Origin of the sequence: Methylobacterium sp. E-066, assembly GCF_022829635.1 — a bacterium.
Taxonomy (GTDB): Bacteria; Pseudomonadota; Alphaproteobacteria; order Rhizobiales; family Beijerinckiaceae; genus Methylobacterium.
In genome coordinates this window covers 55,908-113,578 of the sequence record NZ_JAKSYO010000088.1, presented here as the reverse complement: position 1 = coordinate 113,578, position 57,671 = coordinate 55,908, and the positions used below count along the sequence as shown (strand labels likewise).

42 protein-coding genes and 1 tRNA gene (2 of these 43 cut by a window edge) are annotated in these 57,671 nt (G+C 70.0%); 24 read left to right on the top strand and 19 right to left on the bottom strand.

The annotated features are described in order from the left end of the window. From MKL20_RS10245 to MKL20_RS10225, 5 genes are all read left to right on the top strand, one after another. Positions 1-268, top strand: partial view of an AAA family ATPase gene (locus MKL20_RS10245; RefSeq protein WP_244036574.1) — the 3' portion only. Its footprint begins 266 nt before the window's first position; only the last 268 of its 534 coding nucleotides appear in the window; its start codon lies off the left edge, out of view; the stop codon is at positions 266-268. Between the two features lie 451 nt (positions 269-719). After that, the gene (locus tag MKL20_RS10240) at positions 720-1,730 is read left to right on the top strand and encodes an AAA family ATPase (protein WP_147907670.1); all 1,011 of its coding nucleotides are present in this window, start codon (positions 720-722) and stop codon (positions 1,728-1,730) included. 52 nt (positions 1,731-1,782) lie between these two features. After that, entirely contained in the window at positions 1,783-4,326 is a 2,544-nt protein-coding gene (locus MKL20_RS10235; RefSeq protein WP_244036573.1) for a S8 family peptidase, read from the top strand. A gap of 134 nt (positions 4,327-4,460) precedes the next feature. Beyond that, positions 4,461-5,057, top strand: coding sequence for a hypothetical protein (locus tag MKL20_RS10230; RefSeq protein ID WP_147907672.1), 597 nt, complete (start codon positions 4,461-4,463; stop codon positions 5,055-5,057). Next, positions 5,054-5,251, top strand: a complete 198-nt coding sequence (locus MKL20_RS10225; protein ID WP_147907673.1) for a hypothetical protein — start codon at positions 5,054-5,056, stop codon at positions 5,249-5,251. Before MKL20_RS10230 ends, MKL20_RS10225 begins: the two co-directional genes overlap by 4 nt. Positions 5,252-5,493: 242 nt before the next feature. Here the strand turns inward: MKL20_RS10225 and MKL20_RS10220 are convergent, their stop codons facing one another. Then, entirely contained in the window at positions 5,494-5,823 is a 330-nt protein-coding gene (locus MKL20_RS10220) for a hypothetical protein (protein ID WP_147907674.1), read from the bottom strand. Between the two features lie 139 nt (positions 5,824-5,962). Further along, a tRNA-Glu gene (locus MKL20_RS10215) sits at positions 5,963-6,038 on the bottom strand. Between the two features lie 106 nt (positions 6,039-6,144). Here MKL20_RS10215 and cobU point away from each other — a divergent pair. The 5 genes from cobU to MKL20_RS10190 all read left to right on the top strand — a co-directional run bounded on the left by cobU (position 6,145) and on the right by MKL20_RS10190 (position 10,445). Then, on the top strand, positions 6,145-6,672 hold the full coding sequence (cobU, locus tag MKL20_RS10210; protein WP_244036572.1) for a bifunctional adenosylcobinamide kinase/adenosylcobinamide-phosphate guanylyltransferase: 528 nt from the start codon (positions 6,145-6,147) through the stop codon (positions 6,670-6,672). Further along, positions 6,669-7,271, top strand: coding sequence for a cob(I)yrinic acid a,c-diamide adenosyltransferase (gene cobO / locus MKL20_RS10205; protein WP_244036571.1), 603 nt, complete (start codon positions 6,669-6,671; stop codon positions 7,269-7,271). The genes cobU and cobO overlap by 4 nt, the downstream gene beginning before the upstream one ends. A gap of 23 nt (positions 7,272-7,294) precedes the next feature. Then, positions 7,295-8,737 carry a cobyric acid synthase gene (locus MKL20_RS10200; RefSeq protein WP_244036570.1) on the top strand — a complete coding sequence of 481 codons (1,443 nt, stop codon included), beginning with the start codon at positions 7,295-7,297 and terminating at the stop codon, positions 8,735-8,737. Between the two features lie 80 nt (positions 8,738-8,817). Continuing rightward, complete coding sequence (locus MKL20_RS10195; protein WP_244036569.1) at positions 8,818-10,167, top strand: MFS transporter; 1,350 nt, start codon at positions 8,818-8,820, stop codon at positions 10,165-10,167. A 101-nt stretch (positions 10,168-10,268) separates the two neighbouring features. Next, positions 10,269-10,445 carry a hypothetical protein gene (locus tag MKL20_RS10190; protein ID WP_244036568.1) on the top strand — a complete coding sequence of 59 codons (177 nt, stop codon included), beginning with the start codon at positions 10,269-10,271 and terminating at the stop codon, positions 10,443-10,445. A 4-nt stretch (positions 10,446-10,449) separates the two neighbouring features. Here MKL20_RS10190 and MKL20_RS10185 read toward each other — a convergent pair whose 3' ends face one another. After that, positions 10,450-11,364, bottom strand: coding sequence for an NAD(P)-dependent oxidoreductase (locus tag MKL20_RS10185; RefSeq protein ID WP_244036567.1), 915 nt, complete (start codon positions 11,362-11,364; stop codon positions 10,450-10,452). A gap of 114 nt (positions 11,365-11,478) precedes the next feature. Then, positions 11,479-12,462 (bottom strand): adenosylcobinamide-phosphate synthase CbiB, encoded by a 984-nt coding sequence (cbiB, locus tag MKL20_RS10180; RefSeq protein ID WP_244036566.1) that lies wholly within the window; start codon positions 12,460-12,462, stop codon positions 11,479-11,481. On the opposite strand from cbiB, the gene cobD reads away from it, so the two are divergent. Then, complete coding sequence (cobD, locus tag MKL20_RS10175; protein WP_244036565.1) at positions 12,454-13,497, top strand: threonine-phosphate decarboxylase CobD; 1,044 nt, start codon at positions 12,454-12,456, stop codon at positions 13,495-13,497. The two genes, cbiB and cobD, sit on opposite strands and share 9 nt — an antisense overlap. On the opposite strand, the gene MKL20_RS10170 is transcribed toward cobD, so the two are convergent. Beyond that, the gene (locus MKL20_RS10170; protein ID WP_243963580.1) at positions 13,490-14,665 is read right to left on the bottom strand and encodes an MFS transporter; all 1,176 of its coding nucleotides are present in this window, start codon (positions 14,663-14,665) and stop codon (positions 13,490-13,492) included. The genes cobD and MKL20_RS10170 overlap by 8 nt on opposite strands. A 319-nt stretch (positions 14,666-14,984) precedes the next feature. On the opposite strand from MKL20_RS10170, the gene MKL20_RS10165 reads away from it, so the two are divergent. The 3 genes from MKL20_RS10165 to MKL20_RS10155 all read left to right on the top strand — a co-directional run bounded on the left by MKL20_RS10165 (position 14,985) and on the right by MKL20_RS10155 (position 18,507). Continuing rightward, on the top strand, positions 14,985-15,176 hold the full coding sequence (locus tag MKL20_RS10165) for a hypothetical protein (protein WP_092042594.1): 192 nt from the start codon (positions 14,985-14,987) through the stop codon (positions 15,174-15,176). 261 nt (positions 15,177-15,437) lie between these two features. Then, positions 15,438-16,847 carry a malonyl-CoA decarboxylase gene (locus tag MKL20_RS10160; RefSeq protein ID WP_244036564.1) on the top strand — a complete coding sequence of 470 codons (1,410 nt, stop codon included), beginning with the start codon at positions 15,438-15,440 and terminating at the stop codon, positions 16,845-16,847. 151 nt (positions 16,848-16,998) lie between these two features. Then, positions 16,999-18,507, top strand: coding sequence for a malonate--CoA ligase (locus MKL20_RS10155; RefSeq protein WP_244036563.1), 1,509 nt, complete (start codon positions 16,999-17,001; stop codon positions 18,505-18,507). Between the two features lie 48 nt (positions 18,508-18,555). Here MKL20_RS10155 and MKL20_RS10150 read toward each other — a convergent pair whose 3' ends face one another. The 4 genes from MKL20_RS10150 to MKL20_RS10135 form a co-directional block, all read right to left on the bottom strand. Next, positions 18,556-19,332, bottom strand: coding sequence for a hypothetical protein (locus MKL20_RS10150; protein WP_244036562.1), 777 nt, complete (start codon positions 19,330-19,332; stop codon positions 18,556-18,558). Between the two features lie 91 nt (positions 19,333-19,423). After that, entirely contained in the window at positions 19,424-19,804 is a 381-nt protein-coding gene (locus MKL20_RS10145) for a DUF3618 domain-containing protein (RefSeq protein WP_058193606.1), read from the bottom strand. Beyond that, a complete protein-coding gene (locus MKL20_RS10140; RefSeq protein ID WP_243963572.1) occupies positions 19,801-20,214 on the bottom strand; it encodes a phage holin family protein in 414 nt (137 codons plus the stop codon). The genes MKL20_RS10145 and MKL20_RS10140 overlap by 4 nt, the downstream gene beginning before the upstream one ends. A gap of 2 nt (positions 20,215-20,216) precedes the next feature. Beyond that, on the bottom strand, positions 20,217-20,726 hold the full coding sequence (locus tag MKL20_RS10135) for a hypothetical protein (RefSeq protein WP_244036561.1): 510 nt from the start codon (positions 20,724-20,726) through the stop codon (positions 20,217-20,219). A 493-nt stretch (positions 20,727-21,219) separates the two neighbouring features. On the opposite strand from MKL20_RS10135, the gene MKL20_RS10130 reads away from it, so the two are divergent. From MKL20_RS10130 to glgB, 7 genes are all read left to right on the top strand, one after another. Continuing rightward, complete coding sequence (locus tag MKL20_RS10130; protein ID WP_243963568.1) at positions 21,220-22,641, top strand: trehalose-6-phosphate synthase; 1,422 nt, start codon at positions 21,220-21,222, stop codon at positions 22,639-22,641. 372 nt (positions 22,642-23,013) lie between these two features. Then, the gene (glgX, locus tag MKL20_RS10125) at positions 23,014-25,122 is read left to right on the top strand and encodes a glycogen debranching protein GlgX (RefSeq protein WP_244036560.1); all 2,109 of its coding nucleotides are present in this window, start codon (positions 23,014-23,016) and stop codon (positions 25,120-25,122) included. A gap of 370 nt (positions 25,123-25,492) precedes the next feature. Then, the gene (gene treZ, locus MKL20_RS10120; RefSeq protein ID WP_244036559.1) at positions 25,493-27,298 is read left to right on the top strand and encodes a malto-oligosyltrehalose trehalohydrolase; all 1,806 of its coding nucleotides are present in this window, start codon (positions 25,493-25,495) and stop codon (positions 27,296-27,298) included. Next, positions 27,295-32,202, top strand: coding sequence for a malto-oligosyltrehalose synthase (locus MKL20_RS10115; RefSeq protein ID WP_244036558.1), 4,908 nt, complete (start codon positions 27,295-27,297; stop codon positions 32,200-32,202). The genes treZ and MKL20_RS10115 overlap by 4 nt, the downstream gene beginning before the upstream one ends. Before the next feature lie 247 nt (positions 32,203-32,449). Then, positions 32,450-35,839: a maltotransferase domain-containing protein gene (locus tag MKL20_RS10110; RefSeq protein ID WP_244036557.1), complete on the top strand. Its 3,390-nt coding sequence runs from the start codon at positions 32,450-32,452 to the stop codon at positions 35,837-35,839. Positions 35,840-35,985: 146 nt separating this feature from the next. Continuing rightward, a complete protein-coding gene (treS, locus tag MKL20_RS10105; RefSeq protein ID WP_243961758.1) occupies positions 35,986-39,264 on the top strand; it encodes a maltose alpha-D-glucosyltransferase in 3,279 nt (1,092 codons plus the stop codon). Then, positions 39,261-41,546 (top strand): 1,4-alpha-glucan branching protein GlgB, encoded by a 2,286-nt coding sequence (gene glgB, locus MKL20_RS10100; RefSeq protein ID WP_244036556.1) that lies wholly within the window; start codon positions 39,261-39,263, stop codon positions 41,544-41,546. Before treS ends, glgB begins: the two co-directional genes overlap by 4 nt. A 130-nt stretch (positions 41,547-41,676) precedes the next feature. Here glgB and glgA read toward each other — a convergent pair whose 3' ends face one another. Together glgA and MKL20_RS10090 are read right to left on the bottom strand one after the other, a co-directional pair. Next, the gene (gene glgA / locus MKL20_RS10095) at positions 41,677-43,218 is read right to left on the bottom strand and encodes a glycogen synthase GlgA (protein WP_244036555.1); all 1,542 of its coding nucleotides are present in this window, start codon (positions 43,216-43,218) and stop codon (positions 41,677-41,679) included. Between the two features lie 213 nt (positions 43,219-43,431). Then, on the bottom strand, positions 43,432-45,015 hold the full coding sequence (locus MKL20_RS10090; protein ID WP_244036554.1) for an alpha-amylase family glycosyl hydrolase: 1,584 nt from the start codon (positions 45,013-45,015) through the stop codon (positions 43,432-43,434). 322 nt (positions 45,016-45,337) lie between these two features. Between MKL20_RS10090 and MKL20_RS10085 the strand changes: the two genes are divergently transcribed. Then, the gene (locus MKL20_RS10085; RefSeq protein WP_409568139.1) at positions 45,338-47,878 is read left to right on the top strand and encodes a glycogen/starch/alpha-glucan phosphorylase; all 2,541 of its coding nucleotides are present in this window, start codon (positions 45,338-45,340) and stop codon (positions 47,876-47,878) included. Positions 47,879-47,970: 92 nt separating this feature from the next. On the opposite strand, the gene MKL20_RS10080 is transcribed toward MKL20_RS10085, so the two are convergent. The 3 genes from MKL20_RS10080 to MKL20_RS10070 all read right to left on the bottom strand — a co-directional run bounded on the left by MKL20_RS10080 (position 47,971) and on the right by MKL20_RS10070 (position 50,463). Then, positions 47,971-49,032 (bottom strand): SGNH/GDSL hydrolase family protein, encoded by a 1,062-nt coding sequence (locus tag MKL20_RS10080; protein ID WP_244036553.1) that lies wholly within the window; start codon positions 49,030-49,032, stop codon positions 47,971-47,973. Between the two features lie 97 nt (positions 49,033-49,129). Further along, the gene (locus MKL20_RS10075; RefSeq protein ID WP_244036616.1) at positions 49,130-50,053 is read right to left on the bottom strand and encodes a ferredoxin--NAD(+) reductase; all 924 of its coding nucleotides are present in this window, start codon (positions 50,051-50,053) and stop codon (positions 49,130-49,132) included. 29 nt (positions 50,054-50,082) lie between these two features. Then, a complete protein-coding gene (locus MKL20_RS10070; protein WP_244036552.1) occupies positions 50,083-50,463 on the bottom strand; it encodes a hypothetical protein in 381 nt (126 codons plus the stop codon). A gap of 332 nt (positions 50,464-50,795) precedes the next feature. On the opposite strand from MKL20_RS10070, the gene MKL20_RS10065 reads away from it, so the two are divergent. Together MKL20_RS10065 and MKL20_RS10060 are read left to right on the top strand one after the other, a co-directional pair. After that, on the top strand, positions 50,796-51,248 hold the full coding sequence (locus tag MKL20_RS10065) for a helix-turn-helix domain-containing protein (protein WP_244036551.1): 453 nt from the start codon (positions 50,796-50,798) through the stop codon (positions 51,246-51,248). A gap of 2 nt (positions 51,249-51,250) precedes the next feature. Then, positions 51,251-51,433, top strand: a complete 183-nt coding sequence (locus MKL20_RS10060; RefSeq protein ID WP_244036550.1) for a hypothetical protein — start codon at positions 51,251-51,253, stop codon at positions 51,431-51,433. Positions 51,434-51,680: 247 nt separating this feature from the next. Here the strand turns inward: MKL20_RS10060 and MKL20_RS10055 are convergent, their stop codons facing one another. The 5 genes from MKL20_RS10055 to thrC form a co-directional block, all read right to left on the bottom strand. Then, positions 51,681-52,727 (bottom strand): SDH family Clp fold serine proteinase, encoded by a 1,047-nt coding sequence (locus MKL20_RS10055; protein WP_244036549.1) that lies wholly within the window; start codon positions 52,725-52,727, stop codon positions 51,681-51,683. Then, the gene (locus tag MKL20_RS10050) at positions 52,717-52,977 is read right to left on the bottom strand and encodes a histone H1 (RefSeq protein ID WP_244036548.1); all 261 of its coding nucleotides are present in this window, start codon (positions 52,975-52,977) and stop codon (positions 52,717-52,719) included. The genes MKL20_RS10055 and MKL20_RS10050 overlap by 11 nt, the downstream gene beginning before the upstream one ends. A gap of 237 nt (positions 52,978-53,214) precedes the next feature. Beyond that, the gene (locus MKL20_RS10045; protein ID WP_409568138.1) at positions 53,215-56,109 is read right to left on the bottom strand and encodes an EAL domain-containing protein; all 2,895 of its coding nucleotides are present in this window, start codon (positions 56,107-56,109) and stop codon (positions 53,215-53,217) included. A gap of 199 nt (positions 56,110-56,308) precedes the next feature. Continuing rightward, entirely contained in the window at positions 56,309-57,604 is a 1,296-nt protein-coding gene (locus MKL20_RS10040) for a M16 family metallopeptidase (RefSeq protein ID WP_244036547.1), read from the bottom strand. Then, on the bottom strand, positions 57,601-57,671 hold the end of the coding sequence (gene thrC / locus MKL20_RS10035; RefSeq protein WP_244036546.1) for a threonine synthase. Its footprint extends 1,354 nt past the window's final position; only the last 71 of its 1,425 coding nucleotides appear in the window; its start codon lies beyond the right edge, outside the window — the gene reads right to left on this strand; the stop codon is at positions 57,601-57,603. Before thrC ends, MKL20_RS10040 begins: the two co-directional genes overlap by 4 nt.

Genomic DNA, 57,671 nt, shown 5'->3' with positions numbered 1-57,671 from the left:
CAGCGTGGTGATGGCCGACACCCACCTGACCCGGGGGGTGTTCGAGGCCGAGCTAGAGGTCGTCGAGCGATACGGTCTCTCGGTCGAGTGGAAGGTGTTCGACCTTTCCTGGGAGATGCTCCTCGCCCGCAACGAGGCCCGCGGTGGGATCGACCCGTCACATCGACAGCCGGAGTCCATCCTGCGGTTAGCCTACGACGTGTTCCGCGCGCCGGACGCTTGGTGGCGCTTCCTCCCATCGGATCAGGTCGAGTTCATCGAGCTTTGAACGGTGCCACCGTGGTGGATGGTAAATCGGCCACCACGCCATCGCATAGGTGCAACTCGAACGTCCGCTTATGGGATGTCGTCGGGCTCGGCCGAGCGGCGGCAATGGGCGCAAAGCTGCCGACCTTTGCAGCTCGGTCAATCTCAGGTTCGCGCCAGAAACAGAGATTGGGGCCTCTCCCATAAGCGGGCATTCCTCGTCCGAGGTCGCTACGGCCGATCGCGCCTCATTGTGGGCCTGAACGCCGCATCAACGATCGACGGGATTGAGGCTCTGGATGACGGGAACGATGCCGGGACGCCGCCCATCGCGCGACCTTGTGCCCAGCGGCCATGAAACCGTGGCACGGCCTGAGCCATTCAATTAAGGCTTTCGTTCGTAAGTTCTGGTGGGGACAGTGCTTCACCCGTTTCAACGGGCAAGGCCTCGAGTCGAAGGGAAGGAGGCGAGCATGTCGACCAAGCATCTGCTCGCCCTCCTGAATTCGCACATCGAAGGCGATGAAGAGCAATTCCTCTCGATTGCGCTGCAGGTTGCGGCGCAGGAGGCGCGTCAGGGACGGTCTGAGGATGCCGACAAGCTGAAGCGCCTGGTGCAGAAGGCCCGCGACCAGCAGCGGACTAGTCGTCCGGCCGGTGGACAGACCCCTATCCCGCTGGCCCGGCCGCGCGGCGAGCTCCAAGGTCTAGTCGAGAGCGCCTATCCCAAGGTGACGCTCGCCAGCATGGTGCTTTCGGAGGAAGTTCGCGGACGGTTGATGCGGGTCGTGCGTCAGCAGCAGGAGCGCGCGACGCTTCGCGATCACGGGCAGGCGCCGACCACGCATATGCTGCTCATTGGTCCACCCGGCACCGGCAAAACCATGACCGCGTCGGCGCTCGCGGGCGAGCTGCACCTTCCCTTGTTCACAGTCCGCCTAGAAGCGCTCTTCAGCCGTTTTTTCGGCGAGACCGCGGGCAAACTGCGCCTGTTGTTCGATCAGATCGCGCAGACGCGAGGAGTCTATCTGCTCGATGAATTCGACGCGATCGGCGCGCGTCGGGGTGACCAGAATGATGTCGGCGAAATTCGCCGCGTGCTGAACTCTGTGCTCGCCTTCATGGAGGAGCCGAACAGCACCGACAGCTTGGTGTTGGCCGCGACGAACCATGTCGAGATCCTCGACGAGGCGCTCGCGCGCCGCTTCGACGAGGTGGTGGAGTACGGCCTTCCCGACCGCAAGGCCGCCCGCGCGATCGTCGAACGTCGCCTCGGCAAGTTCAAGCTGGCCGCCCGCTCCTGGGCGGCGATCGAGACGGCGCTCGATGGCCTGAGCCAAGCCGAGCTGGTGCGGGCGGCCGACGCGGTCGTTAAGGACGTGATCCTGGAGGGAGAGGCGAAGGCCTCCCCTGATGCGCTCAAGGACGCACTGCAGAACCGCCAGACCCTGAAGGGCAAATTCCGCCGTCAGACCGGCCGTTAGAAAGACGAGCCGGCCGCCTGCAGGAACCATGTTTGTTCGGGGTTGAAGAGTTATGTCAGATCCTGATGAGTTCGGGGCGCGGGATCGACCACATATCTCGATCGACGCGTTCCGCGAGGCCGCACAGTACGGCTATCCTTCGCGCGACCAGAAGCGCAAACCGCTGCGCGACGATTATCGCGCGCACGCCGACGCGCTGCTCGACCAGCTAACCAAGGCGCTGGGCGAGCTGCCCGCTGCCGCAGCGGATACCCGCTTGCAGGTCCAAGGGTTGAAATCGGGCGCCGTCGTCGAGGTAGCGACTGCACCGCCCGCGGAGGGTTCGCGTTCAAAGGCTGCGAAGGTTCCGGCGGCGCTGGAGTTCCCCGGTCAAGACATCGTGCTGCTCCGCACCGAGCGGCGCGACGACCGGACGGAGAGTGCTCTGCTGTTCGTGCCCGACGACGCCCGAGGATTCCTGCGCGAGCGTATCGCCGCCTACGGCCGCAACCTTGGGAATGCACGTCGGCCGGACGTCGACCGTTTCGAGGCGGTGGAGACGATCGCCGCCGCGCCCGCCCGCACGCTGTTCGTCGGCGCGGTCGATTTCGGTGCGCCCGACATCGTCTGGTGGGAGCTCTGGGTGCAGGGTGATGCAGGCCGTGCCGAGCGTGTTGCCGTGCTGGCGCGCGGCGTGAACCTCGACGTGCACGCGGATCGCCTCATATTCCCGGACACAACCGTGATCTTCGTCCACGCGCCCACGGCCGCCGTGCTGGGCTTCGCCGAACGGGTGCCAGGGGCGATCACGGAGATCAGGCGGGCAACCGGCACGATCGAGCCGTTCCTCGACCGGGGCGAGGCCCGCCTCGGTCAACACGACTGGGTGTCCGAACTGGCCGAGCGCGTCATACCCGCGTCCGACGACGTGCCTGTCGTTTGCGCCCTCGAAACCGGCGTCGCGGCCGAGCACCCGCTCGTCCAGCCGGGCCTGAAGGGCGCGTGGGCTTATGACGCCGCTTGGGGGACCGATGATCATGCGCCCTATGGCGGACATGGGACGGCAATCGCCGGCCTCATCCTGTACGGCGATCTCGAGCCGCACATGAACAGCACGGAGCCCGTCGAGCTCACGCACGGAGTGGAGTCCATGAAGCTCCTGCCGCCGCACGGCTTTCCGGCGACCAAGCCGCCGAGCTACGGTGTGGTAACGCAAGGCTCCGTCGCACTCGTCGAAGCGGAGCGCCCGAACATGCTGCGAAGCTTCTGTCTTGCCACGTCGGCGACGGACTTCCCGCCGAGCCGGCCCTCGAGCTGGAGCGGAGCGCTCGACCAGATCGCGGCCGGGTCCATGCCCGGCGACGCCGTAAACGGTACGGCCGCCGCAGACGGCCCCAAGCGCCTAGTCGTGGTCGCGACCGGCAACGTGCAGGGCGGCATGATGGTCGACGTGACGCTGTCCCAGCCGCTCGAAGACCCGTCCCAGAGCTGGAACGCGCTGACTATCGGCGGCTTCACGCGCAAGGAGCAGACGCCGGCCCCGCCGCCCGCGCTCGAACCGGTCGTGCCCGCCAACCATCGGAGTCCGTTCAGCCGCGGCTCCCAGACCCTTCCGGACGACCTGACGCCGATCAAGCCTGAGGTGTTGTTCGAGGCCGGCAACATGCTCTCCACCGATACAGGCTTCTGCGCTTGGCACGAGGCGGTGTCGTTGCTCGCCCTAGGCTCGGACGTCGCGGCCGAGCCGCTGGTGCCCTTCTGGGCGACAAGCGCGGCGGCCGGCGTGGCGGGCAACTTCCTCGGGCGGCTGCAGGCGAGCTTGCCGGACCGCTGGCCTGAGACGCACCGGGCGCTGACGGTGGACTCGGCGGACTGGCCGCAATCGATCCGCAGGCTGCTGATAGGAAAAGGGGCGCACTGGAAAACGGGGTCGAAGGCGCAAAAGCAGAAGATCCTGCGCGAGATGGGCTACGGCGTGCCCGACATCGACCGCGCGATCTTGTCCGCACGGAACGACGTCACCCTGATCGCCGAGGCCGAAATCCAGCCTTTCGCGCTCGGAGCGGACCGGCGCAGCGCCGTGTTCAACGAGATGCATTTCTACGACCTGCCCTGGCCGAAAGCGGCACTCGAGCAGCTGGAGAACGAGATCGTCACCATCAAGGTGACGCTCTCCTACTTTGTCGAACCGAACCTCACGGGGAGGGCGGCGACTCGTCCCGATACGTACCGCTCCTTCGGTCTGCGCTTCGACATGAAGAAACGGACTGAGACCGACGCAAAGTTTCGTAGCCGCATCTCCTCGGCGCAAGAGGGGGACGGTTCGGCGAGCGAAACCGAGACCAGTTGCTGGCTGCTCGGGCCTAAGGCTGTCCAAGCGGGATCGCTCCATTGCGATCTGTGGCGGGGGCGGGCGATCGAGCTTGCGGGTCACGACGCGATCGCGGTCTACCCAGTCGGCGGTTGGTGGAAGTCCCACTTCGGGCAGCGGCGATTCGCGGATAAGGGCCGGTACGCCCTAGTCATCTCCTTGTCGGCGTCCGGGCAAGCCGTCGACCTACATGCCGAGGTGTCGAACCTCGTTGAGGTGAAGGCGGCGGAGGTCCTGATCGGCTGATGCGGCGCTTCCGCACGCTCCCGGGCGACTTCGACAGCCGCGCTGCGGATATGGACCAGCCGATCCCGTAGACCTGGGACGAGCAGGTTCGCGCGCTGCACATCGACAACATGGCGCGGCGCCAGGCGGAGCTCGTGGCCGAGTACGGCGAGTGGGGCGCCGAGCGCAAACGAGCGGACTTCGTCGCGATCGGGGTCAAGCCGTTCTCTGTCCTGAGCTACCACAACCGCTTCTTCACGCAGACGCGGGACGCCTTCGTCCAGGGCGCCTACTATCCGGCCTTGCTATCGGCCTGTGCGCTGGGGGAGCGCACGCTCAACCACCTCGTCCTCGATCTGCGGGACGACTACGCCGACACGCCCGAGCACGCGGCCGTCGCCGCGGACAGAGCCTTCTCGAATTGGCGGCTCATGATCGCGACACTCGAGGCGTGGCAGGTCCTGGATCAGGAGGTCGTCGATCTTTTCAGGACCTTGTCGCGCCTGAGGAACCGGGCCGTTCACTTCAACCCGGCGACTTATGTGAGCGCCCGCGACGACGCGCTGGCGGCGATCACCTGTCTGCGAGACATCGTCGAGAAGCAGTTCGGAGCGTTCGGTCGGAGCGCTGGTACATTCCGGGTACGCTCGGAGCGTGCTTCATCAGGCATGCGTTCGAGATGGACCCGTTCGTCCGAAAGTTCATCGCCAAGAGCGCCGTTTATGTCGGCCCCTTGCATTCGGTGCGGATGACGGAGGCGGGCGCTTGGCAGTTCGTCGACTGGCCGCCAGACGTCTACGGTGACGCCGTCGTCAGCGATGAACAGTACCGAGACCTGTTCAACGATCGCGACCCCGCGTCGGTTGTGTCTGCCGACGGTCCGTTCGTTCCGGCCAAGATCCTCGCGCCCGAAGATGTCGCCGCGTCTGAGGTCAAGCTGATCTGAGCTCGGCGGGTCAGCCGAGGCTCGGCAGAGATCGTGTCTCGTGGGGTCGCGACCGTGGCTTCGCCGGCCAATGGAGGCGGAAGATAAGGGCGACCGATGGCGTTGAGCAATTATCGAGTGAGCCGGCCGGCGGCCTTCCCCGAGAAAGGCCGCTGGCGCTTCAACGAGAAGAAGCGGCGTTGGACGCTAACCTTCAGCCCGAGGAAAGAGCTCGTCGAGCGCATCCAGGAGGAAGAGATCCACTACGTTCCGCCAGCACAAAGGAGCGTTGTCGTCAGCCGCTCGAGCTCCGCCTTCAGCGCCTTCTTCTCGGTCTCGATCTCGGTGTTGGCCAGGACGGCGAAGTACCAGTCCAGCCCACCGCCGAAGATCCCCTCCAAGTGGTGCGCGTCGTGCGAGTCGATCTCGATCGGCTCACCCTCTGGGTCGCTGGTGACGCGCGAAGCCGTCGAGAGCGGTTCTCTGACGGCCCCGTCGACCCGCTCGTACTGGCGCAGGGCGTCGCGGAGGAGTTCACCAGACTGCCCACGAGCAGACGTTCCGGACGTCAGCTGTGGGTCAGCATCCGCCATGTTTGAGCAGCAGCATCACGGTCAAGATGCCTCACTGACTGCTCGGAGCTCACGATTCCGTACGGCAGCACTCAACAATGACTATGTGAGACGTTTGTGTGAGCCAGCTCGTAAAATCCAGCCAACCGCTTGATTTTACTGGCGCGCCCTACGGGAATCGAACCCGTGTTTTCGCCGTGAAAGGGCGACGTCCTGGACCGCTAGACGAAGGGCGCTTTGGCTAGGCCGGGGTTCTATAGTCGGCGGCGGCGCGTCCGGCAACCGTCGATCCGCACGGGGGCTCAGGTTTGACCGCGGGACGGGTTGGGGCGATGGAGGGGCATGGTGCAGATCCCGCCCCGCATGACCCTCGTCCTCGGCGGGGCGCGTTCCGGCAAGAGCGTCTACGCGGAGGGGCTGATCGAAGCCTGCCCCGGCCCGTGGCTCTATCTCGCCACCGCGCAGGCCTTCGATGACGAGATGGTCGCGCGCATCGGCCAGCACCGCGCCCGGCGCGCCGAGCCGTGGCGTACCCGCGACGTGCCGCTCGCCCTGCCGGAGGCGGTGGCGGCGGCGGAGGGGCCCGTCCTGGTCGATTGCCTCACCCTCTGGCTCACCAACCTGATCCTGGCGGAGGCCGACTTGGAGGACGCGGTGGCGCGGCTTCTTGCCGCCTGCGCGCGGGCGCCGGGGCCGCTGGTGCTGGTCGGCAACGAGGTCGGGCTCGGGATCGTCCCCGACAACGCGCTCGCCCGCCGCTTCCGCGACGAGGCCGGGCGCCTGCACCAGCGGCTCGCCGCCCGGGCCGACCGGGTCGTGCTCACCGTGGCCGGGCTGCCGCTCATCGTCAAACCAGGAGTGCCCGCATGAGCGACGATGCGACCCGCCACCGCGAGAAGATGGAGAAACGCAAGGCCGTGCAGGACGCCGAGGTGGCGGAGAAGACCCTCGAGAAGGGCCTGCTCCTGGTCCATACCGGCCCCGGCAAGGGCAAGAGCACGGCGGCGCTGGGGCTGATGCTCCGCGCGCTCGGCCGCGGCTGGCGGGTGGGCATGGTCCAGTTCATCAAGGGCGGCTGGGATACCGGCGAGCGCCACGCGGTCGGGGTGTTCGGCGACCGGGTCGCCTGGCACACGCTCGGGGAGGGGTTCACCTGGGAGACCCAGGACAAGGCCCGGGACATCGCCGCCTGCCGCCACGCCTGGGCCGTGGCCGAGGACCTGATGGCCGATCCGACGATCCGCCTGCTCGTCCTCGACGAGCTCAACATCGCGCTCCGCTACGATTATCTCGACCTCGACGCCGTGGTCGCCGCCCTGCGAGCCCGCCGGCCGGACCTGCACGTGGTCGTCACCGGCCGCAACGCCAAGCCGGCCCTGATCGAGGCCGCCGACCTCGTCACCGAGATGGGCAGCGTGAAGCATCACTTTTCCGCCGGCGTGAAGGCCCAGGAGGGGATCGAGTTCTGAAGCCCGCGCGCAAGAAGGCCCTGATGATCCAGGGCACCGGCTCCGATGTCGGCAAGTCGCTGCTCGTGGCGGGGCTGGCGCGCGCCTTCACCGACCGGGGCTTGGCGGTGCGCCCGTTCAAGCCGCAGAACATGTCGAACAACGCCGCCGTCACCCCGGATGGCGGCGAGATCGGCCGCGCCCAGGCGCTCCAGGCCCGGGCCGCCCGGGTGCCGCCCTCCGTGCACATGAACCCGGTTCTGCTCAAGCCCCAGAGCGAAATCGGCTCCCAGGTGGTGGTGCAGGGCCGGATGGTCGCCACCGTGAAGGCGCGCGACTACCAGGCCTGGAAGCCCCGGCTGATGCCCGCCGTCCTGGAGAGTTTTTCGCGACTGGCCGCGGAGGCCGATCTGGTCCTGGTCGAAGGCGCCGGCTCGGCCTCCGAGGTGAATCTCCGGGCCGGCGACATCGCCAATATGGGCTTTGCCCGGGCCACCGATACGCCGGTGGTGCTGGTCGGCGATATCGACCGCGGCGGCGTGATCGCGAGCTTGGTCGGCACCAAGGCCGTGATCGAGGCCGCCGACGCCGCGATGATCGCCGGCTTCATCGTCAACCGCTTCCGGGGCGACCCGAGCCTGTTCGCCGACGGCATGCGGCTGATCGCCGAGCGGACCGGCTGGGCGCCGCTCGGCCTCGTGCCGCATTTCCCCGAGGCCGTGCGCCTGCCGGCCGAGGACGTGCTCGGGCTGGCGGGCTCCGGGCCGCGCCCGGCCGGGACCGTCACGGTCGCGGTGCCGGTGCTGCCGCGCATCGCCAATTTCGACGATCTCGACCCGCTCCGGGCCGAGCCTGGGGTGTCGGTGGTGCTGGTGCGCCCCGGAACGCCGATCCCCGCGGAGGCCGCCCTGGTGCTGCTGCCGGGGTCCAAGACCACGATCGACGACCTGGATTTCTTCCGCGCCGAGGGCTGGGATGTCGACCTGCACGCTCATGTCCGGCGGGGTGGGCGGGTGCTCGGCCTGTGCGGCGGCTACCAGATGCTGGGGCGCAGCCTCGCCGATCCGCACGGGATCGAGGGGGCGCCCCGCACGGTGCCGGGCCTCGGGCTCCTGGATGTCGAGACCGTGATGAGCCCGGACAAGCGGCTGGCTGCGGTGACCGGCACCAGCTTGCCCGATGCGGTGCCGTTCTCGGGCTACGAGATGCATATCGGCACGACCCGGGGCCCCGACGCGGCCCGGCCGCTGCTGCGGCTCGCCGACGGACGCGCCGACGGGGCGGTCTCGGCGGATGGCTTGGTGGCCGGGACCTACGTGCACGGCCTGTTCGCGCATGATGCCCAGCGCGCCGCCTGGCTCGCCCGCCTCGGTACGGTCTCGGAGGGGGCGGGCTACGAGGCCGGGGTCGAGGCGGCCCTCGACGGCCTCGCGCGACACATCGCGGCCCATGTCGACTGCGACCGGCTCCTGGCGCTTGCCCGGTAGGCGAAGGCCACGCCACGGATTACTCTGTGTAATTGCCGGCCCTCGCCACGAGGGGCCGCACGGGTCCAGAGGAACGCCATATGCCCCCCACGCAGCCCCCGGTCGGCGAGGAGTTCGCCGAGAGCACCGTCCGCACCGTGACTTTGCGGCTGATGCCGCTGCTCGGCCTGCTCTACCTGATCGCCTATATCGACCGGCAGAACGTCTCCTACGCCAAGCTGGACATGGTCGGCAGCCTCGGACTCAGCGAGACCGCCTACGGGCTCGGCGCGTCGCTGTTCTTCCTCGGCTACTTCTTGTTCGAGGTGCCCGCCAACGTGTTCCTGGAGCGGGTCGGCGCCCGGATCTGGTTCGCCCGGATCATGTTCACCTGGGGCATCGTCACGCTCCTGCTGGGCTTCACCCAGAACGCCACGATGTTCTACGTGCTGCGCTTCCTGCTCGGTGCCGCGGAGGCCGGCTTCTTCCCCGGTGTGCTGTTCGCCCTCACGCTCTGGTTCCCGCAGGCGCACCGGGCCCGGATGATCGGCTGGTTCATGATCGCCAGCGCGGTGGCCAACGCGGTCGGCGCGGCGATCGGCGGGGCGCTGCTCGGCCTCGACGGGGTCTGGGGGCTGGCCGGCTGGCAATGGGTGTTCCTGGCCACGGGGGCGCCGGCGATCGTGATGACCGCCATCGTGCTGCTGATCCTGCCGAACGGTCCCGAGACGGCGCCCTGGCTGTCCCAGGACCAGCGCGACTGGCTCGCCCGCACGCTCCGGGCCGAGCGCGAGGGCGGCGGCCTCGTCGATCACGGCAATCCGTTCGCGGCGCTCGTCGACAAGCGCGTGCTGATGCTGGCCGGGGTCTACGTCTCGCTGCCGCTGGCCGCCTACGGCCTCGGCTACTGGCTGCCCACGGTGGTCAAGGGGTTCGGGGTCTCGAACCTGACCAACGGTTTCCTCAACATCATCCCGTGGGTCGCCACCGCGGTCGCCCTGTGGTGGGTCCCCCGCCACGCCGCCCGCACCGGCGCCCAGGGCAACGCCCTGACCTGGCACGTGGTCGGGCCGGCACTCGTCGGAGCGGCCGGGCTGGCGCTCAGCGTGATCCTGCCGGGCAACGCGGTGAAGTTCGCCTGCCTGTGCGTGGCGGCGGCCGGGACCTTTTCCGCCCAGCCGGTGTTCTGGTCGATGCCCGCGACCTTCCTGCGCGGGGCGACGGCGGCGGCCGGAATCGCGGCGATCAACTCGGTGGGCAATCTCGGCGGGTTCGTCGCGCAGAACATGGTCCCGTTCATCCGCGACCAGACCAAGAGCGACCTCGTGCCGATGCTGTTCCTGTCCGCCTGCCTGGCGATCGGCGCCGGCCTGATGTTCATCGTGCTCTCCGCCCTGCGGCGGGACGCGGCCCGGCGCGAGGCGGCGCCGACGCGGGCTCGGACGGCCTGAACATCGCACGACATCGTGCGTTATTCTTCCTGATGCCCGTCTATCGGGCATGATGATGCAATCCCGCAGCCCCGCGGGACATCATCGAGGAGGGCACCGCGATGAGCGAAGGAATTCCGCTTCTGATCCTCGCCCTGGGGACTCTGGGCGGCGTCTGGTTCCTGGCCGCCGCGGCCCGGAAACAGGTCGCCGACGCCAAGGGCTCCCCGGAACGGTCCAGCGTGATCCGCGACCACGGCGGCGCGCCGCGGGCGAACATGCCGGGTACGGAACACTGATCCCTCAGCCGGCGGCGATCCGCCGGCAATGGTCGAGGGCGGCGCCGATCAGGTTGTCGCTGGCCTCCGGGGTGCGGAAGGCCGAATGCGCCGACAGGGTGACGTTCGGCAGGGACGCGAGCGGATGGTCGGCGGGCAACGGCTCGACCGTGAACACGTCGAGCCCGGCCCGGGCGATCCGCCCGTCGCGCAGGGCTTCGACCAGGGCGGGCTCGTCGACCAGTGCCCCCCGGGCGGTGTTGATCAGGATCGCTCCGGGCTTGAGGGCGGCGATGCGCGCGGCCGACAGGAAGCCGCGCGTCTCTTCGGTCAGGAGCAGGTGGAGCGAGACCACGTCGCTCTCGGCCAGCAGTTGCTCCAGGGGAACGAATTCGACCTCCGGATGCGTTTTCGGGGTCCGGTTCCAGGCCAGCACCCGCAGGCCGGCGCCCCGGCAGAGCCGCGCCATCTCGGCCGCGATCCCGCCGAAGCCGACGAGCCCGACGGTCTTGCCGGTGAGCTGGATCCCCTCGGTGCGCAGCCACCGCCCCGCCCGCATCGCCCGGTCCATCTCGGGCAGGCCCCGGGCGGCGGCCCATAGTAGCGCGAAGGCGCATTCCGCCACCGCAGTGTCGCCGTAGCCCTTGATCGTATGGACCGTGATGCCGAGTTTGGCCTGGAGCGCCTCCGGGTCCATGTAGCTGCGGGCGCCGGTGCCGAGGAAAACCGCGTGGCGCAGGCTCGGGCAGGCTCGGGCCACGTCGAGGGGGAGGGCGGTGTGGTCGATCACCGCGATCTCCGCCCCGGCGAGCAGGCCGGGCAGGTCCTCCGGGGTGATGTCGGGCTGGCGATTGATCGCGACGGGCGGATCGTCCGGCCGCAACAGGCGGCGCGCCACCGCCGCCAGGGTCTCGCTGGCATCGACGAACACCGCGCGCATCGGCTTCTCCCTGTCCCGCCCAACCCAGCGTAGCGCATCATCCCGAAAAGTGGGTGCCGGCTTTCGGAAAACGAGGATGCAAACCAGAGCCCTGGCGCAGGCCGTGCCGTCGGGTCAGCCCATCGCGACGAGCCAGAGGGCGAGGAGGGCCAGGACGAGGCCGCCCTGGAGCAGGCAGGCTGTGCGGTAGAGGGTCAGCGCGCGGGCGATGTCGTCGGCCGTGGCCTCGGCCCGGCCGTCGCCCATATGGGCGTCGGGGACGAGGGTGCCGTCATAGACCCGCGGGCCGGCGAGCCGCAGACCGAGCGCCCCGGCCATGGCGGCCTCGGGCCAGCCGGCATTGGGCGAGCGGTGGCGGCCGGCGTCGCGGGCCATCGCCCGGAGCGCGCCGCGCGCATCGGCGCCGCGCAAGAGCGCCGCCCCGACGATCAGCAGGCCGGCGAGCCGCGAGGCCGGCAGGTTCACCCCGTCGTCGAGCCGGGCCGCGGCCCAGCCGAAGGCGGCGTAGCGCGGGGTGCGGTGGCCGATCATGCTGTCGGCGGTGTTGATCGCCTTGTAGAGCACGCCGCCGGGCAGGCCGAGACAGCCGATCCAGAAGGCCGGCGCCACGATCCCATCGGAAAAATTCTCCGCCAGGCTCTCGATCGCGGCGCGGCAGACCGCCGGCCCGTCGAGCTGGTCCGGGTCGCGCCCGACGATCATCGACACGGCGCGGCGGCCGGCCTCCAGGCCGCCGTCGCGCAGGGCGGTCTCCACGGCCGCGACGTGGTCGTTCAGGCTGCGCTGCGCCGGCAGGCTCGCGCAGAGCAGGCCGAGGAGCAGCAGGGCGGGGAGGGGGCCGGCACAGAGGCTGAGCCCGGTGAGCGCCCAGGCCGGCAGCCCCGTGACCGCCAGAAGAAGCACCAGCGCGCCGCAGCCGGCGACCCGGCGGCGGCGCTCGGAACCGCGATTCAGGCCGCGCTCCAGCCAGGAAATCAGCCGGCCGATCCAGGTGACAGGGTGGCCGATGGCCCTGTAGAGCGCGTCCGGGTAGCCGGACGCCGCCTCGATCCCGAGGGCGAGGGCGAGGATGGCGAGCGTGTCGGGCGGATGGAGCATCGTTTCTGGAATCCCGCTCCGAAGCCGGGGGCGATCCCGGGTCCGATCCCCCATGGCGGCGATCTCGGAGGACTCCGACAAGCCTTCCCGGACGCGCCGGAGCCCTGGCTCGACCTTTCGACGGGGATCAATCCGGTCCCCTATCCCGTGCCGCCGGTGGAGGCCAGCGCCTGGACGCGGCTGCCCGCCGCCGCCGAGGTCGAGGCCCTGCGGGCGGCGGCCGCTTCGGCCTACGGCGCGCCCGATGCGACGCATGTCGCCCTCGCCCCCGGCACCCAGATCCTGATCGAGACCCTGCCCCGGCTCGTGGCCCCGACCCGGGTCGCGGTGGTCGGCCCGACCTATGCCGAGCACGAAGCCGCCTGGGTGCGGGCCGGACACGCGGTGACGCAGGTCGACGGGATTGCGGCAATCGGCGATGCGGCCGTGGTGGTGCTGGTCGATCCGAACAACCCGGACGGGCGGACCCATCCGCTGTCTGAGCGGCTCGCCCTGGCGGAAACCCTGCGCGCCCGCGGCGGCCTGCTGATCGCCGACGAGGCTTTTGCGGATCTGGAGCCGGTGGCGAGCCTGTGCCCGCACGTCCTGCGCCCAGATGCGGCCCCGGGGCTCGTGGTGCTGCGCTCCTTCGGCAAGACCTACGGCCTCGCGGGCCTGCGCCTCGGCTTCGCGATCGCCGAGCCCGGGACGGCGGACCGGATCGGTACGGCCCTCGGCCCCTGGGCGGTGTCCGGGCCGGCCCTGGCGATCGGCCGGGCCGCCCTCTCGGACACGGCGTGGCGGGCCGAGACCGCCCAGGCGCGGGCGGCGGATGCGGCGCGCCTCGACCGGCTGATCGCCCGCGGCGGCGGCACCCTCGTCGGCGGCACCAGCCTGTTCCGCACCGCCGATTTTTCCGATGGGCCGGGCCTGTACCGGCGGCTGGCGGAGGCGGGCATCGCGGTGCGGCGCTTCCCCGAGCGGCTTGAGCGCCTCCGCTTCGGCCTGCCGGCCGGAAAGGCGGCGTGGTGCCGCCTGTCGCGGGTGCTCAAGTAGCCGGCGTCGCGGGTCCGTGTGGATCGCGGGCCGCCACCAGCACGGCCAGCGCCGAGAAGGCGAGGCCCACCGCGCAGACCCCCGGCCAGCCGACCACCAGGAAGGCCTGCGAACCCGCGAAGGCGCCGAGCGCCCCGAACACGAACAGGGTCGTGAACAGCACGGTGTTGATCCGGCCCCGCGCCCCCGGGACCAGGGCGTAGGCCCGGGTCTGGTTGGCGATGAGCGCGCCGTTCATGCCGATATCGATCAGCAGGACGCCGATCCCGACCGCCACCAGCGACCACGTTCCCCCGGCCCAGAGCACCAGGAACGACAGGGCGACCATCAGGCTGCCGCCGAGCACCACCGGCTTCGCGCCGCTCCGGTCGGTGAACCGGCCCGACAGGGGCGCCACGAACGCGCCGCAGACGCCGATCACCCCGAACAGCCCAGCCCCGGCGGCGGAGAGCCCGAAGGGCGGGTTCTCCACCAGCAGCGCCAGGGTCGCCCAGAAGGCGTTGAACGCGGCAAACAGCAGCGCCTGCGACAGGCTCGCGGTGCGCAGCACCGGCTGCGACCGGGCGAGATGGAGGATCGACAGCATCAGGGCGCGGTAGCGCAGGGGATGGGTCTGGGGCGTGTGCGGCAAGGTCGCGCGGGCGATGCCGGCCATGGCGAGCGCCAGGAGCGACGCGGCCAGGAACACCGCCCGCCAGCCGAGATGCGCGCCCAGAAACCCGCTGGCCGTCCGGGCGAGCAGGATGCCGGTGAGCAGCCCGGTCATCACCTGCCCGACGATCCGGCCGCGGCTCGCGTCCGGGGCGAGCTCGGCCGCGAACGGCACCGCCTGCTGGGCCGCGCAGCTGAGCACACCGACGACGAGGTGGGCGAGCGCCAGGCAGGCGAGGTTCGGGGCGAGGCCCACGGCGAGCAGCGCCACGGCGAGGCCGAGGCATTGCCCCACGATCAGGCGGCGGCGGGGCAGGGCGTCGCCCAGGGGCACGAGCCCGATGATGCCGAGCCCGTAGCCGACGAGCGCCGTGGTCGGCACCCACAGGGCGGCGGCATCGCCGAACTCGGACACGATCAGGCCGAGCAGCGGCTGGTTGTAATAGATGTTGGCGACCGCCCCGCCGGCGATCAGCGTCAGGCCGAGCCGGGCCTTCGCGTCGAGGAGGGTGGTCACGCCAGGATCGGGGGCGGGCAGGCGCGCCGCCGCTTCAGGGCCGTCATCAAGGCCATGGTGAGGTCCGTGTCGGGAGGGGAGGGCCGAGACCGATACGGGCAGGGCACGCCCTCCGGCAAGCGCCGAGGCTGCAGCCCTCGGTCACGCCCGCTGCCTCTTCACCGGCCAACGTCCTGCCCCATATGCGATCAACGCGGTTCCGGCCGTCCGCGTCCCGGGCGTCGAACCCAAATAGGCTGGTTCGTCAGCCGGATACGGTTTCGGGGCCGGGTTCGTTCCGGGCGGGCACGTCCGGAACCACCGCAGCAGGGAGTACGGGATGCCGAACTACCGCGTCGAGTTCGCGAAGGAGATCCTCGGGGTGCCCTTCACCATCGGGTCCGTCGCGATCATGCGGGCCCGCGATCCGGAGCGCGCCCGCCGGGCCGCCGAGATCCGCTTCGCCCGCCAGCACGGCCTCGGCGACTGGCGGGAGCTGGCCGACCTCGCCACCGTGGCCGAGCGGCTCTGACCGGACAGGCTCGGCCCGTCACATCATCGTCGTCGCGAGACCGCAGGCTGCAGGTTTGGGGCGCTCCGCGACCGCTCAAGCTCTGGTCGCCGCGCCCGCGCCGCCGTAGAATGGCAGGTGGAACCGGGGGCCTGAGCCGACCGGCCTGAACAGGCCCGGCTCGTCCCGGTTCGGCGGTTTTGCGCGCCTCCGATCGACGCGCCGGCGTCACGGGTCCGGGTGCGCTTCGGATCCGGTCCGACAGGGGTCAGTGCGAGGGTCATGGCGGCGATCTCCTTCTTCGGCGACCTGCTCCAGACCATCAGCGAGCGGGGCCGCGACCTGATCGGCATCGGCCGCGGCGACATCGCCGGCCGGGCCAATGCGGGCGAGCTGGTCAAGCTGTGCGAGGACCTGATCTCCCGCCGCGGCGAGGCCTCCGGGGTGGCTCTGGCCCGGCTGATCCTCGACCGCTACGCCAGCTTCGGCCAGACCGAGCGCCACGCCTTCCTGCGGGCGATCGCGCTGGATTTCGACGCGGACCATGCCGCCGTCGACGAGGCGATCGCCGCCTACCGGGCCGATCCGACCCGCGCCCGCCTCGGCACCCTGCATGAGGCCGCCGAGCCGCGCAGCCAGGAGTTGATCCGCCGTCTCAACCTCGCCCGCGGCGGCACGCTCAGCCTTGTGCGGATGCGCGAGGACCTGTTCGACCTGCGCAAGGCTCTGCGCGCCGGCGCGGAGGCGGAGGCCGCAGTGCTGGACGCCGTCGACAGCCTCGATTCCGATTTCGAGCACCTGTTCGCCTCCTGGTTCAACCGGGGCTTCCTGGTGCTGCGGCACATCGACTGGACCACGCCCGCCCATATCCTGGAAAAGATCATCCGGTACGAGGCGGTGCACGCGATCACCGGCTGGGACGACCTGCGCGCCCGGATCGAGCCGGCGGACCGGCGCTGCTTCGCGTTCTTCCACCCGGCGCTCTCCGACGAGCCGCTGATCTTCGTCGAGGTGGCGCTCACCGACCAAGTCGCGCCGGCGATCGCCCCGATTCTGTCGCGGGAGCGCAAGCCGCTGCAGCCGCGGGCGGCGACCACGGCGATTTTTTACTCGATCTCCAACTGCCAGAAGGGGTTGGCCGGCGTCACCTTCGGCAACTTCTTGATCAAGCAGGTGGTGGAGGATCTGACCCGCGAGGTGCCCTCGCTCAAGACCTTCGTGACCCTCTCGCCGGTGCCGGGCTTCTCCGCTTGGCTCGCCCGGGAGCGCCGGGCCGACAGCCCGCAGGGCCTGCTGCCCGAGGACGTGGAGGTGCTGCGGGCGCTGGACGATCCGGACTGGCACGCCGACAAGGCCCGGGCCGAGGCCGTGCGCAAGGCGCTGATCCCGGCTGCCGCCGCCTATTTCCTGCGCGCCAAGAACGAGCGCGGGCGCCCCCTCGACCCGGTGGCCCGGTTCCATCTCGGCAACGGCGCCCGGCTGGACCGGATCAACTTCCTCGGCGACACCTCGAAGAAAGGGCTGGCCCAGTCGCACGGGCTGATGGTGAACTACCTCTACGACCTGGCGGCGATCGAGAAGAACCACGAGACCTACGCCAATCTCGGCACCGTGGCGGCCTCGCCGGCGGTGACCCGGGAGCTGCGCGCCAAGCTCCCGCCGCCGCGGGCGGTGGTGCTGGCCGAGGCCTAAGGCCGAGCCGTCCCCACCCTGACGGGGATGCCGGTTCGGGCATAGGCGGCCCGTGAACGTCATGGCGGAGCGCCGGCCCCGATTGCGGGGCGATCGGGAACGGTTCTATGGCTGCCTGAACCCTGCGGCCCGTGATAGCTCCAGCCTCACGATGACGAACCATCTTTTCTCCCTGGTCCGGGACGGCGTCCCCGATCCCGCCAAGACCGTGATCGAAACACCGGAGGGGCGCCGCTACAGTTACGCGGACCTGATCGCGCGCTCCGGCGCCTACGCGGCGGCTTTGCAGGCGGCGGGCGTGCAGCCCGGCGACCGGGTGGCGGTCCAGGTCGAGAAGAGCCCTGAGGTGATCTTCCTCTATCTCGGGGTGGTGCGCGCCGGCGCGGCGTTCCTGCCGCTCAACACCGCCTACACCCCGGCGGAGATCGGGTACTTTTTGGGCGATGCGGAGCCCACGATCTTCGTCTGCGACCCGGGACGGCGCGAGGCCCTGGCGCAGGCCGCCTCCGGCATCCGCGAGGTCTGGACGCTGGACGCGGCCGGGGCCGGCAGCGCGGCCGAGACCGCGGACCGGCAGGCCACCGATTTCGCGGACGTGCCCCGGGGCCCGGAGGATCTCGCCGCGATCCTCTACACCTCGGGCACGACCGGGCGCTCCAAGGGCGCCATGCTTACCCACGACAACCTGGCATCGAACGCTCGGACGCTGGTGGATGTCTGGCGCTTCACCGAAGACGACGTGCTGATCCACGCCCTGCCGGTGTTCCACACCCACGGCCTGTTCGTGGCGACCAACACGGTGCTGGCGAGCGGCGGCACCATGCTGTTCCTGCCGCGCCTCGACCCAAAACTGATCCTGAGCCTGATGGGCCGGGCGACCGCCCTGATGGGTGTGCCGACCTTCTACACGCGTCTCCTCAAGGAGCCCGGCCTCACCCCCGAGGCGGCCAAGGGCATGCGCCTGTTCGTGTCGGGCTCGGCGCCGCTGCTCGCCGAGACGCACCGGGAGTGGCAGGCGCGCACCGGCCACGCCATCCTCGAACGCTACGGCATGACCGAGACCAACATGAGCACCTCGAACCCCTACGCGGGGGACCGGGTCGCCGGCACGGTGGGCTTCCCCCTGCCGGGCGTATCCCTGCGGGTGGTCGATCCGGAGACCGGCGCGGCGCTGGGACCGGACGCGGTCGGGATGCTTGAGGTGAAGGGCCCGAACGTGTTCGAGGGCTACTGGCGCATGCCCGAGAAGACCGAAGCCGAGTTCCGGCCGGACGGCTTCTTCATCACCGGCGACCTCGGCAAGGTCGATGCCCGGGGCTACGTCCACATCGTCGGGCGCGGCAAGGACCTGATCATCTCAGGGGGCTTCAACGTCTACCCGAAGGAGGTCGAGACCGAGATCGACGCCCTTCCGGGCGTGGTCGAATCCGCGGTGATCGGTCTGGCGCACCCGGATTTCGGCGAGGCGGTCACCGCATTGGTGGTCGGCGGGACCGACGCCCCGGATGAGGCCGGGGTGCTGGCGGCCCTGGAGGGGCGGCTCGCCCGGTTCAAATGCCCCAAGCGCGTGCTGTTCGTGGACGAGCTGCCGCGCAACACCATGGGCAAAGTGCAAAAAAACCTGCTCCGCGAGGCCCATGCGGGGCTGTATCGGGCGTAAAAGAAACCGCCCGCTGGCTGCGAGGCCGGCGGGCGGGGGACTTCGTCGTCAGAGGTTGTGCGCGGTCCGCTCGTTCGCCGGCGGCGTGGGCCCCTCGGGATCCGTGGCCTTGCGGACCGCAGCGTTGAGATTGTCCGGATCGAGGGCGGTCTGGACGAACTCGCGGCCCATATTGGTCACCTCGCGGGCGTAGCGCAGGCCCTGGTCGCGCACCTCGTCGGCCCAGGGGCCGATGTTGCGGTCCTCCTGGCGGGTGCGCGGCAGCAGGGCGCCGAGCAGGAGGCCGGCGGCGACGCCGACGACGCCCACCAGAAGCGGGTTGTCGTCCACGAAGCGCTCGACCGTGCTGCGGCCGCGCTGGAGCCCATCGATCCCCTGGGTGGTGATGTCATCGAGCGCCCGCAGGTTGCGCTTGTGCAGGGCGCCGGCACGCTCCTTCGCCTCGTCATAGGCCGAGGCGGCGCGGGCGCGGGCCTGGTCGGCGGCGCTGCCGAGGCGGTTGCCGATATCGTCGGCCAGTTCCGACACGGTCTGGCGCGCCTGCCCGGCGAGGTCGGCGGCGCGATCACCGGCGGCCTGAGCCCCGTCCTTCACGGATGCGGCTGCATCGATCGGGCGCGTCGCGGCACCGGGCTGGAGCGGATCGTGCAGGCCGCGCGGGTCGGGGCGGAGGGTGAAGTCGCCGGCCACCTCGCCGGGGGCCGGACGCGGATCGCCGTGGCCGGCCGGGTCGGGCCGCAGGCTGCTATTGCTCGAGCCCGTCGGCATGCCGGCCTGGGCGGCGAGCTGTTCGGGGAGGCTGGACGGGGTCGGCTTGTCGGTCATGGCGGGGTCCTCGAATGTCGGTCTCGGCGCCGCGCGGGGGCGTCGCCCATCCCGGCCGTCGGGCCGGGCTCGAATCGTCACGTCTCGGCCGTCAGATGTCGGTCTTCTCGAGAGGGTCGCGAAGCGGGCGCGCCGTCGGCAGGTCGGGGTCGTAACCGCGGGCCGTGCCGGTGTTGAGCGTGGCCACGCGCTCGGCCGAGACCTGGGTGCGGCGGCGCTCGGCATCCCGGGCCATCCGGTTGAACAGCAGCCCCACCCCGGCGGCGATCAGCAGGACCGGAACGGGGTTGCGGCGCACGGCTTCGAGGGCGCCATCATAGACGCCGCTCAGCGCGGGCGTGCGCCGAGCGTTGCCCAGCATCTCGTCCACGATGTTCGGGACCGAGAGCTTCCCCTGGATCTGGTCGATCGTGTCGTCGAGCCGTGCCCGGCTCGCCTCGATCTCCTTTTCGAGGTCGGTCATCGAACTCATCCGGATACGCGCTCCGACAGGGCCTGGGCATCCTGGCGCACTTGGCGCGTCGTGCGCGTCGGCGCCAGGGTGGAGAGGGACAGGACGCTGCGCGCCCACAGGGCCATGCCGACGGCGATGACCAGCAGCACGCCGCCGACGATCAGGGCTGACAGCCACTCGGAGCCGACGATCGTGGCGAGCCACTTCACGAAGGCGCCGATCAGCACCAGCAGGGCGACCACGGCGAACACGGCCGAACCGACCATGCAGGCCAGGCCGATGATGAGCTGGCGGACATTGCCCGCCATCTCGGCGCGGAACAGCGCGATCTCCTTGCGGGCGAGCTCGTTGGTCTCCCGCAGGGCGTCGCCGATCAGGCTCTGGATGCTCGAAGCGCCAGGTTGGCGCGGATCAGGTCCCTGGGCCATCGTCAGGCCCGGAAGCTGTCGCGGGCGTCGCCGTCGGGCGCTTCCGGCGGCAGGCTCGACGACTTGATGAACCGGGCGGCGATCAGGCCGGCCACGAAGGTGCCGACCGCCACCGCCACCGGGGCGCGCCGGGCGAAGGCCTCGGCCTCGCCGTAGAAGTCGCCCAGGCTGCGCCGCTCGATCGAGGAGCCGAGCTGCTCCAGCCCGTCGGCGGCGCTGTCGAAGAAGGCGCGCACATGCGGCTTGTCGCCGAGGTCGCGGCCGGAATTGCGGATCGTCTGCGCCAGATCCTGGACCGACTGCGCCGCGTCGCTCTTGCGCCGCTCGACGTAATCCTGGGCCTGGAGCCGCGCCGCGTCGATCAGCCCGCGGCCGCGCTCGGCCGCCTCGTCGGCCAGTCCCTCGACGTCACCCTGAAGGGCGCGCCACTGGGGGCGCTCGGCGGGGCCCTCGTGCAGCGGATCCTTCAGCGGGTCCTTGGGCGCGTCCTGCGGGAACTCGTTGCCGGCCATCTCGAAAACACTCCTCGCGGCGCGGGGACGGCGTCGCTCGCGGCGACCGCGGCCCCCGCGATGGCTGAGTAACCGGCTGGGCTGTCACCGGTTCCGGTCCATCGGGAAGGACCGTTCCGCGCGACTCAAGCTCCGGCGCGCGGGCCCTCGCTCAGCCGGCGTTCAGGCGCGGTCTGGCAGAACCGCCGCGCTTGCACAACGGCGACGCTTCGTCCGCTCTTCAGCACGTCTCGGGCTTCGCTGCGCGTCGTCTTCGAAGGCTGGCCGGAGGGGAGTCGGAGGGGGGCCGGAGCGCGCCTCCAGCACCGGACACGCCGGCGCTCCTGTCCGGCGCGGCGTCGTGCTCGACTTGACCCGCGCCCGGCTTCACGCTTGGGTTGCCCCGACAAAGGATCGCGCAGGGACTCCGCGCGTTCTGCTATAAGAGAAGTCCCGATGCAGGCGCGGCAGGGTCCTCGACCTGACCCGCACCCATGATCCGGAGCCGACCCGCGTGGCACGCCTTGTGATCGTATCGAACCGCGTCGCCATCCCGGAGGATAGCGGGAAGGCGGTCGCGGCAGGCGGCCTCGCCGTCGCCGTGAAGGAGGCGTTCACCGCCTACGAGGGGTTGTGGTTCGGCTGGAGCGGCAACATCACGGAGGAGCCCTCCGAGGAGCCGACCCTGATCGACCGCGGCCGGGTCCAGTACGCCGTGGTCGACCTCTCGCCGCAGGACCACCTGGAATATTACGCCGGCTTTGCGAATCGGGCCCTGTGGCCGATCATGCATTACCGGCTGGGCCTGGGCGCCTTCTCGCGCTCGGATTACGCCGGCTATTGCCGCGTCAACCGGACCTTCGCCCGGGCGCTCGCCAAGCTGGTCGAGCCCGACGACATCATCTGGGTGCACGATTACCACCTGCTGCCGCTGGCCGCCGAACTGCGCGGCCTCGGGCTCGACAACCCGATCGGCTATTTCCACCACATCCCCTGGCCCGCCGCCGACGTGTTCAACTCGCTGCCGGCGAGCACCGAATTGCTGCGCGCCATCGTCGATTACGACCTGATCGGCCTGCAGACCGAGGCCGACGTGCAGAACCTCCAGCGCAACCTGGTCGACACCCAGCGGGCGATCCCGCTCGGCGGCGGCTCGCTGATGGTCGACGGGCGCCGCACCCGGATCCGCGCCTTCCCGATCGGCATCGACGTCGCCGGCTTCAAGGAGGCCGCCGAGAAGGCCAATGCCAACAAGGTGGTGCGCGAGACCATGGCGGGCCTGCGCACCCGCAAGCTGCTGATCGGCGTGGACCGGCTCGACTATTCCAAGGGCGTGTCCGAGCGGATGGAGGCGGTGGAGAGCTTCTTCGCCTCGAATCCAGACCAGCGCGGCAACGTCACCTACATCCAGATCACCCCGAAATCCCGCAGCGAGGTGCCGGAATACGAGCAGCTCGCCCGGGACGTGAACGAGAAGGTCGGCGAGATCAACGGCGCGCTGGGCGACCCGGCCTGGACGCCGATCCAGTACATCACCAAGGCCTATCCGCGCCCGGTGCTGGCCGGCCTTTACCGGGCGGCCCGGGTCGGCCTGGTCACGCCGATGCGCGACGGCATGAACCTCGTCGCCAAGGAATACGTGGTCGCGCAGAGCGAGGACGATCCCGGCGTTCTGGTCCTGTCGAAATTCGCCGGCTCGGCCCGGCAGATGCCGGAAGCGCTGCTGATCAACCCCTACGACCGGTTCGAGGTCGCCGAGGCGATCCGCTCCGCTTTGTACATGCCGAAGGCCGAGCGGCTGGCGCGCTGGAAGCCGATGGTCGAGCGCATGACCCGCGAGGACGTGGATTGGTGGGCGCGCAACTTCCTGTCGGAGCTGGAGAATTTCCGAACCATGGAGCGTGAGGCGCCGACGACGGCCGCGGCCGCCGAGTAGCCGGTTCTTTTGCGCTGACGCCGACGATGTCGATACCGCTTTGAGGCGCCATCGCTCTTGCAGGCCGCGCCGCGCCCCCTCTCCCGTGCGGGAGAGGGTTGGGGTGAGGGACCAGGTCTTTCCGGATAACGCGCATCCCTCACCCAGCTCTCTGCGAGAGCAGACCTCTCCCGCACGGGAGAGGGGGCCCGGGCCTCATCCGGCCGACGACGTGATCGTAGTCCCCGTGCAGGTCCGTACCGCCCGCAGGCTTTGCGGGGACGGGGAAAAGCGCATTGTTCCAAGCGACTTGCCGCCGGCCCCGATGGCTGAGTTCGCCCATCGGCGCCGGCACGTGCATCGCCCCACCTCCCAGAAAACCGGACCCCGCCCATGATCGCCGTCGATGACGGGGTGCCGGCGCCGCTCGGCGCGCATTTCGATGGGCGCGGGGTGAACTTCGCCCTGTTCTCCGAGCACGCCACCGCGGTGGACATCTGCCTGTTCGAGCCGGGGGAGCGGCACGAGACCCGCACGGTCCGGCTGCCCTGCCGCACCGACGACGTCTGGCACGGCTACCTGCGCGGGGTGCTGCCGGGCCAGCTCTACGGCTACCGGGTGCACGGGCCTTGGGATCCGGCGAACGGCCACCGGTTCAACCCCTCGAAGCTGGTGCTCGACCCCTATGCAAGGGAGATCCGCGGCCGGATCCGCTGGCACGACGCGCTCTACGGCCACCGCCGGGGAAACGAGAGCCGGATCGACCGGCGCGACAGCGCGGTCTACATGCCCAAGGGCGTGGTCACGGCCCCCGAGGTGCCCGATCTCGCGCTGGCCCCCCTGCGCCGGCCACTCACCGAGACGGTGGTGTACGAGGCCCACGTCAAGGCGCTGACCCGCACCCATCCCGACATCCCGGAAGCGGAGCGCGGCACCTACGCGGCGCTCGGCCACCCGGCGATCATCGCGCACTTGGTCAAGCTCGGGGTCACCGCCCTGGAGTTGCTGCCGATCCAGGCTTTTGCCGACGACCGGTTCCTGGTCGAGAAGGGGCTCGTCAATTTCTGGGGGTATCAGCCTCTGGGCTACTTCGCCCCGGACCCGCGCTACCTCGGGGAGGGCGGGCTTGGCGGCCTCAAGGCCGCGATCCGCGAGCTCAACGCCGCCGGGATCGAGACCTGGCTCGACGTGGTCTACAACCACACCGCCGAGGGCGACCACAGCGGCCCGACCCTGTCGTTCCGCGGCATCGACAATGCCAGCTACTACAAGCTCGACCCCGCGGACCGGCGCCGCACGATCGATTGCACCGGCTGCGGCAACACCTTCGACGTCAGCCACCCGCGGGTGATGCAGCTGGTGCTGGATTCCCTGCGCCACTGGGTCACCGCCTACGGCATCGCCGGCTTCCGCTTCGACCTCGCCTCGAGCCTCGGGCGCTCGCCGCTCACCTTCACCCCACAGGCGGCGTTCTTCCAGGCGGTGGCGCAGGATCCGGTGCTCGCCCGGGTCAAGATGGTGGCCGAGCCCTGGGATATCGGGGAGGGCGGCTACCAGCTCGGCGGCTACCCGCGCGGCTGGAGCGAGTGGAACGACAAGTTTCGCGACGCCGCCCGCGGCTTCTGGAAGGGCGATTCCGGCACCCTGGCGAAACTGACCCAGGGGCTGACCGGCTCGCGCGAGGTGTTCGCCCCGTCCCGGCGCTCGCCACTGGCCAGCGTCAACTTCATCGCCAGCCACGACGGCTACACCCTGGCCGACACGGTGGCCTACGAGCAGAAGCACAACGAGGCCAACGGCGAGGACAACCGCGACGGCCACGGCCACAACGTCAGCTGCAATTACGGTGTCGAGGGCGATACCGACGACGTGGGCATCCTGGCCGTGCGCGCCCGTCAGAAGCGCAACATGCTGGCCACCGTGATGCTGGCCCAGGGCGTGCCGATGCTGCTGATGGGCGACGAGCGCTCGCGCAGCCAGGGCGGCAACAACAACGCCTACGCCCAGGACAACCCGATCAGCTGGATGGACTGGACCAGCGACCCGGATCCCCGGCTCACCGCGTTCGTGGCGAATCTCCTGGCCCTGCGCCGGAGCCAGCCGGCCCTGCGGCGGCGCAGCTTCTTCACCGGCGCCCCGGTCGGCCCGGACTCGCCCTTGCGGGACGTGCACTGGCTCGCCCCCGAGGGCACCGAGATGGAGAACCGCCATTGGGCCGATGACGGCCTCCAGGTGTTCGGCATGCAGATCGGCAATGACGGGGCCGGCGACCGCCTGCTGCTCCTGTTCAATGCCGGGGTGGAGGCCCTCGACTTCCGCCTCGCCCCGGTGATCGGCGGCCCCTGGCAGCCGGTCTTCGACACCGGCGAGGCCACCGGCACGGTCCCGCCGGGCGCCCCGTCATACGGGCCGGACGACGCGGTGCCGCTGCCCGGCCGCTCGGTGCTGGTGCTCACCGCGGCGGGTGTGGGCGCGCGGAGCGGGTGGGTACCGGCGGGTTGAGCCGGTTCGGATCGGGAACAAACCGTCATTGCGAGCGCAGCGAAGCAACCCAGGGCAGCGCGCGCTTCCCGAACGTGGCGGATCCCTGGGTTGCTTCGCTGCGCTCGCAATGACGAGGCGGACGCGCAAACTTGACGGATATCCCAACCGCTCCCCTCGTCTTGCAGTCGAGGCAGGGACGAGCGGTTCCAACGGGCTCCGCCCGCCGATCGCCCCGCTCCCGCGCCATTTTTCGCACGGTTGCCGTCTCATCTCGCCGCCATAGCTGCGCTGCGGGAACCGGATCGGGCCCGGGGCCTTCTCCCACGACAATGATCCCTGCCGCGCTTGTCCCCCGGGGCGCACGGCCAACGACGAGGACCGTGGCCCGATGCGGCGCGCCCACAGCATGGATTTCGGAGCCGAGATGGTGGAGGGCGGCGTGCGCTTCGCTCTCTGGGCGCCGACCGCCAAGAGCGTCGAGCTCGTCGTCGACGGCATCGACCATCCGCTGCCCGAATCCGGCGGCGGCTGGCGGCGCACCGCCCTGCCCGGGGTGAAGCCGGGCGCCCGCTACGGGTTTCGCGTCGACGGCGACCTCGTCGTGCCGGATCCTGCCTCGCGCTTCCAGCCGGACGACGTCTCGGGCCTGAGCGAGGTGGTTGATCCGCGCGCCTTCGCGTGGTCGGACGAGGCCTGGACCGGGCGCCCGTTCGAGGAGGCGGTGATCTACGAGTGCCATGTCGGCACCGCCACGCCCGAGGGCACCTATGCCGGCCTGCAGGCGCGCCTGCCCGACCTCAAGGCGCTCGGCGTCACCGCGATCGAGCTGCTGCCGCTCGCCGACTTCAAGGGCTCGCGCAACTGGGGCTACGACGGCGTCCTGCCCTACGCCCCCGACGGCGCCTATGGCCGCCCGGACGACCTCAAGCGCCTGATCGACGTCGCCCACGGGCTCGGGCTGATGGTCTATCTCGACGCGGTCTACAATCATTTCGGACCGGCCGGGAATTACCTCCACGCCTACGCCAAGACCTTCTTCACCGAGCGCCACCAGACGCCGTGGGGCGCGGGCATCAACTTCGACGGCAAGGAGAGCGGCGCCACCGTACGGCAGTTCTTCATCCAGAACACCCTGTACTGGCTGGAGGAATACCATTTCGACGGCCTGCGCTTCGACGCCGTCCACGCGATCCTCGACGATTCGCCCCGCCACTTCCTGGCCGAGCTCGGCGAGACGGTCCGCAAAACCTTTCCGGACCGCCAGATCCACCTGATGCTGGAGAACGAGGCCAACCAGGCCCGCTGGCTGGAGCGCGACGCCGCCGGGCGGCCGAAGATGCACGACGCGCAATGGGCCGACGACCTGCACCATTGCTGGCACGTGCTGCTCACCGGTGAGGACGCCGGCTATTATCAAAGCTTTGCCGACAAACCAGTCGAGCGCTTGGCCCGCTGCCTGGCGGAGGGCTTTGCGTATCAGGGCGAGCCGTTCTCGACGCTGGGCAACCATCCGCGCGGCGAGCCCTCGGCGCATCTGCCGCCTTCGGCCTTCGTGACCTTCCTGCAGAACCACGATCAGGTCGGCAACCGGGCGCTGGGCGAGCGGCTGAGCCATCTGGCCGACCCGAAAAAGCTCGATCTCGCCCGGGCCGGCTTTTTGCTGGCGCCGCAGATCCCGATGCTCTGGATGGGCGAGGAATGGTCGGCCTCGACGCCGTTCCTGTTCTTCGTGGATTTCGCTCCGGATACGGACCTCAACACCGCCGTGCGCGAGGGCCGTCGCCGGGAGTTCAAGAGTTTTGCGGCGTTCGCCGACGACACCTCGAAGATCCCGGATCCTACGGAGCGCGAGACCTTCGAGACCTCGAAGCTCGACTGGTCGGAGCGGGCGCGCTCGCCGCACCGCGAGGTCCTGGCCGAGACGACGCGCCTGCTGGGTCTAAGGCGGGACGTCGTGGTGCCGCTGGCGAAGTCCGGCTACCAAGGCGCCGCCGCCACCCTGCCGCGATCCGATGTGGTCGATTGCACCTGGCGGTTCGGCGCCGGCACCCTGCGGTTCGTCGCCAATGTCGGGGACGCGGCCTTCGCGGTGGATCCGGGCGATGCCCGGGTGGTCTGGACCAACGCCCCCGATAAGACCGGACGGGACCTGCCGTCCTGGACAGGCCTGTTCCTGACGGAGCCCCGCTCGTGAGCCCCCTGGAAAAACTCGCCGACCTCGTCGGCGTCGCCGCCGGCTATACCGACGCCTTCGGCCAGCCGGTCGAGACCTCCCTGGAGGTGCGGCGCGGCCTGCTGGCGGCGCTCGGCTTCGCGGTCGAGGATGAGGCCGGCGTGGCCGAGAGCCTCGCCCAGGTCGAGGCCCTGCGCCGGGGCCTGGTGCCGCCGCTTCTGCCCGTGGAGGCGCGCCGCACCGCCCGGGTGCCGGTGCGCGTCGCGGACGGCGCCCCGCACACCCTGGTCTGGCGGCTGGTGGACGAGCGCGGGGCGGCCCGCGAGGGCCGGGCCAACCCGCAGGGGGCCGAGCCGGGTTTCGAGCTGCCGCCCCTGACCCCCGGCTACCATCGCCTCACCGTCCAGGCCGGCCGGATCCGGGCCGAATCCTGGGTGATCGCCGCGCCCCAGCGCTGCTGGCGCCCGCGGCCCTACACGGAGGAGGGCGCCTCCGACTGGGGCATGGCCGCGCAGCTCTACGGCCTGCGCTCGGCCACCAATATTGGCATCGGCACCTACGCGGATGCCGGCGAGGCCGCCCGCGAGGCGGCCCTGCGCGGGGCGGCGTTCTTGGGCCTCAGCCCGGTCCACGCCCTGTTCGGCTCCGACCGGACCAAGATCTCGCCCTACTCGCCGTCCTCGCGGCTGTTCCTCGAGACCCTGTTCATCGCGCCGCACAGCCTGCCGGGGCTCGCCGGCTCCCGGGCCGAGGCGCTCCTCGCCGACCGCGCCGACGCGATCACGGCGCTCCGCGAGGCGGCGCTCGTCGATCACCAGGGCGTGGCCGACGTGCTCGACCCGGTGCTGCGCGCCCTCTGGCTCGAATCCCCGGCCCGGGCCGGCACCGACGCCGCGTTCGAGCGCTTCCGCCAGGAGGGCGGCGCGGATCTCGCCGCGCACGCGGTGTTCGAGGCCCTGTCCGAGCATTTCCGGCAGCAAGGCGCCCATTGGCTCGGCGACTGGCCGGAGGAATACCGCCGTGCCGGCACCGACGCGGTCGTGGCCTTCGCGGCCGGGAACGCCGAGGCGGTGGGCTACCACGCCTGGCTGCAATACCTCGCCGACCGCCAGCTCGCCGCGGCCTCCGCGGCGGCTCTGGGCGCCGGCATGCGGGTCGGGCTCTACCGCGACCTCGCGGTGGGCGCCGACCGGGGCGGCTCCGAGATCTGGTCGCATCCCGAGCGCTTCGCCGACCGGGTCTCGATCGGCGCGCCCCCGGACCTGCTGGCGCCCAAGGGCCAGAACTGGGGCCTGCCGGCCTTCGACCCGCTGGAGATGGAGCGCGACGGCCTCGCGGCGTTCCGCGCCCTGGTCCAGGCCAACATGCGCCATGCCGGCGCGATCCGGATCGACCACGCCTTCCAGCTCGCCCGGCTGTTCCTGATCCCGCTGGGGGCCGGCGCCCATGCCGGCGCCTACGTGGCGATGCCGTTCGAGCCGATGCTGGCGGTGCTGAGGCTGGAGAGCCACCGCAACAAGTGCCTGGTCATCGCCGAGGATCTCGGCACCGCGCCCGAAGGCTTCTCCGACGCCCTGATGCGGGCCGGCGTGCTCAGCTACCGGATCCTGGCCTTCGAGCGGGAAGGGGACGGTCGCTTCAAGGCCCCCTCCGCCTATCCGCGCGACGCGCTCACCGCCATCACCACCCACGACCTGCCGACCTTCGTCGGCTGGTGGCGCGGGGTCGACACCGACACCCGCCAGTCGCTGGGCTTGTACGATCAGGATCGCGCCGAGGCCGAACGGAACGAGCGGGTGGTCGAGCGCCGCCGCCTCACCGAGGCGCTCGCCGCCGAGCAGCTTCTGCCCTCGGCCGAGCCCCCCGAGGCCGCGCCGTTCGAGGCCGCCGCCCGCTACCTCGCCCGCGCCCCCTCGATGCTGACCGCCGTGCAGTACGAGGACGTGGTCTCGGAACTCGCCCAGGCCAACGTGCCGGGCTCCACCGAGGGCTACCCGAACTGGCGGCGCAAGCTCGACCGGGACCTCGTCGCCATCGCCGCCCCGGGCGGCCCGCTCGCCAAGCTGGCGGCCTCGCTCTCGGCCGAGTCGCGGGGCCCGCGCTCGGGCTCCGCCCGGCTGGCGGCGCCCCCGCCGCAATCGACCTACCGGCTGCAGTTCCACAAGGACTTCACCTTCGCGGACGCGGAGCGGATCGTCCCGTATCTCAAGAAGCTCGGGATCAGCCACGTCTACGCCTCGCCGCTCCAGAAGGCGCGGCCCGGCTCGACCCACGGCTACGACATCGTCGATCACGGTGCGATCAACCCGGAGCTCGGCGGCGAGGAGGGCTTCGTCAAGCTGTCCGAGACCCTGCACGGGCACGGGCTGAAGCTGCTCCTGGACATCGTGCCCAACCACATGGGCGTCGGCGGCTCCGACAACCCGTGGTGGCTCTCGGTGCTGGAATGGGGCTCCCTGTCGCCCTTCGCGGACGCCTTCGACATCGACTGGCAGCGCCTCGGCGCCGGCCGCAACCTGGTGATCCCGTTCCTGGGCGAGCGCTACGGCGAGGCCCTGGAGCAGGGTACCCTGGAGCTGAAGTTCGATCCCGAGGCCGGCGCCTTCAGCGTCTGGCACTATGAGCACCAGCTGCCGATCCGCCCCTTGAGCTACCCGACCATCCTGAACCGGGTGATCGCCGCCATCGGCGCGGTGGACGACGACACCACCGCGGAATTGCTCGCCATCTCCGAGCGCCTGCGCGCCATGGCGATCGACACCGACGAGACCCGCCGGAAGGGTTTTCCGGAGGAGGCCGAGGGGCTCAAGCGCCGGCTCGCCGAGATCTACGGCGTCTCGACCCTGATCCAGGAGGCGACCGCCAGCACCCTGGCGCTGCTCAACGGCTTCAAGGGCCGCCCCGACAGCTTCGGGCCGCTGCACCGGCTCTTGGAGGCCCAGGCCTACCGGCTGGCCCATTGGCGGGTGGCGTCGAGCGACATCAACTACCGCCGGTTCTTCGACGTGAACTCGCTCGCCGGCCTGCGGGTGGAGCTGTCCGACATCTTCCACCGCTCGCACGAGACCGTGTTCCGGCACATCCGCGAGGGCCGGATCGACGGCTTGCGCATCGACCACATCGACGGGCTCGCAGATCCGCTGGGCTACGCCAGGGCGCTCCAGGCCGCCGTGGGTCCCGGCTTCTACGTGGTCGTCGAAAAGATCCTGGAGCCCGGCGAGCGGCTGCGGCCCTGGCCGGTGGCCGGGACCACGGGCTACGACGTGCTCAACCAGCTCGACGGCATCCTGGTGGACAAGGAGCGGCAGGGGAAGGTCCGGCGGCTCTACGAATGGGCCTCGGGCTTCGATGAGCCCTACGGCTTCCAGCTCCGCGCCGCCAAGGCCGAGATCCTGGAGATCAGCTTCGCCAGCGAGTTGGAGGTGCTGACCACCGACCTCAAGGAGGTGGCGGATGCCGACCGGCGCACCCGCGACTTCACCGTCAACGCCCTGCGCCGGGCCCTGATCGAGATCATCGCCCGCTTCCCGACCTATCGCAGCTACCTGCCGCCGGAGCTGGAGGAGGGCGAGGTCGAGCCCGAGGACGTGCGGCTGATCGAGGGCGCGGTCGCCAAGGCCAAGCGCTGGTCGGGCCTGCCGGACCGCTCGGTGCACGATTTCGCCGCCGACGTGCTGCTCGGGCGGATCGAGACCGTGGGGCCGGGGCGCCCGGACCCGCGGGTGGTCCTGCGCTTCCGTCGCCGGTTCCAGCAGCTCACCGGCCCGGTCATGGCCAAGAGCCTGGAGGACACGCTGTTCTACCGGTACGCCTGCCTGCTCGGCCTCAACGAGGTCGGCGGCGATCCGGGCGAGTACGGCATCGACGCCGAGCATTTCCACGACCTGCAGATCGCCCGCGCCCGCGACTGGCCGAACGCCATGATCACCACGGCGACCCACGACACCAAGCGCGGCGAGGATGCCCGGACCCGGATGCTCGCGCTCTCCGAGATCCCGGAGGGCTGGGCCGGCGCCTGGGACCTGTGGCAGCGCACCGCCGGGCCGCATCTCGCCCGGATCGATGGCGAGCCGGCCCCCGATGCCAACGACCAGTGGATGTTCTTCCAGGCGATCCTCGGCGCCTGGCCGCTGGAGCTGCTGGAGCGGGACGAGACCGCCACGATCGCGGATTTTCGCGATCGGCTGATCGCCTATGGCGAGAAGGCCATGCGCGAGGGCAAGCGCCGCTCGAGCTGGGTCAATGTCGACGAGGTCTACGAGGGCGCGGTCAAGAAGCTGTTTTCCGCGCTGATCGCCCCGGGCTCGGATTTCCTGCACGAGTTGCGCCCCTTCGCCCGACGGCTCGCCCATCTCGGCATGCTCGCAGGGCTCGGCCGGACGGTGCTGAAATGCACCCTGCCGGGCCTGCCCGACACCTACCAGGGCACGGAGGTCTGGGATTTTTCGTTCGTCGATCCCGACAACCGCCGCCCGGTGGATTACCCGGCCCTGGAGCGGATGCTCGAACAGGGCGGCGAACCGGCCGCGCTGCTGCCGCACTGGCCGGACGGGCGGGTCAAGCAGGCGACCCTGGCGCGTCTGCTCGCCGAGCGGGCCGAGCGCCCGGCCTTCTACGCCAGCGCCGCCTACGAGCCGGTGGAAGCCACGGGCGCCCGGGCGGCCCACGTCATCGCCTACCGGCGGACCGATCCCGGCGAGGAGGGCGGCGACCTGTTCGTGGCGGTGCCGCGTCTGTTCGCCGGCATCGTCGGCGACGCGGTCTGGTCGGGCGAGGCGTTCGCCGGAACCCGGGTCGATCTCGGGGCGGGCACGCACTGGCGCGACCTCGTGTCGGGCCAGATCGTGGAGACCGGAGGGGAGGGGGCCGACCTCGGCCAGCTCCTGCGCGACCTGCCCTACGCGGTCCTGCGGCGGCAGGGGTGATCCGCTCCGTCATTGCGAGTGGAGCGAGGCAACCCAGGGCAGCGCGCGTTCCCAGATCGTCGCGTCTCTCTGGCTTGCTTCGCTCCGCTCGCACTGACGCCAGTCGCCCGGGCAGGCCCCTCGCGGCCCTGTCATGCGAATCTGCTGAGAGGCGGGTGGCGCGGACCTGAACATCCGCGCCGTCCCACGTAAGGCACGCCCGCGCGGTTCGGGCGTTACGACCATGGACCAGGAGCCAGAGACCAGCATGAACGCACCGACCACCGCCGCCGCCACCGCCGCTGCGACGACCGGAGCCGTCCTGCCCGCAGCCCTGGCGCCTCGCGCCGAAGGGCCCCGGATCTACAACCTGTTCCCGCTCCTGGTCGGGCGCGTCTCCGACTGGGCGGCCGAATTGCCCCGGATCGCATCGCTCGGCTTCGACTGGATCTACCTGAACCCGTTCCACCAGACCGGCGGCTCGCGGAGCCTCTACGCGGTGGCCGATCCCGAGCGGCTCGACGAGCGGTTCCGCGACCAGGACGGCACCCCGGACGACGAGCAGATCCGCCGCTTCTGCGCCGCCGCCGAGGCCGCCGGCCTGTCGGTGATGACCGACCTCGTGATCAACCACACCGCCGACAACGCCCGGCTGGCTCTGGAGCGGCCCGACCTGTTCATGAAGGAGCCCGACGGCTCGATCATGCATCCGGGCGCGGTGGATCCGGACGATCCCTCGATCCGCACGGTCTGGGGCGATCTGGTCGAGCTCGACTATCACACGCCCGCCGCCCGGGACGAGCTGACCCGGATCTGGGGCGCCTACGTCGCCCGGCTGCAGGCGCTCGGCGTCGCGGGCTTCCGGTGCGACGCCGCCTACAAGGTCCCGCCCGAGACCTGGCGCGTCCTGATCGGCGAGGCCAAGGGCCGCGATTCCGCCTGCCTGTTCGCCGCCGAGACCCTGGGCTGCACCTTCGAGGAGGCGAAGGCCACGGCCGGCGCCGGCTTCGACTACCTGTTCAACTCCTTCGCCTGGTGGGACCTGAAGAAGCCCTGGGCACTGGAGCAGTACGAGCGCCTGCGGGTGCTGGCGCCCTCGATCGCCTTCCCGGAAAACCACGATATGCAGCGCCTAGCCGCCGAGATCGGCGGCGGCTCCGAGGCGGTGGCGCGGCACCTGCGCACCCGCTACGCGCTGGCCGCCTTCTTCTCGGCCGGCGTGCTGATGCCGATCGGCTACGAATGGGGCTACCGCCGGGCGCTGCACGTGGTCGAGACCACCCCGCGCGACCGCGAGAACGACACCGGCATCGACATCTCCGCCTCGATCCGGGCGATCAACGCCCTGCGGGCCGAACTGCCGGCCGCCAATGTCGAGGGTGCGCAGCTGCGCATCTCGGCTCCCGACAGCGACCTCGTGGCGCTGGCCCGCTTCGACACCGGCCATCCGGCCTCGGCGCAGCACGCGCTGATCGTGCTCTACAACCCCTCGGACAAGCCGGTGCCGGTGGAGGCCGGGGCGCTCATCGCCCGGACCGGCGGCATGCTCGGCACGTTCGTCGACCGGACCCCCGAGGCCGAGCCGATCGCCTTCCATCCCGGCAGCGCCATCGACCTGCTGCCGGGCGAGTTGCGCATCCTCAGCGCCAGCGCCGCCCAGGTCGCCCAGCTGCCCGAGCGCGGCACGCCGGACGGCGAGGGCCGGGTGGTGATCGAGGCGGTGAGCCCGGAGATCGACGGCGGCCGCTCGGCGGTGAAGCGCATCGTCGGCGAATCCCTGCGGGTCGAGGCCGACATCTTCTCCGACGGCCACGAGATCCTCGACGCCGCGATCCTGTCGCGGGTCGCCGGCACCGAGGCGTGGCGCGAGGACCCGATGGTCTTCGTCGACAACGACCGCTGGGCCGGGCAATTCCCCCTGGAGCGCAACGCCCGCTACGAGTTCACCCTGATCGCCTGGCGCGACCCGTTCTCCTCCTGGGTGCGCGACACCCTGAAGAAGCGCGCCGCCGGCGTCGACATCCGCCTGGAGACGATCGAGGGCGTCACCCTGGTGGAGAGCGCCGCCTCCCTCGCCCGGGGCCGCGGCGCCGGGCGCGACGCGGAGCGGCTCGCCGCCCTGGTCGCGGCGCTCGCCGCGGAGGAGACCGGCTCGGCCGCCCAGCTCGAGCGGATCCTGCAGCCCGAGGCGGCGAGCCTCGTGCGCCGGAACGCCGAGCGGGTGAATCTCAGCCGCTATCCGGTGGTGCTGCCGGTGATCGCCGACCGCCTCGCGGCCCGGTTCTCCGCCTGGTACGAGATTTTCCCGCGCTCGCAATCGATGGACGTGAACCGCCACGGCACCTTCGACGATGTGATCAAGCGGCTCCCGGAGATCCGCGAGCTCGGCTTCGACGTGCTCTACTTCACGCCGATTCACCCGGTGGGCCGGACCAACCGGAAGGGCAAGAACAACACCCTCAAGGCCCTGCCGGGCGACGTCGGCTCGGTCTACGCGGTCGGCGCGGAGGAGGGCGGTCACGAGGCCGTGCATCCCGACCTCGGGACGCTGGAGGATTTCGAGCGCCTGGTGGCGGAAAGCCACGCCTACGGCATGGAGATCGCCCTCGACTTCGCGATCCAGTGCTCGCCGGACCATCCCTGGATCAAGGACCATCCCGAATGGTTCGAGTGGCGCCCCGACGGCACGCTGAAATTCGCCGAGAACCCGCCCAAGAAGTACGAGGACATCTCGAACGTCCATTTCTACGGGGGCGCCCTGCCCTCGCTCTGGATCGAGCTGCGCGACATCCTGCTCGGCTGGTGCGCCCGGGGCGTGCGGATCTTCCGGGTCGACAACCCGCACACCAAGCCGATCCCGTTCTGGGAATGGGTGATCGCCGAGGTCAACGGCCGCTATCCCGACGCGCTGTTCCTGGCCGAGGCTTTCACCCGGCCGAAGATGATGAAGAAGCTGGCCAAGGCCGGCTACCAGCAGAGCTACACCTACTTCACCTGGCGCAACACCAAGCAGGAGCTGACCGAGTACGCCCTGGAGCTCGCCGGCGAGATGGGCGAGTATTACCGCCCGAACTTCTTTGCGAATACGCCCGACATCAACCCGTACTTCCTCCAGACCAGCGGCCGGGCGGGCTTCGTGATCCGGGGGACGCTGGCCGCCACCCTGTCGTCGGTCTACGGCATCTATAACGGCTTCGAGCTGTGCGAGGCGGCGCCGTATCCCGGCAAGGAAGAGTATCTGAACTCCGAAAAATACGAGCTGAAGGCCTGGGACTACGACCGGCCCGGCAATATCCGCGAGCACATCGTCACGCTCAACAAGATCCGCCGCGAGAACCCGGCCCTCTGGGATTTCCGCAACGTGGTCTTCACCGGCGCCTCCAACGACCAGATCATCGCCTACGCCAAGGCGACGCCGGAGCGTGACAATTGCGTGTTCACCATGGTCAACCTCGATCCCAAGAACCGCCAGGAATGCACCTACGAGGTGCCGCTCTGGCTGTTCGGCCTGCCCGATGACGGCGCCGTGGAGGTTGAGGACCTGCTCCAGGGCTACACGTTCGAGCTGCGCGGCAAGACCCACCGGATCGCGCTGGATCCGGCCGAGCGATCCTGCATCATCTGGCGTCTTCGGGCGCCGCGGCGGGTTGCGGGCTGAGCCAGCCCATGGCACCTGACCATGACTTCTAATTCCGACGCCGGGCCCGCCCGGCGCCGACTCTTGCGCCGCGCGGCCGATCGCCCGCGCCCCGGCCGGTTCCGCCCGCCGGTCCCAGTCCCTTCGACCGATGAGGCAGCGACGCGATGATCGATCGCAGCGACCCGCAATGGTACCGTGACGCCATCATCTACCAGATCCACGTCAAGTCGTTCTTCGACTCGAACGACGACGGGATCGGTGATTTCGAGGGCCTGACCCGGCGGCTGGACTATGTCCGCGACCTCGGCGTCACGGCGATCTGGCTGATGCCGTTCTATCCCTCGCCCCTGCGCGACGACGGCTACGACATCGCCGATTACGAGGGCATCAACCCGTCCTACGGGACCATGGAGGACTTCAAGGCCTTCGTGGCGGCGGCGCACGCGCGCGGCCTGCGGGTGATCACCGAGCTCGTGATCAACCACACCAGCGACCAGCACCCCTGGTTCCAGGCGGCCCGCGAGGCGCCCCCCGGCTCACCCGAGCGCGACTTCTACGTCTGGTCGGATACCGACGCGCCGTACAAGGATACGCGGATCATCTTCCTCGACACCGAGGCCTCGAACTGGACCTGGGATCCGGTCGCCAAGCAGTATTTCTGGCACCGGTTCTACAGCCACCAGCCGGACCTCAACTTCGACAACCCGAAGGTGCTGGAAGCCGTCATCGCGACGATGCGCTACTGGCTCGACATGGGCGTCGACGGCCTGCGACTCGACGCGATCCCCTACCTGATCGAGCGCGACGGCACGAACTGCGAGAACCTGTCCGAAACGCATGATGTGATCAAAAAAATCCGGGCGGCGCTGGATGCCAGCTATCCCGACCGGATGCTGCTGGCCGAGGCCAACCAGTGGCCCGAGGAGACCGCGCAGTATTTCGGCGACGGCGACGAATGCCACATGGCGTTCCACTTCCCGCTGATGCCGCGGATGTACATGGCGATCGCCCGGGAGGACCGGCACCCGATCACCGACATCATGCGCCAGACCCCGGAGATCCCGGAGGGCTGCCAATGGGCCATCTTCCTGCGCAACCACGACGAGCTGACGCTCGAAATGGTGACCGCCGAGGAGCGTGACTATCTCTGGTCGTTCTACGCCGCCGAGCGCCGGGCCCGGATCAACCTCGGCATCCGCCGCCGCCTCGCGCCGCTCTTAGAGAACGACCGGCGCAAGATCGAGCTGATGAAGTCCCTCGTCCTGTCGATGCCCGGCACGCCGGTGCTGTATTACGGCGACGAGATCGGCATGGGCGACAACATCTATCTCGGCGACCGCGACGGCGTGCGCACGCCGATGCAATGGTCGCCCGACCGGAACGGCGGCTTCTCCCGGGCGAACCCGCAGCGGCTGTTCCTGCCGGCGATCCAGGACCCGATCTACGGCTTCGACGCGATCAACGTCGAGGCGCAGACCCAGTCGCAGACCAGCCTGCTGAGCTGGACCCGGCGGATGATCGCGATCCGCAACAACAGCGTCGCGCTGGGCCGCGGCACGATCCAGTTCCTGTATCCCTCGAACCGCAAGGTCCTGGCCTGGATCCGCGAGCACGAGGACGAGCGGATCCTGTGCGTCGCCAACCTGTCGCGCGCGCCCCAGGCGGTGCAGCTCGACCTGTCGGAGCTGCGCACCGCGGTGCCGATCGAGCTGACCGGCGGCTCCGAATTCCCGCCGATCGGCGACCTGCCCTACCTGCTGACCCTGCCGTCCTACGGCTTCTACTGGTTCTCGCTCAGCGCCGCCCGCTCGGGCGCGATCGGCCCGCAGCAGGAGCCCCCGGAGCTGTTCACCCTGGTGCTCACCGGCGGCATCGAGAGCCTGATGTCGGGCCGCGAGCGCGTCGCCTTCGAGCGCACCGTGGTGCCGCCGTTCCTGACCAGCCGGCGCTGGTTCGGCGCCAAGGGCTCGCGGATCCGGTCCGTGAAGGTGATCGACTGCGCCGCCCTGAAGGACGTGGACGGCAGCGCCCGCTTCCTGCTGCCGCGCCTGCAGGTCCAGCTCGCCAACGGCGAATCCCAGGAATACTTCGTGCCCGTGGGCGTCGAGGAGGGCCGCGAGGACGAGACGCTGCTGCCCTTCGCGGTGGCGCGGGTGCGTCGCGGTCCGCGCACCGGGCTGCTCTACGGCGCGGCCGGCTCCAACGCCTTCGCGGCCGGCCTGATCGACGCCATGCGCCAGGGCACCGAGATTCCCACGGAGAGCGGGCGGCTGGTCTTTTCCACCACGTCGGCCTTCGATCCGGACGTCACGGTGGACGTGGCCGACATCCGCCGGCTGTCGGCGGAGCAGAGCAACACCTCGATCGCCATCGGCTCGAAGATGATGCTCAAGCTCCTGCGCCGCCTGCAGCCGGGGACGCATCCCGAGATCGAGGTCGGGCGCTTCCTCACCGAGCAGGCGGGTTTCTCCAACACCCCCGCGCTGCTCGGCACCCTCGAGCACGTGGCCGAGGATGGCACGCGGACGGCGCTGGCGGTCCTTCAGAAATTCGTCATGAACCAGGGCGACGCCTGGACCCTGATGCTGGAGGGCCTGCGCCGGGACTTCGAGACCGTGGTGCTCACCCCCGAGAGCGAGGCGGTCAGCCCCGAGGAGGCGTTCCAGGCCCATGGGCCCTGGGCCGACCTGCTCGGCCGCCGCACCGCCGAGATGCACGCCGCCTTCGCGATGGAGACCGACGACCCGGCCTTCGCGGCCGAGCCCTTCGCCGAGGACGACCTGGCGGTGCTCGCCCGCGACGCGCGTCACCAGGCCGATCGGGCCTTCCGGGCGCTGAAAGGTCTCTCCGAGCGCGGCCTCGATGCCGGCAAGCCGGCCTGCACGGCGCTCATGCAGCGGCGGGCCGAGGTCGAGGCGCTGATCGAGGCGCTGAGCACCGAGCCGCCGCGAGGGGCCCACAAGATCCGGATCCACGGCGATTATCACCTCGGTCAGGTGCTGGTCTCCGAGAGCGACCTGATCATCGTCGATTTCGAGGGCGAGCCCTCGCGCCCGGCCGACGAGCGGCGGGCGAAGTCGATGCCCTTGCGTGACGTCGCCGGCCTGATGCGCTCCTTCGCGTACGGGGCCGAGACCGTGATCCGCGAGATCACCGTCCGGTTCGGCGATTCCGAGGCACGGGCGCGGGACGCCGCTAGCGCCTGGCGCGGCATGATCGAGGCGGCGTTCCTGGCCGGCTACGAGACGGCCGTGGCGGGGACGCGGGCGGCCGTGACCGACCCGGCCACGCGGGCGCGGCTGCTGCGCCTCTGCCTGCTGACCAAGGCGCTCTACGAAGTCGATTACGAGGCCAACAACCGGCCGGACTGGATCGAAATCCCCGCCCGGGGGGTTCTCACCATTCTGGACACGGACGGCCACGAGCCCGGAGAAACTGAATGACGGCGATCGACGAGACCTTCGCACCGCGGATCGACCCGGAAGCGGCGAGCGCGCGGAACGCGGATGTCCCGCATTCCGGGGCCGCCTCGGCACCGCCGAGCGTCCATCCGGACGCGATCGCGGCGCTGATGAGCGCCAACCACGGCGACCCGTTCTCGGTGCTCGGCCCCCACCGGGTCGGCCCCGACCTCTGGGAAGTGCGCGCCGTCCTGCCCGAGGCGCGGGCCGCCGCCCTGGTGATGAGCGACCGCACTGTGCCGTTCGAGAAGCGGCACCCGGAGGGCTTCTACGTCGCCCGGGTCGAGGGCGAGGGCCGGCCGCTCTACGAGATCGAGGTCGAGCTCTGGGACGGGACCAAGCGCAAACGCTTCGATCCCTACGGCTTCGGCTCCTCGATCGAGCAATACGACGTGGCGACCCTGCGCGAGGTCGGCACCAACCTGGTCTACCGGATGCTCGGCGCCCAGTCCGGCCAGCTCGACGGCATCGACGGCTTCCGCTTCGCCGTGTGGGCGCCCAACGCCCGTAAGGTCAGCGTCGTCGGCGACTTCAACGATTGGGACGGCCGGCGCCACCCGATGCGCCTGTGGCAGGACGGCGGGATCTGGGAATTGTTCGTGCCCGGCCTCAAGGCCGGCGCGTGCTACAAGTTCGAGATCCGCGGCCCCGACGGCGCCCTGATCCCGCTCAAGGCCGACCCGGTCGCCTTCGCCGCGCAGCACCCGCCGGAGACCGCCTCGATCACCCACGGGACGGGTGAGTTCGCCTGGCGCGATTCCGGCTGGATGAAGACCCGCGGTGCCAAGGACCCGCGCCACGCCGCGATCTCGATCTACGAGGTCCATCTCGGCTCCTGGGCGCGGGTGCCCGAGGAGGGCAACCGCTACCTCACCTACAAGGAGCTGGGCGAGCGGCTGATCCCCTACGTCAAGGATATGGGCTTCACCCATATCGAGATGCTGCCGATCACCGAGTTCCCGTTCGACGGGTCCTGGGGCTACCAGCCGGTCTCGCTGTTCGCCCCGACCAGCCGCTTCGGCACGCCGGAGGATTTCGCCGCCTTCGTCGACACCGCCCACGAGGCCGGCATCGGCGTGATGCTCGACTGGGTGCCCGGCCACTTCCCGCTGGACGCGCACGGGCTCGGCCTGTTCGACGGCACGCACCTGTATGAGCACGCCGACCCGCGCCAGGGCTTCCACCAGGATTGGGGCACCTACATCTACAATTTCGGCCGGACCGAGGTCGCGACCTTCCTGGCCGCCAATGCCCGGTTCTGGCTGGAGCATTACCACCTCGACGGCCTGCGCGTGGATGCCGTCGCGTCGATGCTCTACCTCGACTATTCGCGCCGCCAGGGCGAGTGGATCCCGAACCGCTACGGCGGCAACGAGAACCTCGACGCCATCGACTTCCTGCGCAAGACCAACGAGGCGACCTACAGCCACGCCCCGGGCACGATCACGGTGGCGGAGGAATCGACCTCCTGGCCGGGGGTCTCGCACCCGACCTACACGGGCGGCCTCGGCTTCGGCTTCAAGTGGAACATGGGCTGGATGCACGACACGTTGAAATACGTGTCGGAGGATCCGATCCACCGCCGCTACCACCACCACAACCTGACCTTCGGGCTGCTCTACGCCTTCTCGGAGAATTTCATCCTGCCGCTCTCCCACGACGAGGTCGTGCACGGGAAGGGCTCGCTGCTCGGCAAGATGCCGGGTGACCGCTGGCAGAAGTTCGCGAACCTGCGCGCCTATTTCGGCTTCATGTGGGGGCATCCCGGCAAGAAGCTCTTGTTCATGGGCGGCGAGTTCGGCCAGGAGCGCGAGTGGAACCACGACAACAGCCTGGACTGGCACCTGCTCGACGATCCCCTGCACAAGGGCGTCAAGGACGTGGTCCGGGACCTCAACCGGCTCTACGTCTCGACCCCGGCCCTCTACGCCCGGGACGTCGAGCAGACCGGGTTCCAGTGGCTGGTGGCCGACGACCAGGACAACAGCGTCATCGCCTGGGCCCGCACGGGCGCCAATCCCGGTGAGGTCGCGATCGTGGTCTCGAACTTCACCCCGCTCCCCCGGGAGGGCTACCGCGTCGGCGTGCCGGAGGCGGGTTTTTACAGGGAGGCGTTCAACTCGGACGCAGCCGTGTACGGCGGCTCGAACCTCGGCAACAACGGCGGCGGTCACACCGACGGCCAGGCGAGCCACGGCCAGGCCCAGTCCCTGTCGCTGACCCTGCCGCCGCTGGCGACGATGATCTTCGTGCTGGAGCGATAGAGGCTCGTCCTCGAAGGTCACGGATTCAAAAGGTCCGTGACCTTTTGCGGGTCCAGGGCAGAGCCCTGGTGTCTCGGGGGCTCCGCCCCCGAACCCCTGCAAAAGGGCTGAGCCCTTTGGAAACCCGGTCTTACTCGGCGCGCCAGCGCAGCGCCGGGCTGTTGCCCATGGCACGGGCGTAGAGGCCGGCATAGCTGTCGGCGGCCTGGTCCCAGCCGAACCGGGCGGCCATGGCGCGCCGGCGCATGGCGTTGAGCCGCTTCTTCTGGCCGAACGCCTCGAAGGCCCGGCGGACCGCCGAGCCGAAGGCCGAGGCCGAAGCCTCCGGGAAGGTGAAGCCGGTCACGCCGTCCTCGACCGTGTCGGCCAGGCCCCCGGTGCGGTGCACGATCGGCAGGGAGCCGAAGCGCTGGGCGTACATCTGGGCGAGCCCGCAGGGCTCGAACCGCGAGGGCATCAGCAGGAAGTCGCTGCCGGCGAACATCCGCCTCGCCTGGGCCTCCTCGAAGCCGACATGCACGCCGACCGCGTCGGGATGGCGCTTGGACAGGCCGCGCAGGGCCTGCTCGAACCGGCCCTCGCCCTGACCGATCACCACGAGCTGGCCGCCCTCGGCCACGATCGCCTCGGCCGCCTGGAGGCTCAGGTCGATGCCCTTCTGGTGCACCAGGCGCGAGACGATGGCGAAGAGCGGGCCGCGGGACACCGCCAGCCCGAATTGCTGGCGCACCGCCTCGGCATTGGCGCGCTTGCCCTTCCAGTCGTCGACCTCGAACCGGGTAGCGAGGTGCTGGTCGGTGCTCGGGTCCCAGGTCTCGTCGATGCCGTTGAGGATACCGGCGAGGCGGCCCTGGCCGGCGCGGGTGCGCAGCAGCCCGTCGAGCCCGCAACCCATCTCGGCGGTCTGGATCTCCCGCGCGTAGGTCTCGCTCACCGTGGTGACCTGTGAGGCGTAGAAGATGCCGGCCTTCAGGAACGAGAGCTGGCCGTAGAACTCCGCGCCGTCCACCTGGAAGGCCGAGTCCGGCACGCCGAGGCGGCCCAGGCTGTCGCGGGGGAACAGGCCCTGATAGGCGAGGTTGTGGATCGTCAGCACGCTCGGGATGCGCCGGCCGCGCCAGGCCAGGTAGGCCGGGGCGAGGGCCGCCTGCCAGTCGTTGAGATGCAGCAGATCCGCCGCCCAGTCGCCATCGATGCCGGCGGCGATCTCCGCCGCCGCGAGGCTGAGGCGCGCGAAGCGCAGGTCGTTGTCGCCGAAATCGCCGTGGGCGTCGCCGTAGGGCGTGCCGTCGCGCTCGTAGAGCTCGGGGGCCAGCAGGACGTAGATGCGCAATCCGTCGGCGGCCTCGACCAGGCCGAGGTCGCAAGGCGGAACGCCCGCGAAGCCTTCGAGCCGGGCGACCACCGGGATCTCGGGGAACGCGGCGCGTACCTGGCGGTAGCCGGGGATCAGGACGCGGATATCGTAATGCGGCACCAGGGCCCGGGGCAGGGCGGCCGAGACCTCGCCGAGGCCGCCGGTCTTCACGAAGTCGGCCATCTCCGGGGTGGCGTAGAGGATGCGGCGGCGCAGCAAGGCCGGCCAGGCCGGATTGGTGAACTGCGCAGCGCCTCCGCCGCTCTCGCCGAAGGCGTCATCGGCCAGGGAGCCACCGCGAAGCGCATCGTGCATCGGCATCGATCCTGGCCGGGCGGGATGCCCCGGTCGGGCAGAGGATCGGGCAGACACCGCTGTCACGACCTCAACCATGTCCAATGCTCCCTCGCCGCAACAGTTCCGCTGCGACGCACAATTTAGGCCAGCGTCAGCCTTAAGCTTCGGTTACAGATTCGGCTACGGCCGAATAACTGCGCTGCACTGCGACAAGAGATGGCAGGCCGAGGCTCAGGCGCGGCGGAGAATCACCCCCTCGTCGGGGCCGAGGGCGAGCGTCGTGCGGGCCTGCGCGCCCGCCCGCCCGGCCAGCGTCGAGAGCAGGATCGTCCAATCGCCCTCGGGCAAGGGCAGGCTCTGCGAATCGCCGCCGAAGTTCAGGACCACGCGCAGGCTCTCGCCGTCGGCGAATCGCTCGTAGGCGAACACGTCCGCGGCCTCGACGGGCACGCCGCGGTAGTCGCCGACGGCCAGAGCCGCGTGGTCGCGCCGCAGCGCCAGGAGCCGCCGGTGCAGGGTGAGCATCGAGGCCGGGTCCGAGCGCTGGCCCTCGACGTTGCGGACCGACCAATCCTCCGACAGCGGGAGCCACGGCTCCGCGGTGGAGAAGCCGGCCTGCGGAGCCTCATCCCACTGCATCGGCGTGCGCTCCGGGTCGCGGCCGTGCCCGGGCTCGTTGCGCTCCCAGGGGTCCTGGGCACGCTCAGGCGGAATCCGGATGGGACCGAGGCCGATCTCGTCGCCGTAATAGAGGGTCGGGGTGCCGCGTAAGCTCAGCAGCAGCATCGCGGCGATGCGGGCCTGGGCCTCGCCGACCCGAGCGGCGATCCGCGGCTGGTCGTGGTTGCCCAGCACCCAGTTCGGCCAGCCGCCCTCGGGGAGCGCCGCCTCGTAATTGGCCACGAGGTCGGCGACGGCGTCGGCCCGCCACGGGGTCTGGATCAGCTGGAAGTTGAAGGGCAGGTCGGCGCCCGCGAGGTCGGGGCCGTAATAGGCCACCAGCCGCTCGATCGGCAGGTAGATCTCCCCGATCAGCACCCGCTCGCCGTACTGGCGCAGCACCGCCCGCATCCCGGCGATCACGTCGAACACCTCCGGACGGTCGGCGGAGTAGACCTGGGTGAAGCGGTTGATCTCCGGCGTGCCCGGCGCGTAGGCGGGATTGGCCGGGTTGTCGCGAAATCCCGCATCCTTCATTAGGTGCCAGATCACGTCGACCCGGAACCCGTCGACGCCGCGCTCCAGCCAGAAGCGCAGCGCGTCGTGCATCGCGGCCCGCACGGCGGGGTTGCGCCAGTTCAGGTCCGGCTGCTCGGCCAGGAACGCGTGGTAGTAATACTGGCCGGTGGCCTCATCGAGGGTCCAGGCGGGGCCGCCGAAATTCGAGACCCAGTTGTTCGGCGGACCGCCCCCCGGGGCCGGGTCGCGCCAGATGTACCAGTCCCGCTTCGGGCTGGAGCGCGACGACCGGCTCTCCGCGAACCACGGATGCGCGATCGAGGAGTGGTTGGGCACGAAGTCGAGGATCACCTTCAGCTTGCGCCGGTGGGCCTCGGCGATCAGCGCGTCGAAATCAGCCAGCGTGCCGAACAGCGGGTCGATGCCGCAATAATCGGCCACGTCGTAGCCGAAATCCGCCATGGGCGAGGGGTAGACCGGCGAGATCCACACGGCGTCGACCCCGAGCCAGGCGAGGTAGTCCAGCCGCGCGGTGATGCCGGGCAGGTCGCCGACCCCGTCGCCGTTCGTGTCCTGGAACGAGCGGGGATAGACTTGGTAGACGGTCCCGCGCTTCCACCAGACGGTCTCGGTCATGCTGTGCCCCGCGAATCTCGGAGCTACGGTTAACCGCTGAGCCGCGCGCTGGCGACGGCTCAGATGCGCGCGTCATGGGCTGGCGCCGCCGGCCGTTGTGTCTAGAATGTCACGTAGTCGCGCCATATCTCTGGCCGCGCGGTCGCACGCCCCGGTCGGGGCAGCCCCGCCACGACTTCGCCCGGAAGCCGATCGCAAACTTGCGGCTTCGGGGCACGGATCGCCGAGACGTTCATTCGCTGGCAATCCGTCAAAAGAGATAATCCGCCCACGATAGCCCTGGCGCTAGAATCCGGGGCGCCGACTTTTGGGGGACCCGCACGTGCTGAACGACGTTCTCACTCCGCCCGCCCAGCGGGACGCCTTGCGCGACGACAGCGCATCCGAGATCCCGACGACCGCCGCCTGGATCGCGCCGCTCCTGTCCGAGACCGGCGATTCCGTGGTCGACCTGCGGGAATCGATTCGCGCCAAGCTCACCTTCGCGCTGGGCCGGACGCCCGAGACCGCCCGCCCGCGCGACTGGTTCGTCGCGACCGCGATGGCCCTGCGCGAGCGGATCGTGGCGGCCTGCATGGCCTCCGAGAAGGCCGTGCCGAACAAGCGGGTCTACTACCTCTCGCTCGAATTCCTCATCGGCCGGCTGATGTCGGACGCGATGAACAATCTCGGCCTCACCGAGACGACCCGGGCGGCGCTCCGGGAACTCGGGGTCGATCTCGACGCCGTGCAGGATGCCGAGCCCGACGCGGCGCTCGGCAATGGCGGCCTCGGCCGGCTCGCCGCCTGCTTCATGGACAGCATGGCCAGCATCGGCATCCCGGCGGTCGGCTACGGCATCCGGTACGATCACGGCCTGTTCCGCCAGTCCTTCGAGGATGGCTGGCAGCGCGAGGCGCCGGAGACCTGGCTCGCCGAGGGCAACCCCTGGGAGTTCGCCCGGCCGGACGCGAGCTACACGATCGGCTTCGGCGGCACCGTGACCCTGTCCTCCCCCGGCGAGGGCGTGATCCGCCGCCACTGGCAGCCGGCCGAGACCGTGCGGGCGGTCGCCCACGACATCCCGGTGGTCGGCTGGCGCGGGCGCCACGTCAACCGGCTGCGCCTGTGGAAGGCGGAGGCCGGCGAGCCGGTCGACCTCGCCCGCTTCAACGGCGGCGACCATGTCGGCGCGGTGGCGGCGCGCATGCGCGCCGAGGCGATCTCCCGGGTGCTCTATCCGAGCGATTCCTCGGCCGAGGGCCAGGAGCTGCGCCTGCGCCAGGAATACTTCTTCACCTCGGCCTCGCTCCAGGACCTCATCGCCCGGCACGTGACCGAGCGCGGCGACGTGCGCTCCCTGCCCGACCACGCCGCGATCCAGCTCAACGACACGCACCCGGCCATCGCGGTGCCGGAGCTGATGCGCATTCTCCTGGAGGACCACGGCCTCTCCTGGGAGGATGCCTGGCACATCACCACCAACACGCTGAACTACACCAACCACACCCTGCTGCCCGAGGCGCTGGAGACCTGGCCGGTGGAGCTGATGGAGCGGCTGCTGCCGCGCCACATGCAGATCATCTACCTGATCAACTGGATGCACCTGGAAGAGCAGGCCAAGCACGGTCGCCAGGACCCGGCTCACCAGGGCGCCGCCTACCTGGCCTCGATCTCGCTGATCGACGAGGCCCATGGCCGCCGGGTGCGCATGGGGCACCTGGCCTTCCACGGCGCCCGCCGGGTCAACGGCGTCTCGGCCCTGCACACCGACCTGATGCGCTCCACGGTGTTCGCGCACCTGCACGCGCTGGATCCGGACAAGATCGTCAACAAGACCAACGGCATCACCTTCCGGCGCTGGCTCCACAACGCCAATCCGGGCCTCACCCGGCTCGCCGTGGAGACGGTGGGCCCCGGCGTGCTCGACGATCCCGCGCTGCTCCGGGGTCTCGAGGCCCATGCCGAGGATCCGGCCTTCGTGGCGCGCTACGCCGCCGTGCGCCGGCAGCGCAAGGAAGCGCTGGCCAAGGTCGTGGCCGAGCGCACCGGCATCGACATCGACCCGGACGCGCTGTTCGACGTTCAGGTCAAGCGCATCCACGAATACAAGCGCCAGCTGCTCAACGTCGTCGAGACGGTGGCGCTCTACCAGGCGATCAAGGCCGAGCCGCACCGGGACTGGACGCCCCGGGTCAAGATCTTCGCCGGCAAGGCGGCGCCGAGCTACGTCCGGGCCAAGCTGATCATCAAGCTCGCCTGCGACGTCGCCAAGGCGGTGAACGACGACCCGGAGGTCGCGGGCCGGCTGAAGGTGGTGTTCCTGCCGAACTACTCGGTGAGCCTCGCCGAGACGATCATCCCGGGCGCCGACCTGTCGGAGCAGATCTCCACCGCCGGCATGGAGGCCTCGGGCACCGGCAACATGAAGTTCGCGCTCAACGGCGCGCTCACGGTCGGCACGCTGGATGGCGCCAACATCGAGATCCGCGACCATGTCGGGGCGGACAACATCTTCATCTTCGGCCTCGACGCCGCCGGGGTGCAGGCGCGCGAGGCCGAGCCGGGCTACGCCGCCAAGGCCATCCAGGCCTCGCCGCGGCTGGCGGCGGCGCTGGACATGATCGCCTCCGGGCGGTTCTCCCCCGAGGAGCCGGGCCGGTTCCGGCCGCTCACCGACGACCTGCGCCAGCGCGACCAGTACCTGCTCACCGCCGATTTCGACGATTACTGGCGGGTGCAGCGCTCCATCGACGACGCTTGGCGCGACCCGCGCGGCTGGTGGGCCAAGGCGATCCGCAACACCGCCCGGATGGCGTGGTTCTCCTCCGACCGGTCGATGCGCGAATACGCCGAAGAAATCTGGCGCGTCCGCCTGAGCTGAAGAAGTCCCGGATTCGAAAGGTCCGAGACCTTTCGCGGGTCCAGGGCGGAGCCCTGGTGTCGGGCTCCGCCCCGACACCCCGCCCAAGGGCCTCAGGCCCTTGGGAAACCCGTGAGCCGGCGCAGGTTGCGTAGCAGCCGGTGGCGGATCAGCGCCGCGTGCTCGGCGAGCCCGAGCCTGCGCCGGAAGAAGACGTGCGACACGCGCCCGAGCCGTGGACCCCGATCCGGCTCACCCTTGCGCAGAGCGATGTCCGGGAGCGACGCCTCCTGCGTGATCGTCAGGGACCGCGCGGTCGGGAACACGGCGCTGCGGTAGACCGAGCGCGTGTAGTACGAGAATTCGTCGTAGGCGGTGATCGCGCGTGCCCGCCCGCGCGCCGGATCCCGGATCGTGAGCGTGCCGGCCTGCGGCCCGTAGGTCACCAGCGCGCCGATCACGTGGCGCGGGCGCCCGAACGGGATCTCGACGCTCGCACCCTCGGGGATCTCCAGGAAGTGCAGCGGGATGCCGTTGCGGCGCAGGGTGAACCCGCAATCCAGGCCGGGGAGGGTGCGCAGCGGCAGGGATTCGAACCGGACCGGCAGTCTCCGGAACCGGTCGATATAGGTGCGGCCCGGCGGCGGCGCCCGCAGGAAGGCGTAGACCAGGGTGCCGTAGAGCTCGGCTCCGGCCGGCGCGACATGGGTCCCGTCGGTCAGGAAATAGCCGCTGTCGCCCGCCGCCACCGGGGCGGCGATGTCGAGATACGGAATGCTGTAGAGGGTGCGGTACTCCGCGAGCAGGGCGGCCACCGGTTCGGCGCCGTAAGCGACCCCGCCCTGGTGGAGGTTGAGGAAGGCGACCGGCAGGTTCCGCCGGGCGGTCGCCGCCAGGATGTCGTCCAGGTAGGCCCGCATCGTCGCGCCGTCGAAGTAGCGGACGTTGCCGGTGAACAGCTCCAGCAGGACGTGGTCGCAGGGAATCGCGTCGAGGATCTCGTCGATCAGGCAGGCGATCGTGGGCAGGGAGTGGCCGCCCCAGCCGCTGCGCAGGAAGGTGACCGGGCGCCCCTCGGCCTCGGCGAGGGCGTTGGCCCGCTCGACATAGCCCGGCAGCTCCGTGACGCTGTAGCCGAGGCAGAGCACGCGGAGCATCGACGCAGACGAACTCACGGGACGACACGGGTTCCCAAAGGGCCCCCGGCCCTTTGGCGGGGTCTCGGGGCGGAGCCCTGATGGTCCGGCCGCGGTCCGCGGAGAAGCGTCGCGGTCAGGCGAGCACGATCGGGTAGCAGCGCGCGCCCACCGCGGCGGCGAGCACCTGCACGGCGCCGATGGTCGCGATGTCGCCGGCCACGTGGACGACGTCGGTGGCGCGCAGGCTCGGCAGGTGGGCGGTGAGCGGGCCGGAGCGCACGTCCGGCGGGCGCTGGCCGCCACGGTCGGCGCAGAGCACGATCCGGCCGACGCCGGTGCAGCGCAGCCAGTCGAGGCTCTCGCGCATGTAGAGGTCGAGGGCGTCGCGGGCGCCGACCGCCAGCGCCATCTCGCGGGCGGGCTCGACGTAACGGGCCGCCCGGGCGATCGACCAGATCGGGCCGAAGCCGGCGCCGGCCGCCACCAGCACGAGGCGCCCGCCGCCGGGCCGGTACTGGCCGCGGCCGACAGGGCCCTTCAGGCGCACGGGCTGGTCGAGCCGGATCGCGTCGACCGGGCCGCCCTCGGGATCTCGGGGGATATGGAACACCGCCTCGTTGATCTCGGCGGAACCATCGACCCGCAGGGTCGGGGCCAGGGTCAGGGCGGGCAGGCCCGCGAAGGTGACGAGCGCCTGGTGGCCGGGTTCGAGGTTCGGGCGCCGGGTCAGGGTCGCCACCACCTCGACGATGCCGGGGCAGAGCCGGCGGATCTCCGAGACGGTGCCCTTGCGGATGGCGACGGCCGGGGACGGCGCCTCCTCCTGGCCCTGGATTGGGGCACCGGGCAGGCTCGGCCGCAGGGCCTCGGCCCGGGCCCGGCGGGCCGGCGGCCGGCGGCTCGACGGGGCGGCACTGCCCTGGCCAGCAATCTGGTTGGCGAGTTGCGCCTGCACGGGCGCGATCATGCCTTCGGCGAGGGCCGCCTCGAGGGGCGTATCGCCGGTCGAGACGCGCACCGACCGGCCGTTGACGACGAGCGAGCAGCGCGCGCCCATGGCCGTACCCCGCTTGGTCTGGAGAGGGATCACCGGGCGCGGATCAGGAGCGTGTCGACCAGGGATGCCCAGCGCTCGCGGGTCGCCCGGACGTCGTCGCTCGCCGCGGATTCGGTCAGGAGCTGGCGCTGCGCGCGCAGGGCCTCGACCTCCTGCCGCTGGGCCCGGAGCACCGCCTTCATCACCTGCAGCTCGGTCTCGAGCCGGGCGATCTCGTCGGCCTCGTCCAGATCCTCGGATAGGTCGTCCTGGGGGGCGCTGGAGACACGCGCCTCCTGGCCGGGCAGAGCCTGGCCGGGGAGCGGCAGCCGGGTGCGGGCCTGCTGCTCCAGCCGGACCGGCCGGGCGATCAGACGACGCACGAGATCCGAGCTGCCCACCTGCTGGTAACGCCTCGCCGCCTCAGCCATCCGCCCATCCCCATCCCGGGCGCCGGAGCGCCAATCCATCAACAGGAGCTTGCGCGGTCATGGTTAAGGGGGGCTTAAATCGATTGGCGGCATTCGAGGTCTTTAGGCGGGACATACCTAGGAGGCTCGGAGGTGTGCCTCTGAAGCCCATTCTGCGATCAGCGCATATCCTTGCGGGCAGCCGAGCGTCGGAACATGTTTACACTTGTTTCGTTTATTGCGACTAGTGCGTTCACGGATGCTTCTCAGCTGTCCGTGGCCCCTGCCGGGCGGTCCACACAGCCGACCGATGCGGGGCGCGCACCATGACAATGACAATCGGGAGAGGGGACATGCTGGCTCTCATGGAGAAGGCGCCTTTTGTGGCGAGCGACGAGGAGGCCCTCATCGCTCGCGAGGCCGTGTCGCGCCTGAGGCCCATCGCCGAGGGCAACCAGGATGTCCGTCTGCGCGTGATGGAGTCGGTCGATGTCGTTGTGCCGGTGCCTGCGCGCGCGCTCCGACTGATCGTCGATGTGCTGACCTATATGGGCGACCAAAAGGCCGTGTCGTTCATTCCCCACGACGCCGAACTCACGACGCAACAGGCTGCGGACCTGCTCAATGTCTCTAGGCCCCATCTTATTGGCCTGCTTGAGCGCGGTGAGCTGCCGTTCCGCCGCGTCGGTGCACATAGGCGCGTGCGCGCCGCCGACCTTATCGAGCACAAGCGTCGGGACGAGGCGCAGCGCAAGGATGCCCTCGACCGCATGGCCGACCTGACCCAGGACCTCGGCCTCGACTGATCATGCCGTCCACGTTCACGGCCTTCTTCGACGCGAACGTGTTCTTCGGAGCCCGCCTGCGCAGCCTCGTGATGGAGGTCGCACAGAGCGGAGTTTTTCGGGCGCGCTGGAGCCCGGATGTCCATGACGAATGGATCCGCTCGGTGCTCGGCAGGCCGTTCTCCCGGTCCAGTACCAAACCGTAGAGGGCAGTTCGAGTTCGACTTGGGTCGTTTAGGTCAAGCTCTCAGCCGCATTCAATCCGAGTGCGGCTGTGCGACCATGTCTATGTCGACTGGGCCGAGCGCCCGCTTAATAGCGTAGCGGCTCCGCACGTTCCGCTACGCTATCCGCACACAACGGATCACGCAGGACTACAGGCTCGATCAGTCTCGATGTACCTTCGAGCTTGCAAAGGCAGCTTGCAGATCCTGATTGGCCTTGAGCCGCCTATCACTCTGCAGCTTGCCTTTCCTCCATAAGTCGGCGGCGGCCTTTGCGGTGCGGTTCGGATCCTTCATCTCCTGAAGGGCCGGATCGTACTTGTCCGTCAGGCGATCCCTCTCCCTCTGGATCCGCTCGCTCAGCGGGATTGTCCTGTTCGGCATGGGAGGTCTCCACTGGAATTTCTTCCGGTTCCAAATTCAGATAGTTGACGAAGCTGTCCATCTTTTCGGCGGTGGGGTGATGAGTGCCGATAAAGACTTGAGCGATGAATTCGAGTTCATCAGTTGGAATTTCCACCTGATTGAACAATTCGCGAGCCTCATCCCGATCTATTACGAACTCGTGAGAGGGATAGCTGCTCAACAAGCGCTCGATAGTGCCACGACTTACATTCGCGGTGCTCAAGCGCTCGCCATATTCTTGGGCGATGCGGACGAAGCGCTCCACTTCACCGATACGGATCGGATCGAGCTGTCCGTAGATCGGCTCCATAACGCCAACCGTCAGACTAGCCGCAAGTTCAGCAGCCATCTTGGTCGAAAGCTGACTGCGCGAGCGCAAGTGCCGAAACAGCCGGTGGAACGAGCTGCCGGCTTGGACTGCCATTGTCTCCAGGGCCTGCCGGGGCGCGAGGCCCGAGCGCCGCTCGCCTACTTCCTCTTCCTTCAGCAGTTGGACGTCGATTGGTCCCAGTTGGGCCGACTGAGACATAATGAGCAGTGTCGACCCAAGCGACAGCAGCGTACCAGCACTCTTGCAGAAATCGTGAACGTATAGAATGAACTGTCCACGCTTAGACGGGTCTTCAACCTTAGTGTTGTAGCAACGCTGCAAGCAACGCGCGACTCGGTACGCAGCATCGGCGCTGCCACCTGGCGTGCTCAAGATCATCAAGACGTTCTTCCGCTTCTGCTCGCGATCGCGACACATGCGAATGAAGCTCTCATCGTCGGCGGAAGTGATAACACCTACGTAGGCGATGACGTCTGCATCGTAGTGATCCGCAACGCTCTCGATAGCGGCGCGGAGGGGATTTTTTTCTTCACTCATCATTCTTGGCTTTCTTGTTTCCCCAACGTGCATTAGCCGCCTTCAGAGCAATGGCGCGCCGTTCATCAGAGGAAAGCCGCTCAGCACGAACGCGCCCTCCTTTAAGACCTCCTTGCCTGCCCAGCGCCACGGCCGCAGCGTTTTTGCCGCCAGTCGAGAGCATGGACACATCGCCGCCTGCGGCGGCGTATTCGGCAAGCAGTCTTGCGAGTTGCTCTTCGTTGGGTGGGGTTTTTGGGGTGGCTCGCTTCATGGACATCATGTGCCACAAGATGGGACGACATGCTAGTCCGCTCAAGCATCCGCGCTCAAAAAATGTTCCGCGGAACACTGGCGCTCGAAGGCCGTCAGCTTCGCTGGTTGTAGGTTCTTCGAACTCTTGACCCGGTAAGGCGCCTCTGCATTCGGGGAGCGGCCGTGTACGAAATCGCGCCAGTACAGGCACTTAGCCTCGCTGGGGGCTTAAACCGATCGGGCGACTTGCCGGCTTTCAGGCCGCCTCCGGCGCCGCCCCGACGATCTGGCGGGCCTGGAGCAGGGTCATCGGCTCGCCGAAGGCGGGGCCCAGCGCGTATTCGCAGCCGAGGCCGGCCAGCGCCTGGGCGTCGCTCTCTGATTCGCAGCCCTCCGCCACGATGGCGAGGTTCAATTCGCTCGCCATCCGGACGATCGAGCGCAGGATCGCGGTCTGGCCGGTGCCAATCTGGCGCACGAAGGTGGCGTCGACCTTGATCGTGTCGAACGGGAAGCGCTGGAGGTAGGACAGGGCCGAGTAGCCGGTGCCGAAATCCGACAGGCACAGGCCGGCCCCGAGGTCGTGGATCCGGGCCAGCATCTGGGCTGCGTATTCCGGATTCTCCATCACCAGGCTCTCGCTGAATTCCAGCTTGAGCGAGCCGGGCAGCGCCCCCGAGCGGGCCAGCACGGTCTTCACGTCGTGCAGGAGGTCGTGGCGCAGGAGCTGGCGCGAGGACAGGTTGCAGGCCGCGAAGATCGGCGGCTCGACCTCAAGGGAGCGTTGCCAGGCGGCGAGCTCCAGGGCGGTGCGCTCCAGGGCGAAGATGCCGAGATTGACGACGAAGCCGCTCTCTTCGGCGAGCGGCATGAAGGTCGAGGCCGGGATGCGCCCGAGCTTCGGATGGTCCCAGCGCAGGACGGTCTCGAACCCCGCCACGGTGCGGTCCTCGAGGCGGACCACCGGCAGGAACAGCACCCGCAATTCGTTGCGCTCGATCGCCTTGCGCAGGTCGCTCTCCAGCATCAGCCGGTCGGAGCGGTCGGTGCGCATATGGGCGCGGAACACCTCGATCCGGTCGCCGCCGTTGCGCTTGGCCTGGATCATGGCGATCTCGGCGCTCTTGAACACCTCGTCGCGCTTGAGGTTGGCGCCTGCCTCGTAGAGGGCGAGCCCGATCGAGACGGTGAGGAAGATCTCCCGGTCGGCGTAGGTGATCGGCGTGGCGATGGCGCGCCGGATCATCTCGGCGAAGGCCAGGATCCGGTCGGGGTCGCGCTCGGACAGCAGGATCACGGCGAACTCGTCGCTGGAGATCCGGGCCAGGCTGTCCTGCGGCCGCAGCAGGCGGCCGAGCCGGCGGGACAGGGTCAGCAGGATCGAATCGCCCGCCGACAACCCGATGGCGTCGTTGATGCCCTTGAACCGGTCGACATCCAGCACGATCACGGTCGGCTTGAGCCGCTGGTCCTGGCCGGCGAAGGCCAAAGCCGCGTCGAGGCGGTCGCCGAACAGCTCGCGGTTGGGCAGGCCGGTCAGGCTGTCGTGCACGGCGTCGTGGAGCAGGCGCTCCTCGGCGGTCTTGATCTCGGTGACGTCCGCGATGGTGCCGACCACGCGGATCACCTCGCCGTCGGCGCCGATCACCGGCCGGGCCTTCAGCCGGTACCAGAAATAGGTGCCGGCGGCCGAGCGCAGGCGGAAATCGTGGACGATGCGCCCGCGCCGCTCCTCGATCACCGTGTCGAGGGCCGCCGAGTAGCGCTCCACGTCGAACGGGTGGAGCGTGCCGAGCCAGTTCGTCGCCGGGCCCTCCAGGGTGCCCCGGGGCAGGCCGAGCTGGGCCTCGATCTCGGGGCCCGCAAAGACCCGGTCGGCGGGCACGTCCCAGTCGAACACCACGTCGCCGGCGCCGGTGAGCGCCAGCGCCCGCCGCTCCGTGTCCGACACCAGGGCGTGGCTGAGGCCGCCGCCCGCGAAGGCGTGCTGGAGCACCGTGAAGCCGATCAGCATCACGATCAGCACGAGGCCGCCGATGAGCGCCGGCTGCACCAGGTCGCTGCCGATCTGGCCGGTCACCGCGAAGCCCGCCGCCGTCACCCAGACCACCAGCAGCAGCCAGGTCGGCACCAGCAGGATGGCGCGGTCGTAGCCGTTATGGGCGGCGAGGTAGACGATCAGCAGCAGGCCGATCCCCGCCACCGCGGCGATGGAGATGCGCGCCACCCCCGCCGCCACCGGCGGGTCGAACACCGCGAGCCCGACGAGGCCCGCCAGGAAGGCGAGCCAGAAGAACGCCACGTGGCTGTAGCGCACGTGCCAGCGGGCGAGGTTCAGGTAGGCGAACAGGAAGACCAGGAGCGTCGCCCCGAGCACCGCCTCGGCGGAGGCCCGGTAGACCCGCTCGGCGAGCTCGGTGACGGGAAACACCCGCTGGAGGAAGCCGAAATCGATGCAGGCATAGGCGAGCACCGACCAGGCCAAAGCCGCGGCGGCCGGGAAGATGATCGCGCCCTTGACCACGAACACGATGGTCAGGAACAGCGCCAGCAACCCGCTGATGCCGATGATGATGCCCTTGTACAGGGTCAGCCCGGCGGTCTTGCGGCGATAGGCGTCCTGATCCCAGAGGTGCAGCTGCGGCACATTGGGGCCGCGCAACTCGGCGACGTAGGTGACGGTCGTGCCGGGATCCAGCGTGATCGTGAACTGGTCGGCTTCCGGGTTCTCGTCGCGCTCCGGGCGGATGCCCTGGCTCGCCGTGATGGCGGCGATCCGCGAGCCGCCGAGATCGGGCCAGATCACCCCGGAATCCACCAGCCGGAAATGCGGCGCCACCAGGATGCGGTCGATCTGCTCGTCGGTGTCGTTGGTGAGCGCGAACACGATCCAGTCGGGCCGGGCGCCGGCGTCGCGCGCCTTCACGACGATGCGGCGGACGATGCCGTCCTTGCCGGGCGCCGTCGAGATCTGGATCAGGTCGCCGTCCGAGCGGTAGCGCTCGATCGCGGTGGTCAGGTCGATCACCGGCGCGTCGAGGGTGACGCGCACCGCCTCGACGGCCAGGGCCGGGTCGCTTGCCGAGACGGCCAGCGACAAGGCACCGACGAGGCCACCGACCAGGGTCAGGAGGAGGGCGAGGATGCGCAAGGGTGTCTTGAGTTCCGGCCGTGCGAGCTGCGGCGTCGGCCACCCGGGCGGCCGCGATCGATAGGAGGGCCCCGACCCCGGGGCAGTTGCCCCGGTCCGGATCCGGACTCCGCGGATCGCGCCCCTTTGCGGCCAAATCAAGTTGGGCGCGACGGGGCGGCGCCCGCCCGGGGTCGCTTGTCCGTCAAGACGGTGGATTTCAGGCCGCGCCGAGGGCGGCGGCGATCTTGTCGAGGGTGGGCAGCTTGCGGATCGGGCCGATCGCCGCGAGCGTCGGGGCGCCCTTCAGCATCGTGGCCGCGGCGGCCCGCACGTCCGCCACCGTGACGGCGTCGACCTTGTCGATCACCTCACCCGCCGGGATCACCCGGCCCCAGGCCAGGATCTGGCGGGCGTTGCGCTCGATGCGCCCGCCCGGCGTCTCCAGGGCCGAGAGCAGGGACACCTTCAGCTGCGCCTTGGCCCGGGCGATCTCGGGCTCGGCGAGGTCCCGGGCGGCCCGGGCCGTGGCCGCCAGCGTCACGTCGACCAGTTCGGGCAGGTCCGCCCCCGCGGTGCCGGCGCCGATGCCGAACAGGCCGCAATCGGAGAACGGCCAGTGGAAGGCCTGGATCTCGTAGGCGAGGCCGCGGGTCTCGCGCACCTCCTGCCAGAGCCGCGAGGTCAGCCCGCCGCCGAGCACCTGGGCGAACATGTGCAGCGCGTAGTAGCGATCGTCCCGGAACGACAGACCGGGCAGGCCGATCACGACGTTGGCCTGTTCGAGCTTGCGTGGCATCCGCCGCTCGCCGCCGCCGTAGACGCCTGGCACGGCAGCCGGCGCCACCGTGGCCGGCAGGGCGCCGAAATGGCGCTCGGCGGCTTCGACGATCGCCTCGTGGGTCACCGCGCCGGCGCCGGCCACGACGATGCGGTCCGGCGTGTATTCCCGGGCGAGGTAGGCGCGAATCCCGGCCTCGTCGAAACTCCGGATCGTCTCGGGCCGACCCAGGATCGGCCGGCCGACCGGCTGGTCCGGGAAGGCGGCTTCCGTGAAGGCATCGTAGACCACGTCGTCGGGGGTGTCCTCGACGGCGGCGTATTCCTGCAGGATCACGCCCTTCTCCCGGGCGAGCTCGCCGGCATCGAACACCGAATCGGTGAGGATGTCGCCGATCACGTCGAGGGCGAGGCCGGCATCCTCGCCGAGCACCCGGGCGGTGTAGCTCGTCCCCTCCGTGGAGGTGGCGGCGTTGATCTCGCCGCCGACATTCTCGATTTCCTCCGCGATCCCGTGGGCCGAGCGCGTGCGCGTGCCCTTGAACGCCATGTGCTCGATGAGGTGGGACAGCCCGGCCTCGTCGGCGCGCTCGTTGCGCGAGCCGGCCCCGACCCAGACGCCGAGGCTCGCGGTCGCGACCCCGGGCATCGGCTCGGTTACCACCGTCACGCCGTTCGCGAGCCGGGTCGTGCGCAGGGACGGGGAGGCGGCGTGCGTGGTGAAATGCTGGTTCATCGCGGGTTTGCCCCACCCCGGGTGATGCGGGCGCGCTCGCGGATCAGCCGCTCCACCGCGGCCTGGT

Coding starts and splice junctions, on each gene's coding strand:
- MKL20_RS10040 (WP_244036547.1), bottom strand. CDS start 57,604: ATGAACCAGCATTTCACCACGCACGCCGCCTCCCCGTCCCTGCGCACG.
- treZ (WP_244036559.1), top strand. CDS start 25,493: ATGCGGCGCGCCCACAGCATGGATTTCGGAGCCGAGATGGTGGAGGGC.
- MKL20_RS10190 (WP_244036568.1), top strand. CDS start 10,269: ATGAGCGAAGGAATTCCGCTTCTGATCCTCGCCCTGGGGACTCTGGGC.
- glgX (WP_244036560.1), top strand. CDS start 23,014: ATGATCGCCGTCGATGACGGGGTGCCGGCGCCGCTCGGCGCGCATTTC.
- MKL20_RS10145 (WP_058193606.1), bottom strand. CDS start 19,804: ATGAGTTCGATGACCGACCTCGAAAAGGAGATCGAGGCGAGCCGGGCA.
- MKL20_RS10075 (WP_244036616.1), bottom strand. CDS start 50,053: ATGGGCGCGCGCTGCTCGCTCGTCGTCAACGGCCGGTCGGTGCGCGTC.
- cbiB (WP_244036566.1), bottom strand. CDS start 12,462: ATGCTCCATCCGCCCGACACGCTCGCCATCCTCGCCCTCGCCCTCGGG.
- cobU (WP_244036572.1), top strand. CDS start 6,145: ATGGTGCAGATCCCGCCCCGCATGACCCTCGTCCTCGGCGGGGCGCGT.
- cobD (WP_244036565.1), top strand. CDS start 12,454: ATGGAGCATCGTTTCTGGAATCCCGCTCCGAAGCCGGGGGCGATCCCG.
- MKL20_RS10220 (WP_147907674.1), bottom strand. CDS start 5,823: ATGGCGGATGCTGACCCACAGCTGACGTCCGGAACGTCTGCTCGTGGG.
- MKL20_RS10200 (WP_244036570.1), top strand. CDS start 7,295: ATGATCCAGGGCACCGGCTCCGATGTCGGCAAGTCGCTGCTCGTGGCG.
- MKL20_RS10185 (WP_244036567.1), bottom strand. CDS start 11,364: ATGCGCGCGGTGTTCGTCGATGCCAGCGAGACCCTGGCGGCGGTGGCG.
- MKL20_RS10135 (WP_244036561.1), bottom strand. CDS start 20,726: ATGGCCGGCAACGAGTTCCCGCAGGACGCGCCCAAGGACCCGCTGAAG.
- glgA (WP_244036555.1), bottom strand. CDS start 43,218: ATGCACGATGCGCTTCGCGGTGGCTCCCTGGCCGATGACGCCTTCGGC.
- MKL20_RS10155 (WP_244036563.1), top strand. CDS start 16,999: ATGACGAACCATCTTTTCTCCCTGGTCCGGGACGGCGTCCCCGATCCC.
- MKL20_RS10090 (WP_244036554.1), bottom strand. CDS start 45,015: ATGACCGAGACCGTCTGGTGGAAGCGCGGGACCGTCTACCAAGTCTAT.
- MKL20_RS10055 (WP_244036549.1), bottom strand. CDS start 52,727: ATGATGAGTGAAGAAAAAAATCCCCTCCGCGCCGCTATCGAGAGCGTT.
- MKL20_RS10160 (WP_244036564.1), top strand. CDS start 15,438: ATGGCGGCGATCTCCTTCTTCGGCGACCTGCTCCAGACCATCAGCGAG.
- MKL20_RS10235 (WP_244036573.1), top strand. CDS start 1,783: ATGTCAGATCCTGATGAGTTCGGGGCGCGGGATCGACCACATATCTCG.
- cobO (WP_244036571.1), top strand. CDS start 6,669: ATGAGCGACGATGCGACCCGCCACCGCGAGAAGATGGAGAAACGCAAG.
- MKL20_RS10225 (WP_147907673.1), top strand. CDS start 5,054: ATGACGGAGGCGGGCGCTTGGCAGTTCGTCGACTGGCCGCCAGACGTC.
- MKL20_RS10165 (WP_092042594.1), top strand. CDS start 14,985: ATGCCGAACTACCGCGTCGAGTTCGCGAAGGAGATCCTCGGGGTGCCC.
- MKL20_RS10240 (WP_147907670.1), top strand. CDS start 720: ATGTCGACCAAGCATCTGCTCGCCCTCCTGAATTCGCACATCGAAGGC.
- MKL20_RS10050 (WP_244036548.1), bottom strand. CDS start 52,977: ATGAAGCGAGCCACCCCAAAAACCCCACCCAACGAAGAGCAACTCGCA.
- MKL20_RS10065 (WP_244036551.1), top strand. CDS start 50,796: ATGCTGGCTCTCATGGAGAAGGCGCCTTTTGTGGCGAGCGACGAGGAG.
- MKL20_RS10195 (WP_244036569.1), top strand. CDS start 8,818: ATGCCCCCCACGCAGCCCCCGGTCGGCGAGGAGTTCGCCGAGAGCACC.
- MKL20_RS10110 (WP_244036557.1), top strand. CDS start 32,450: ATGAACGCACCGACCACCGCCGCCGCCACCGCCGCTGCGACGACCGGA.
- MKL20_RS10070 (WP_244036552.1), bottom strand. CDS start 50,463: ATGGCTGAGGCGGCGAGGCGTTACCAGCAGGTGGGCAGCTCGGATCTC.
- MKL20_RS10150 (WP_244036562.1), bottom strand. CDS start 19,332: ATGACCGACAAGCCGACCCCGTCCAGCCTCCCCGAACAGCTCGCCGCC.
- MKL20_RS10140 (WP_243963572.1), bottom strand. CDS start 20,214: ATGGCCCAGGGACCTGATCCGCGCCAACCTGGCGCTTCGAGCATCCAG.
- glgB (WP_244036556.1), top strand. CDS start 39,261: ATGACGGCGATCGACGAGACCTTCGCACCGCGGATCGACCCGGAAGCG.
- treS (WP_243961758.1), top strand. CDS start 35,986: ATGATCGATCGCAGCGACCCGCAATGGTACCGTGACGCCATCATCTAC.
- MKL20_RS10060 (WP_244036550.1), top strand. CDS start 51,251: ATGCCGTCCACGTTCACGGCCTTCTTCGACGCGAACGTGTTCTTCGGA.